We start from the raw sequence: 53,922 nt of genomic DNA, 5'->3' as shown, positions 1-53,922 counted from the left end.
GGTTTGGGCACGGTTGGCATCGGCGTGGTCAAGATCATCCGCCGCCATGCTGCGCTGCTGGAGGCACGGACCGGGCGCCCGGTGGTGATTTCCGCGGTGTCGGCCCGCGACGCCAGCAAGGACCGCGGGATCTCGCTGAGCGGCTATGCCTGGGAAACCGACCCGGTGGCGCTGGCGGTGCGTGACGACGTGGATGTGTTTGTCGAGCTGATGGGCGGCCACGAAGGCGCAGCCAAGGCGGCGACCGAGGCCGCACTGGCCGCAGGCAAGGATGTGGTGACCGCCAACAAGGCGCTGCTGGCGATCCACGGGCAGGCGCTGGCCGAACAGGCCGAAGCCGCGGGCCGGGTGATCCGTTTCGAGGCCGCAGTTGCCGGCGGTATCCCGGTGATCAAATCGCTGACCGAAAGCCTGGCCGGCAATGAGATCACCCGCGTCATGGGGGTGATGAACGGCACCTGCAACTACATCCTGACCCAGATGCAGGCCACCGAGCAGGGCTATAACGCGCTGTTCGAGGAATGCGGCCGCCTGGGCTACCTGGAGGCCGACCCGAACCTGGACGTGGGCGGCATCGACGCAGGCCACAAGCTGGCGCTGCTGGCCTCCATCGCCTTTGGCACCAAACCGGATTTTGACAGCGTGCAGCTGGAAGGCATCCAGCGCATCCAGCTGGCAGACATCCACGCCGCCGCCGACATGGGCTACCGGATCAAGCTTCTGGGGGTGGCGCAGCGCACCGCCCGCGGGCTGGAACAGCGCATGTCGCCCTGCCTGGTGCCAGCCGACTCGCCGCTGGGACAGCTGGAAGGCGGCACCAACATGGTGGTGATCGAAGGCGACTCGATCGAGCAGGTTGTGCTGCGCGGCCCCGGCGCCGGCGAAGGCCCGACCGCCAGCGCGGTGATGGGCGATGTTCTGGACCTGGCCCGCGGCCTGCGGATACCCACCTTCGGCCAGCCCGCCGAAACTCTGCAGCAGGCCCCGGCCGCCCAGACCGGCCTGCCCGCGCCGTTCTATCTGCGCATGGGGCTTCTGGACAAACCCGGCGCGCTGGCAAAAGTGGCGGCAATCCTTGGCGAAGCGGGCGTCTCGATCGACCGGATGCGCCAGTACGGCCATTCCGAACCGGTTGCGCCGGTGCTGATCGTCACCCACAAATGCACCCGTGCCACCCTGGATGCAGCGCTGGACGGCCTCTCCGCGACCGACGTGGTCGACGGCACCCCCGTCGCCCTGCGCATCGAAGAGGTCTGAACCGCCCCGCCCCGCAGAAAACGGCCGGTTTGCGCGCCGCGGCGGGGCATTCCTGCCGGGGCGAGCGCTATCTGCCCTTGCGACCCGGCCCCGCCCCGCGCTATTCGGCTTGAAACGCCCATTCACATCTGACCCGTTGAGACAGGATTTCCGGTATGACTTCGAACACCTCTGACGCGCCCTTTTATGACCGCATGCTGTCGCTGGGCCTGGCCCGCGTTGCCGAGCAGGCCGCCTTGGCCTCTGCCTCGCTGATCGGCCGCGGCGACGAAAAGGCCGCCGACCAGGCCGCCGTGAACGCCATGCGCGAGCAGCTGAACCTGCTGGACATCGCCGGCGTGGTGGTGATCGGCGAAGGCGAGCGCGATGAGGCGCCGATGCTGTATATCGGTGAGGAAGTCGGCACCGGCAACGGCCCCGGCGTCGACATTGCGCTGGACCCGCTGGAAGGCACCACCCTGACCGCCAAGGACATGCCCAACGCGCTGACCGTGATCGCGATGGGACCGCGCGGCTCGATGCTGCACGCGCCCGACACCTACATGGACAAGCTGGCCATCGGCCCGGGCTTTGCCGAAGGCGTGGTGTCGCTGGAGATGTCCCCGCGCGAGCGTGTCGAGGCACTGGCCAAGGCCAAGGGCTGCGCGCCGTCCGACATCACCGTCTGCATCCTGGAACGCCCCCGCCATGAGGCGATGATCGCCGAGGTGCGCGAAACCGGCGCCTCGATCCGCCTGATCACTGACGGCGACGTGGCCGGCGTGATGCATTGCGCCGAAAGCGGCACCACCGGCATCGACATGTACATGGGCCAGGGCGGCGCCCCCGAGGGCGTTCTGGCGGCAGCAGCGCTGAAATGCATGGGCGGGCAGATCTTCGGCCGCCTGCTGTTCCGCAACGACGACGAAAAGGCGCGTGCCGCTAAGGCAGGCATTACCGACCTGGACCGCATCTATTCCCGCGATGAAATGGTCACCCAGGACGTGATCTTCGCCGCCACCGGCGTCACCGGCGGCTCGCTGCTGCCGCGCATCAAGCGGCAGCCGGGCTGGGTTGAGACCACCACACTGCTGATGCGCTCCAAAACCGGGTCTGTCCGCCGCATGTCTTACCGCACGCCGGTGGCACCGCATCAGATGTAAGCCGGTCCTGCGCGGGCAGGAAGCGGCTTGCGCCGCTGCCTCCGGCGGGAGTATTTGAAGAAAGATGAAAGGGCCGGGTCCGTATTGGGTCCGGCCTTTGCATATGGGGGCAGATGATGAGCTTTTTGGGTGTTGAGCAGTCCTTGAGCGGGCGCCGCTGGGTCGGGCCCGGCGTGGAAGTGGACCGGGCGTCGGAGATGATGGCGCAGCAAACCGGCCTGCCCCGGTCAGTCTGTCAGGTGCTGGCCCGCAGGGGCGTTTCGGCGATGGAGGCAAAGGGGTTTCTGGAACCCAAGCTGAAGGAGCTGCTGCCAGACCCGCGCGAAATGAAGGACATGGAGGCCGCCGCCGCCCGGTTCCTGCAGGCGGTGCAGCGCAAACAGCGGATTGCGGTCTTTGCCGATTACGACGTCGACGGCGGCAGCTCTGCCGCGCTGCTGCTGGTGTGGCTGCGGCAAATGGGGCTTGAGGCGACGCTTTATATCCCGGACCGCATCGACGAGGGCTATGGCCCCAACGTGCCCGCCATGCAGGAGCTGGCCGCCGCCCATGACCTGATCATCTGCGTCGACTGCGGCACGCTGAGCCATGAGCCGATCGCCGCCGCCAAGGGCGCCGATGTGATCGTGCTGGACCACCACCTGGGCGGCGAGACGCTGCCGGACTGCGTGGCGGTTGTGAACCCCAACCGGCAGGACGAAAGCGGCGACCTGGGCTATTTCTGCGCCGCCGGCGTGGTGTTCCTGATGCTGGTCGAGGCCGGGCGGCAGATGCGCGAGGCGGGCGCCAAGGGACCGGATCTGATGGCGCTGCTGGATTTGGTGGCGCTGGCCACCGTCGCCGATGTGGCCCCGCTGATCGGCGCCAACCGGGCGCTGGTGCGCCAGGGGCTCAAGGTGATGGCAGCGCGCAAACGCCCAGGGCTGGTGGCGCTGTCCGATGTCAGCCGCATGGATTCCGCCCCCTCCACCTATCACCTGGGCTTTTTACTGGGGCCGCGGGTGAATGCCGGCGGGCGCATCGGCAAGGCCGACCTGGGCGCGCGATTGTTGTCAACGGACAATCCCCATGAGGCTGCCGCCCTGGCCGAACGGCTGGACCAATTGAACACCGAACGCCGCGACATTGAAAACGCCGTGCGCGCCGCCGCTTTGGACCAGGCGGAGGCGCGCGGGCTGGAGGCGCCGCTGGTCTGGGCCGCTGGCGAGGGCTGGCATCCGGGCGTGGTGGGGATCGTCGCGTCCCGCCTCAAGGAAGCCGCTGGCCGCCCTGCGGTTGTCATCGGCTTCGACGGGGAAGAGGGCAAGGGATCGGGCCGGTCCGTATCCGGCGTCGACCTTGGCGCCTCGATCCAGCGGCTGGCCGCCGAGGGGCTGCTGGTCAAGGGCGGCGGCCACAAGATGGCAGCGGGCCTCACGGTCATGCGCGACAAGCTGGAACCGGCGATGGAGCGGCTGAGCGAACTTCTGGCCAAGCAAGGCGCTGGCCAGGGCGGCCCTGCCGATCTGAAACTGGACGGCGCCCTGATGCCCGGTGCCGCCACGGTGGAGCTGATCGGCCAGATCGAACAGGCCGGCCCCTTTGGCGCCGGCGCCCCTGCCCCGCGCTATGCGCTGCCGGACCTGCAGGTGCGTTTTGCCAAGAAGGTCGGCGAAAGCCACCTGAAACTGTCGCTCAGCGACGGGATGGGCGGCGGTGTGGATGCGATCTGCTTTGGCGCCTTCGACACCGCCTTGGGGCCGCGGCTGCTGGAGCACGGCGGTGCCCGTTTCCATTTTGCCGGACGGCTGGAAATCAATACCTGGGGCGGCCGCCAAAGCCCCCAACTGCGCCTGGAGGATGCTGCCGAAGCGTGAGATTTCAAGGGCTTGAGACCTGTGGATAAGAAAATTCGCGAATGCGTATTTTTTCTCTTGCGGGTTCCGGCGCTTATAACTAAATACCCGCTCACGCACTGAGTGGCCCGTTCGTCTATCGGTTAGGACGCCAGGTTTTCAACCTGGAAAGAGGGGTTCGATTCCCCTACGGGCTGCCACTTCCCCCGCCAGAAAAAGACTGCTGAAACGCGCTGAAGGCGCGGTTATTTGCGTTTTATTTCAGGTAATTAGCCCTGATGAGCAGCGCGCAAAAAAATCCGTTTTTCCGCAAAAACCCTCTTGCGCCCGGCCGGCGCAATCAGTAAACACCGCCTCACAGACAGAGTGGCCCGTTCGTCTATCGGTTAGGACGCCAGGTTTTCAACCTGGAAAGAGGGGTTCGATTCCCCTACGGGCTGCCACTTCTCCCCAAAAATGAACCAAGTAGCACACTTGCACAGGCTTGATCCGTGCAGAGGCTCTTGATCCGCGCAGCGGTGTCCGTGCGATGCGCTGTTTGGCCTAGTTAAGTGCAGCGCTCTGAACCGCAGCGTCATTTTCGCCCCGGTTCAGTACGGCCTGCCGTGGTCCAGACGGTCAGGACGCTGCGCCGCCCGCCGCCGCCCGCGGCTCATCCGCGCCGCTGCTGCACGAGCCTGCCTCGTCCTTCTCCATCCCGTCCCGGTAGAAGCAGTGCTGCGCCCGCCCGGCGCGTTTGGCCGCATAAAGCGCCAGATCCGCCTGGTTCAGCAGCTGCTGCGGGTCCGGAACCTTCTGCCAGGTCGACAGGGTGGTGCCCGCACTGGCAGAGATCCTGCAGGTCTGGGCGCCAAAGGGGATGGGTTCCTCCAGCTGCTGAATCAGCCGCTTGGCAATCGCCGCCAGCCGCGCGGTGTCCAGCACGCCTTCGAGGATCATCACAAACTCATCTCCGCCCACCCGGGCCACCGTGTCCGACTGGCGGGTGCATTCCACCATGATCCGCGCCGCCTGCTGCAGCACCGCATCGCCGGCGGCATGGCCCAGCGTGTCGTTCACCTGCTTGAAGAAATCCAGGTCCAGATGCATCAACGCAAATTCGCGGCCGCTGGCGATCAGCCGCCGCAGCACATGATCCATTGCCCGGCGGTTCTTGAGCCCGGTGAGGGTGTCGGTAAACGCCTGTTCCTCGGCGGCAATTTTCGCCCCTTGCAGGCGCAGGTTCAGCTGGCGCGACGCCTCCATCGCGGCGGATTTCGCCTCCACCAGATAGAGCATTTCGATGGTCAGGTCGGTGGGCGAGAAATCGGCGCTGGTCAGGTCGTAATCGCGCACCGCTTCCAGAACCGAGATCCCGAAGGACAGGTTGATGAATGCGCCCTGCCCGTCCGGCAGCGGCGTGCAAACCCCTTTCAGCCCGGTCTGCGGCGCATCGCGGAACTGCAAATGCAGCTTGCTGCCCGAGGTGCGCAGCAGATCATCCACTGAGCGCACAGAGCGCGGCCGCGACAGATCAAACACCCGGAAGAACCGGCGCCCCTCCCAGGTCAGCTGCGGGCGCAGCTTTTTCAGGGTCGGCCCGGCTGAGACAATCCGCCCCTTGGGATCGGCAATAACGTACATCGGGCAGACCACGCCGGCCATCTGCGTCAGTTGCTGGAGTGTCATCATAACGAGTGCGCCCCCAAATCAAATTCGCGCCCGGCGGCGAACTTGGTTTCCACCACGGTGATGGAAATCACCTCGGCGCCGCCCTGGGTGCCGCTGTGGTCCAGAAACACGAGGTCGCCGTAATCATCGGCCATCGCCCGCAGAACGCCCATCAGGACATAGGCATAGCCGGGCAGCCCCGGCTGGCACACCAGTTCGAACTGCTGCGGCGCCTGCTCCACCAGTTCCAGCCCGGGAAGATGCAGGTCCGATACCGCCAGCCGCGCCCGGTCCGGCAGGTCATCCAGCGAATGCAGGAACTCCACATAATTCACGCCGCCAAAGCGCAGCAGCCGTCTCAGCGCCTCCACCTGCGGGTTGGACACCAGGAAGGTGCCCATGTCCTCCAGCATTTCCGGCAGAGGGCGTGCCAGGACCTTTTCCATTGCCGCCAGCATCCGGCCCGATTGCTCATCCGTGTAAAACAGCATCGCTTCGAACTCGGTGAACCCGAGCCCGGCCTCTTCCATAACCTCTTCCCAGCGGTCCGCCCCGTAGGTACTGGTCACAAAAGCCTGAATCGCTCTGTTGATCAGACCGTGCATGCAATGGCCCCTCTTTGCCTATGCCGCAGTCTTGACGCCTGCTGGTTAAGAAAGGCCCAACAAAGCAAATTTAGGTGGTCTATCGCGTGCATTTTCCCCGGTTTTTTTGACTTCTGCACCCAGCCTGCCTTCTGCGCAGCAGACACCGGCGTCGTGCGGTTTGCGAGAGTATTGCGGCGGCAGGCCTGTGGCCGACCAAACCCGGCACAGCGCCCTCTCAGCCTGCTCGCAGACTCTGTTGCCTCTGTACTGGCCCGGCTGGCGCCCGGAGGCAAGAGCGCAGCCGGGAAAGCCCGCCAGACCGGCGGGATCTGTCCTGCTGCCCGCTGCCGAACCATCAAGCGGAGGGCTCGCGTTCTGCCGTTCGCCGCACAGATACCGGTTTCAGAAGTCGGTGGGCGCGCCGCCCTCGGACTTGCGGCGGGCAACAAAGTCCGCCAGTTCGTCGCGGATCGCGGGATCGATCGGCGGCTCCTCGAACTCGGCAATGATTTCCTTGAACAGCTTATGGGCGCGCTGCGCGGTCCAGGTGGCACCAGCCGCCTCCCAGGCCTCATAGTTGCGCCAATCGCTCAGGAATGGCTGATAGAAGGCTGTCGCATAGCGGTCCTGGGTGTGCTGAATGCCAAAGAAATGGCCGTCGTTGCCCACCTCCCGGATCGCATCCAGCGCGATCTCTTCCGGGCCGGTGGCCGTGATCTGCGGCTGCATGTAGCGCTCGATCTGCTGCAGGATTTCGCAATCCATGATGAACTTTTCCGGGCTGGCAATCAGTCCGCCCTCCAGCCAGCCGGCCGCGTGGTAGACCATGTTGGTGCCCGACTGCACCGCCGCCCACAGCGAATTCGAGGTCTCCCAGACCGCCTGCCCGTCCGGCACGTTGGCCGCGCAGACGCCCGATGAGCGCATCGGCAGCCCGTAAAACCGCGCCATCTGCCCGGTCATCTGGGTCGAGCGCATGTATTCCGGCGTGCCGAAGGCCGGCGCCCCCGATTTCATGTCAACGTTGGAGGTGAAGGTGCCGATCACGCAAGGCGTGCCGGGGCGCACGTATTGAAACAGCGCAATCGCACAGAGGCTCTCGGCAATCGACTGCGCCACGGCGCCCGCCATGGTCACCGGTGCCATCGCGCCGGCCAGGGTAAAGGGCGACACCACAATCGCCTGGCCGCGCCGCGCCAGCCGCAGGCAGCCGTCTATCATCGGGAAGTCGTGTTTCAGCGGCGAGGTGGAGTTGATGTTGGTGTACATATGCGGCTTGGCGTCGAATTCCTCATGGCTGAGGCCGCCCGCGATCCGCACCATCTCCATCACGTCCTCGACCCGTTCCTTGCCCAAGCTGTAGGCGTGCATCGCCTTGTCGGTCAGGGTCAGCTTGTCATAGAGCACGTCTAGGTGCCGGATCGAGGCATGGATGTCCACCGGCTCCACCGGGTAGCCGCCGGCAAAGTGAATGCAGTTGAAATACTGGGTCAGCTTCAGAAGGTTGCGGCACTGCTCGCGGTTGCCCGCCACCTTCTTGTTCAGCTCCATGTCCCAGTAATTCGGCGGCGAGGACACGTTGCCGAACAGGATGTGGTTGCCGCCCAGCGGAATGGCCCGGTCCGGGTTGCGCGGCGTGATCGAGAATTCGCGGGGCGCCTTGCCCACCATCTCCATCACGAAATCCCGATCCATTTTGACCAGCTCGCCCTCGACCTTGACGCCGGCCTGCTTGAAAATCTCCAGCGCTTCCGGGTTCAGGAACACCACGCCGATCTCTTCCAGGATGCGCATGGCACCCTCGTGGATCGCCTGGATGCCCTCCTCTGTCAAAGGCTCCGTCGGCCGGTCGATGTTGACCGGGATCTGCCAGGGCATTTGCTCCAGTGCCGCACTGCCGCGCCGGGCCGCTGCGCCTGCCCTGCCCCCGCCCCGCCGCTTGCGTGCGCCTGTCTCTGCCATGCCGGTCTCCCCTGAATCCGAGTTTCGCAAGTGCCGATAGCCATTCACTGTGCCAGTCCCGGCTGCCCGAACCTGTCAGTTCCCGACCACGGCTGTCGTTTTTTCACTGTAATCCGGCGGTACGGGATATTTCTGTACACTTATGCCCAGTCCGCCGCAAAAAAACCGGCGCACAGGAGCCGTGCGCCGGTAAAGCTGCCCTGACCATCTCAGGGCAGGAGAATCAGAAAAGGCTCAGCCGTCGATCCAGGCCGGGATATGGCCGATGTCGGGCAGCACGATATCGGCGTGCGGCGCCAGCTCTTCGCGCAGCGCCATGCCGGTCAGAACGCCGATCCGCCGCATCCCCGCTGCCGCGCCCGCTTCCAGATCGTGCAGGCTGTCTCCGACCATGGCGGTGCGCTCCGGCCGCACTCCAGTCACCCTGCAAAACGCCAGCAGCGGGTCCGGGTCCGGCTTGGCGCCATGACCGCTGTCGCAGCCCGCGACAAAGGCGAAGCGGTCCAGCACCCCGGCCCGCTCCAGCTGGCTCCTGGCGGAAAGCTCGGCATCGTTGGTCATCACCCCCAGCACCTTGCCGCGCGCCAGCAGCCCGTCGAGGAACTCCGCCAGCGGCACCGCGGGCGCCAGCTCCGCCTCCGCAGCGCTTCGGGCCAGGAACACCGTCAGTTCCTCGATCTCCATCTCCGCCACAAACGGCGCCAGCACCTCCGCCACCTCGTCGTTAGAGCAGGCAATCACCAGGCTGTCGGGGTTGAACGCCCGCCGTTCCAGATCATAGCTGATCACCTCGGCCATCGCTTCCAGAACCGCCCGGTCGCCCTTGGCAAGCGTCTCCAGCACTTGCGCCGCCCAGCCGTTCCAGGTGGCGGCAAAGTCGAACAGGGTTCCGTCCTTGTCGAACAGAAAAGCATCAACGGGCATGGCGGGTCCTCTCCTCCGCGGGATCTTGGCGGAACCCTAGGCACAGCCCCCGCCGATCTCAAGTCCAGTTCACCTGCGCCCCGCCCGGAAGCGACATCCGCGCCTGCAGCGGCATTTCATACGCCAGGCCGTGGGAATCGCAGAATTGCATCACCCAATTGTCGTCCATCGTTAAGAAATCGAGCACCGAGCCAAGGAATTCCGGCTCCGCCGCCCGCGCGCGCAGATCCGCCTCGCTGGCGCCAGTTGCGCCCAGAAACACCGGCAGCAGCTCATCATTTCCGGCCAGCCAGGCCAGGGCTTTCAGCGCCAGGGTCTCGGCGCCATCGGCGGAAATCCGCATGTTCTCCACACTCCTGCCGCATTGCGGCCAATTTAGTAAAAATCCGAAAGGGTTTCTTAACCAGTCTCAGCAAAACTTCCAGTCATAGGATTTGCAAGGGGCGAAAGGATACCGCGTGCAAGGCACTATCCTGGTCATCGACGGCGTCTCCACCAACCGCATCATGCTGAAGGTGCAGCTCGCGGCTGCCTACTACGATGTGGTCCAGGCCGGCGGCGTGGCCGAGGTGCTGCAGGCCGCCCGCCAGCACCGCCCCGACCTGGTGCTGACCGCGATGTCGCTGCCCGACGGCACCGCCGCCGATGTGAAACGCGAACTGGCCGCGGATGAGGCGCTGGCCGATCTGCCGGTGATCGCGGTTTCCGACTGGGAAGGCCACAAGGCCCGGCTGCAGGCGCTGGCCGCAGGCATCGACGATGTGCTGCAGCAGCCGGTGGACGACGTGATCCTGCAGGCCCGCATCCGCAGCCTGCTGCGCGCCCGCAGCGCCGATGAGGAGCTGAACCTGCAGCGCGACGCCTCGCACGGGTTCATTCTGCCGCTGAGCGACCGCTGCTGCGCCGAGGATCTGCGCAACGCCTCCGTTGCCTTGGTTGCGCAGGATCCGCGCACCGCAATGGCCTGGCGCGACCGCCTCTCCGCCTGCTTGCCCTACACCCTGCGCACCCATGCGATCAGCGATATCCAGGGGCTGATGCAGGCGCCGGTCGCCGATGCCATCATTATCGAACTGAACGAGGCTTCCGCCGGCCCCGGCCTGCGGCTGCTGGCCGATCTGCGCGCCCGCGCCGCCACCCGCCAGACGGTGGTGATCGCGGTGCCCAATCCGGCCGATCCGCAGATCGCCGCCGAAGCGCTGGACCGCGGCGCCCATGACGTGCTGCAGACCGGTTTCGATGTCGAGGAGCTGGAGCTGCGCCTCACCGCCCAGTTGCAGCACAAGGCCCGCAAGGACCGGCTGCGCGACAGCGTCCGCAACGGCTTGCGCGCCGCGGTGCTGGACCCGATGACCGGGCTTTACAACCGCCGCTATGCCAAGCCCTTCCTGGACCGGGTGGCGCATTCCGCCGCCGCCAATGGCGAGAAATTTGCCGTCATGCTGGCCGATCTCGACCATTTCAAGCGGATCAACGATGTCTACGGCCATCCGGCCGGCGATGCCGTGCTGATCGAGGCCGCCCGCCGCATGCAGCAGGTGCTGGGTCCGGCCGACCTGCTGGCCCGCGTCGGCGGCGAGGAGTTCATGGCCGTCCTGCCCGGCGCCAGCGAGGCGGAGGCCGGCATCGCCGCCGTCGCCCTGTGCAACGCGATCAACGGAACCCCGTTCCAGGTCCCCGGCGCCGCCGAACCGGTCAAGGTCACCATCAGCATCGGCGCCGTCATGGGTGGCGGCGGCAAGGAAGACAGCACCGCCGCGCTGGTCGAAAAGGCGGATCAGGCGCTCTACAACGCCAAGAACGCCGGCCGCAATCAGGTGACCCTGCCCCGCGAATGCACCGTCGCCGCCTGAGGCCGGCGCCTTTTGCAAATTCCGGCATTCACAACAAAGGCAGCCGCAACCGGCTGCCTTTCTGATGAGTAGCGATCTCCGATGCCTGCTGCACGCGGGTCAGTCCCGCCCGTGCCCTGCCCCGTGCCAGCGCTTGCCGCGCTGCTGCATCCGCTCTTCCATCCGGTCGGCAAAGGCGGCGCGCTCTTCCGGCGTCATCGCCTCCATCTTGCGCACCCAGGCGTCCTGCACCTTGGTGTGGAAGGCGTGGCGCGCCTCCGCCTGGCTGCGCAGCATGTCCCGCAGCGCTGCCGCGTCGAAACTGCTGTTGCGCAGCGCCGCGATCACCGCCTCACCCTCTGCATGGCGGCGCTCGAGGTAGCTGCCGTGATGCCCGCCTGCCTGCTGCCGCAGCGCCTTGCGGGTATCGCGGTCCAACTCGCGGAAAATCATCGCCCCGACCGACGGCGGCCGCTGCCAGTGCCGGTCTGAGCCGGAAAACCGCCAGGCCGCCCCGGCCGCGATGCCGATCACCGCCAGGTTCAGCGCCAGCGACGCCGCCAGCAAAAGCTTCAGCCACAGCTTCATTCCGGGTTTACCCTCCGCACTCATTGCAGGTCCTCGCTCAGCATCAGCGCCATGTCATAGCTGTCATCGGCAAACACGCTGCCGCTCTCCTCATAGCCCGCCAGCGCCACCGGGTCCGGCACAAAGGACGGCGGTGCCATCCCGATCCACAGGCCCGCCGCGCTGGCCGCCGCCAGCCCGCCCATCGCAGGCCAGCCGCCAATAGCATCGACCAGTTGCCGCCACTTCGGCTGCCGGGCCGTCTGCACAGGCCGCGCGGCGCTGAAGCCCGCTTGTGCGCGTGCCGCATCGGCCAGAATGGCAGCGTTCAGATGCGCCGGCATCCCGGGCCGCGCGCTGCGTGCCGCAGCAAACAGATCCTCCAGCTCCTCCAGTCGCTTGTCCGTGTCAGCCATCGCTATACCCCAACTCTTCGCGCCGCCCGGCCAAAGCCGCGGCCAGCGCCCGTTTTCCCCGGGCGGTCAGACTCTCGACCGCCTCGACGCTGATGTCCATGATCCCGGCGATTTCCGGGTTCGAAAGCTCTTCCAGGTGCCGCAGCACCACCGCTTGACGCTGCCGCTCCGGCAATTGCATCAGGGCGGCCTGCAGCGCATCCTGCCGCGCCCCCTCCTGCATCTGCTCCGCTGCCGAGCGGCCCGGGTCCGGCGGCTCCGGCACCGCGTCCAGATCCGCATGGCCGCCACGGGCGCGCCGCTTGCGGTCGATGCACAGGTTCATCGCCACCCGGTAGAGCCAGGTCGACACCTGCGCCTCCCCCGGCCGCCACTGCGGCGCCATCTTCCATAAGCGCAGCATCGCCTCCTGGGTCACATCCTCCGCGTCCGTGCGGTTGCCCATCACCCGCATCGCCACGCCAAAGACCCGCGGCCCCAGCCGCGCGGTCAGCTCCGCCGCCGCCCGCCCGTCGCCATTGGCATAGAGCACCATAAGCGCATCGTCGGAAGCCTCCTCCGCCGCTGCACTCATGGCATCCGGACCCCCGGCAGGGGTCCGGCGCCGTGATATTTCCGTCTTATGCAGCACGCGTCAGCGATCAGTTCTGCTCCGTATCATTCCCTTGACCGTAGCCTTGGCCGTGCATCCCGCCGCGATGCATCCGGGCATTCTCGAATTCCGCCTTGGAGATCCCGCCGCTGCCGTCGGCATCCATGCGGTCGAACATCTTGCCCGCCCGGCGCGGCTGCGGCATCTCTTCCTTAGTCAACGCGCCATCCTTGTCGGTGTCAAAGCGTTCCAGCATCTGCGCGGCCCGTTCATTGGCATGCTCCCGCGCCCGCGCCTGCATCTCCTCCAGCGTCAGCTTGCCGTCGCCATCGGTGTCAGCCTTGGCGAAATGCGCGTCCTTCATGGCCTCAATCTCGGCCTTGGTCACCTCGCCATTGCCGTCCGCGTCGATCTCCTCAAAGGACATCCGCGGCCCGTGGTGCCCAAATCCCTGCGCCAGGGCAGCGCCGCCTGCGGTCACGGCGGCGGCGGCAACGATCGCGGTCATGAACTTGACGTGTTTCATATCGTCTTTCCTTTGTCCTGCGGCAGCCTTTTGCTGCCTGATGCACAAGAGAAACGCGGCAGCCGCGCAAATCCGTCGCAACGGAGAGGATATTTTTTGCGCCCGGCACGTTGCGGCAAACCGGCGCAGAAATCGGGCTTTCCCCTTTCGCCCCCTCCTGAAGCGCGCAAAGATGCGGGCAGTACACAGGATATTTTCATGACCGAGTCCCCCGCCGTTACGGCCCATGACGCAGAGCACGACCGCCCCACCATGCCCGCCCTGGCCAAGGGCTGGCGCTGCAAATGCCCCAATTGCGGGCAAGGCAAGCTCTTGCATTCCTATCTGAAGGTGAACAGCAGCTGCAGCCACTGCGGCCTCGACCTGACCCACGCACGCGCCGATGACGGTCCGGCCTACCTCACGATCCTGATCGTCGGCCACATCATGGCGCCCTTGATGCATGTGGTCTATTTCTCCTGGCGGCCGGAGCCTTTGGTGATGTTCACCGTGTTCACGATTGGCTGCCTGGCGTCTTCGCTTTATCTTCTGCCGCGGATGAAGGGGATCGTCATCGCCTACCAATGGGCGCGGCGGATGCACGGGTTCGGCAAGGACACCGCGGCGGTAACAGGGCAGTAACAGCATGAGCGACACATTTCTTTCCGGCGAAACCACTACCGACAAGACTGCGGTCCGCAACGCGGCCACGGTCATTGCCATGCGCGGCCGGATGACCAGCGACCCGCAGGTGCTGATGGGCCAGCGCGGCGCCCAGGCCGCCTTCATGCCGAACAAATTCGTTTTCCCGGGCGGTGCGGTCGATGCCGAAGACGCGCAGATCCCGCTGGCATCGCCGATCTCCCCCGTCTGCCAGAAACGCCTGGCCGACAAGGCGACGGACGGTGTGCACCACGCCCTCAGCGTCGCCGCGGTGCGCGAGCTGTGGGAGGAAACCGGCCTGATCCTGGGCGAGCCCGGCAACTGGGCCGGAGACGTGCCCGAGGACTGGCAGAGCTTTGCCGCCACCGGCCATGTGCCCTCAGCCCGCGCCATGCAGTTCGTGTTTCGCGCCCTGACCCCGCCGGGCCGCCCGCGCCGCTTCGATGCGCGCTTCTTCCTGGTGGATGCCGATCAGATCACCGGCGATCTGGACGACTTCTCGCGCGCCGCGGATGAGCTGTCGCATCTGCAGTGGATCCCGCTCAGCCAGGTGCGCAGCTTTGACCTGCCCTTCATCACCGAAGTTGTGCTGGCCGAAGTCACCGCCCGCGTCCGCGACGCCGAGCCGCCGCAAAGCGTGCCCTACTTCCACAACAACGACGAGGCCAGCCTGTTCCTGCGCCTCAAAGGCTATCCGATGCCCGCGGACGGGTAACGTTTCCCGAGCCGGGATTATCGCATAATCCCGGCCGCCCGGCCGCAGGCGGCGCTGGTCAGATCGCCAGAACCAGCACCAGGATCGACACGATCAGCAGCCCCATGCCCGCCAGCTCGCGGCCCGTGACCTTCTCCTTGAAGAACAGCACCGAGGCCAGCAGCGACAGCAGCAGCTCCACCTGCCCCACCGCCTTCACGTAGGCGGCGTTTTGCAGCGTGAAGGCCCAGAACCAGCAGAACGATCCGCCCATGCTGGTCAGCCCCACCCAGACCGCCACCTTGCGCGCCGCCCAGACCCGGGCGATCTCGCCCCTGTCGCGCAGGCCCAGCCACGCGCCCATGAACAGCGTTTGCAAGGACACCACCGCAGCCAGCGTCACCGCCGCCCGGAACGCGGGCTCCAGATCGCCCAGCTGCAACGACGCGCCGCGGTAGCTGACCGCGGAAAAGGCAAACAGCACGCCGGATCCCAGCCCCAGCTGCGCCGCGCGGTTGGTCAGGTGCCGCCACCACGCGCCCGCCGCATCCGGCGCCCGCGACAGCACCAGCACCGCCGCCAGCCCGATCAGGATCGCGACCCAGCCGCCAAGGCTGACCGGATCGCCCAGCACCGCCAGCCCGACGATGGCGGTCTGGATGACTTCGGTCTTCTTGAAGGTGATCCCCACCGCAAAATTGCGCTGCTTGAACAGCGCCACCACACAAACCGTCGCAAGGATCTGCGCCGTGCCGCCAATCGCCGCATAAATCCAGAACGCAGGCGTCAGCGGCGGCAGCGTTTGGTCCGAGGCCGCCAGATACAGCGCCAGCCCCGCCAGGATGAAGGGAGCGGAATACAAAAACCGGGCGAAGGTGGCTCCGCCCGGCGACAGCGTCACGCTGCTCAGGACCTTTTGCAGCATGAAGCGCACGGTCTGAAAGCTGGCAGCGGCAATGGAAACGGGGATCCAGGCAAACATGCCTTTGCTTATGCGCTGTTACTCCCCCTGCTGCCAGAGCGGATGCGGCACCGGGTCCTTGGCGCGCAGCAGGTAGTTGCGGAAAATCTGCAGGTAGTTGCGGTAGAAATATCCGCCGTTTGCCTGCAGGAACTCCTCCCTGCGGGCGCGGTACAGCTGCGGCAGCGCGTACCAGGGCACGCCCGGATGCATGTGGTGCACGATATGCAGGTTGTTGTTCAGGAACAAAAGCGCCAGCGGCCCGGTATCCTCGATCACCACGGTGCGGCCCTGAGCAGTTTCATGCGCCCGGTGCTCCAGGAATGTGCGGATCTTCAAAAGCCCCAGCGCCATGTAGGCCCCCAGCACCGCCGCCCACAGCGGTGCTGGCGATTGCAGAACCACCCAGAGCACCGGGATCAGGCCGGCCGCGTGCAGCAGCCAGTCGCGCAGGACGCCGGGCGCCCCCTTGCGTGCCAGCCGCCAGTCAGCCGCCATAAAGCAGACCTGCCCCAGCAGCGGCCCCAGCAGCACCCGCCCCAGCAGCGTGTTGTTGATCCGCAATAGGGTCTTGCGCCAGGCCGGCAGACGCGCCCAAACGCCCGGATCCTGGAAATTGCTCTCCGGGTCGTCATATGGGTCGGTCAGCGCCTCATCCTCGTGATGCGCCAGATGGGTGTCGCGGAACCGGCCATAGGGCACCGCCAGGCTCAGAGGGAAGAACATCAGCGCCTCATTGAGCCAGCGGCGGCGGAACGGATGCCCGTGCAGCGCCTCGTGGGTCAGCGAGGAATGCAGCGCTGCCATCACGCCCAGCGCCAGAACGGTCAGCACCAGGCTGACGCCGGGCAGCAGCCACAGCGCCGCCAGCCAGCCGCCGTAGCAGGCCAGGATCAGCGCCAGGGTGCGCCACTCCGCCCCTTGCGGCAAATATCCGGTGCGGTGATCAGACATGGCGCCGCCCCCATTGGACCTGCGCCCAGACGCGCTCATACGCCAGGTAGACGGTGAACCCGATGCCGGTATTGATCAGCGCCATCGCCCCGCCCGCCTTGACAGAGCCTGTGGCCGCCAGTCCCACCAGCGTCATCGAGACCAGCCCGAGGACGTTCCAAATCACCGCCTTCACTATGGAGCGCTTGCGCGTTTCCATGTTGCCTCCTGTTACTTTTGGGTAAGTGCTTGTTTCCAAGGTACTCCCGCAGGAGGGTGTGCAGAATTCTGAATAGAGTTAACAAAATCCAACGAACGTGATATTTTCAAACACATGATAGAAAATATCGACAAACGTGTGCGAGCGGAACAATTCAGGCAGAGGCTGAACCGGGCGCTGAGCGAAAGCGGCCTCAGCCAAAGCGCCTTGGCCCGCGCGGTCGGCGTCGACCGCTCCACCATCTCGCAGCTGCTGACGGATGAGGGCGCGCGGCTCCCGAACGCGCATGTGGTCGGGGCGTGTGCCGGTGCGCTGGGGGTCTCTGCCGACTGGCTCCTCAGCCTCTCCGACCGGCCTGAAAGCGCGGCAGAGCTGCTGGCCTCCAGCCTCTCCCTCTCCGAGGCCCCCCGCGCTCTGGTGGATGAGCGGATCTTTGACTGGCACCAGGAGGCCGAGGGCTACAAGATCCGCCACGTGCCGGCTGCGCTGCCCGACATGCTGAAAACCCGCGCCTTGCTGGAATGGGAGTATTCGCCGCACCTGGGCCGCACGGCGGATCAGGCCATCGGCGCGTCAGAGGACCGGCTGACCTGGATGCGCCAGTCGCCCTCCGACTATGAAATCGCGCTGCCGCTTTATGAACTCGACAGCTTCGCGCACGGCGTGGGCTACTATGAAGGGCTGCCGCTGGAGGTGCGTCTGGAACAGCTCGCCCAGTTCGAACGGCTCTGCGAGCAGCTCTACCCGCGCCTGCGCATCTACCTGTTCGATGCCAAGCGGCTTTACTCCTCGCCGATCACCATCTTCGGCCCGCTTTTGTGCGTGTTTTACGCCGGCACCCATTACCTCGCCTTCCGCGACAAGGAACGGATCGCGACCTTCACCAGCCATTTCGACAATCTGGTGCGGGAGGCCGATATCACCGCGCGTCAGCTGCCGGGACGGCTCAGAGCGCTGAGGGCCGCTATCAGTTCCTGATGATTGGTCCGCCCGGCGGCACGCCGGGCAGCGCCTGCGCGTCACACCTTGGGATCCGGGTTCTCCGTATGGCCGTCCACGGCAATCACCTGCCCCGACACCAGCCGTGCCGCGTCCGAACCGAGGAACACCGCCATATTGGCAATATCGCTGGCCTCCACGAAACGCCCCATCGAAGTGCCCGCGGCGTAGCCCGCATAGACCTCGTCCCTTGTCATGCCCTTGGCCGCCGCCTCGCGCTCCAGCACGCCCTCCATCCGCGGTCCTTCCACCGCGCCGGGGCAGATCGCATTGGCGCGGATGCCAAAGGGGCCAAGCTCCATCGCCAGCGTTTTCATCAGCCCGATGACCGCCCATTTCGCCGAAGCATATGGCGCCCGGTTCGGATAGCCGTACTGCCCCGCGGTCGACGACGTGACGATGATGGACCCAGCCTGTGCCGCCTTCATCATCGGCGCCGCGTATTTGGCGGCCAGAAAGCAGCCCTCCAGATTGACGCTCACGCATCTGCGCCAGTCCTCCAGCGCGATGTCCTCGATCCTGGCGGTCGGCCCGGCGATGCCCGCATTGGCGCAGAGCACATCCAGCCCGCCCCAGACTTCAGCGATGTCGGCAAACAGCGCCTGCACGCCCGCCTCGTCGGTGGCATCCACCGCCGTAGCCCGCCAGCCCTCCGGCACATCCGCCAGGGCCACGGCACTCACATCCGTGACCCAGACCTGATGACCGGCGGCGGCAAAGCCCTCGGCCATGGCCCGGCCGATGCCGGAGCCGCCGGCGGTAATCAGAACCCGGCTCATGCCCCAGACCTCACCGCGGAGCGCCGATGGCGCGGCCCAGACCCTCCGGCGCGGGCAGCGCCGCATGAGCCTCGGCCAGCGTCACCAGATTGGCCTCGATATGCGGCGCAGGCGGGGCAGAGCGGCGGGTCGCAAGATCCACATGCAGCAGCATATGCTCGCCGGTCGCCAGCAGCCGCTCGCCCGAATACATCTCGTGCCACAGGTGCATCTTCTTGCCAGCGCCCATGATCACCCGGGTCCGCACCTGGATCAGGTCGCCCGCATGGACCTCGTCGATATGGCGGATATGGGTTTCGGCGGTGAAGTAGCTGCCGCCGTTGGCAATATACTCCGCATCGCAGCCGATGATCATCATCAGCCGGTCGGTGGACTGCGCGAAGGCATCCAGGTACCGGCTCTCTGTCATGTGGCCGTTGTAATCGGTCCAATCCAGCGGCACCACCCGGCTTTGGGTCAGCACCGGCCGGCTCAAGTCCTCGATTTCATCAATCGCGCGCACCAGCCCGGCCTCGCCCTCGCGGCCCCGGTCATGGGCGTTCTGCAGCGCGCCGGCGCCCCAGTCGTTACTGCCCAGCGCCCGCATCATGCCGACCAGGTTGTCGTCCCGGTGCCGCTCAAGCTCTCGGATCGAATACTGGCCGGATTGTTCATCCGACTGGCCCGCAATCAGGTCGACCAGTTCATCGGTGAACTCCGGCACATCCATCAGCTTGGTCCACGGCCAGCTGAGGCAAGGGCCGAACTGCGCCATGAAATGCTTCATGCCCGCTTCGCCGCCGGCCACCCGGTAGGTCTCGAACAGGCCCATTTGCGCCCAGCGGATGCCAAAGCCGTAGCGGATCGCGTTGTCGATCTCCTCGGTGGTGGCGATGCCGTCCTTCACCAGCCACAGCGCCTCGCGCCAGACGGCTTCAAGGAAACGGTCCGCCACATGGGCGTCGATCTCTTTCTTCAGATGCAGGGGATACATGCCAATGGCAGTAATGATCTCCTTGGCCCGGTCGATGACACCCGCCGGATTGGCTGCTGTCGTGACCAGCTCCACCAAGGGCAGCAGGTAGACCGGGTTGAAGGGATGCGCGACCACGATCTGGCCGGGGTTTTCGCGCCCGTCCTGCAGCTGCGACGGCTTGAAGCCCGAGGTGGAAGAGCCGATCACCGCATCCGGCGCGCAATGCGCCTGCAGCTCGGCATACACCTTCTGCTTCAGGTCCAGCCGCTCCGGCACGCTTTCCTGCACCCATTCGGCGCCGTCAACGGCTTCGGCAATGGTGGCATGGAAGGTCAGGCTGCCCTCCGCTGGCAGCGCCACGTTGCCCAGCCCCGGCAGCGAGCGGCGGGCATTGGCCAGCACCTCGCCGATCTTGCGCTCCGCTTCCGGGTCCGGGTCGAACACCCGCACGTTCCAGCCATTCAGAAGGAACCGCGCGGCCCAGCCGCCGCCAATAACCCCGCCGCCGATAATTGCCGCAGATTGCTCCACCATTGTCGTCCATCCTCCGAAGGACCCGGCCGCCGGGCCCGTTTGTTATTCCTTGGTCTGAGGCACCATCTCCAATGCCTCAGGATCATAGCCATTGCTGCGCAGCACGGATTTGGCCGCGTCCAGCTCTTCCGCGCCGAGTTCCGGGCTGCGCGCCAGAATCCAGCCCTGTTCGCCGCCCGGGGTTCCGACCACCGCAACCGAGTAATCCTCAGTCACGTCCAGCACCCAGTAATCGCCCCAGGTCAGAGGCAGCCAGCTCAGCCAGGAGACGAAGTTCACCTCCAGCTTGCCCGGCGCCCGGACGCGGGCCACCCCCTCCGCCGACTCGACCGGGCCCTCCAGACCCTCGCGGCGGCAGCGGTTGACGACACTGATCCGGCCATCCTCCCGCGCGCTGTAGGTTGCCGTCACCCCTTCACAGCCCTCTTCAAAGCTGTTGGGAAAACGGGCGATCTCGTACCAGGTCCCCAGATAGCGGGTGAGATCCAGATCTTCCTGCACTGTCATCGGCACGTTCGTGTCGCGGTAGCCCTCGGCCCGGACAGAGGCCGCCGCGGCGGCGATGACAAGGGCTGAGGCTGCAACTGCCGGGATGAATTTGCGGAAGGTCATGGACGGAATCTCCTGAATCGGAACGTTGGTTTTCATCACACCCCAACGTCCCGTGTCCTGAGCGGTTCCCTCAGCCGCCCGCCGGCGCGCGTTTTGTCAGACCCAGCTTCTCGCGCACCTCCTGCGGCCCGATCACCCGCGCGCCCATGTTCGACACGATGGTGTTTGCCCGCTCGACCAGCTGCCAGTTTTCCGCCAGCACGCCCTTGCCAAGCCACAGGTTGTCCTCCAGCCCGACCCGCACGTTGCCGCCCGCCAGAACCGACTGCGCCGCATAAGCCATCTGGTTGCGGCCCAGCGCAAAGGCCGAGAAGGTCCAGTCGTCCGGCACATTGTTGACCATCGCCATGAAGGTGTTCAGATCATCCGGCGCCCCCCACGGCACGCCCATGCACAGCTGCACCAGCGCCTTCGGCTCCAGCACGCCTTCCTTCACCAGCTCCTTGGCGAACCACAGATGGCCGGTGTCGAACGCTTCGATCTCAGGCTTCACACCCAAGCCGGTCATCATCTGGCCCATCGCCCGCAGCATGCCCGGCGTGTTGGTCATGACATAATCGGCCTCGGCAAAGTTCATGGTGCCGCAGTCCAGGGTGCAGATCTCCGGCAGGCATTCCGCCACATGCGCCATCCGCTCGGTGGCGCCCACCATATCAGTGCCCGCCTCTTTCAGCGGCAGCGGGTTTTCGGTGTCGCCGAACACCATGTCGCCGCCCATGCCGGCGGTCAGGTTCAGCACCACATCCACCTCCGCATCGCGGATCCGGTCCGTGACCTCTCGGTAAAGATCCAGGCGCCGGGACGGCGCGCCAGTCTCCGGATCGCGCACATGGCAGTGGACGACGGCCGCCCCGGCCTTGGCTGCCGCAATGGCCGACTCAGCGATTTCCTTGGGCGACCGCGGCACATGCGGACTGCGGTCCTGGGTGCTGCCCGAGCCGGTCACGGCGCAGGTGATAAAGACCTCGCGGTTCATTTCCAGCGGCATTTTTGTTCTCCCGTCGATGTACAGGGTTTTGCCTCGGGTTATCCCCAGGCTGCTCCCCAGATTCTGATTTGCGCTGGGCCCGACTCTGCCGCAGCCTTTTGCGGCACAGTTTACACCAGGCGAATCGAAGTTGATGAAATCCGCAAAAAACATCCTGCAGCCCGAAAACCGGCCGCTGAAAACCGCGCTTCTGGTGCTGGACGAATGCAACACGCTGTCCTTCGCGGCGGCGGTCGATCCGATGCGCGCCGCCAACCGCCTCGCGGGCCGCGCGGCCTTCGACTGGGATTACGTCAGCGCCACGGCAGAACCGCCGATGCTGACCAGCGGCCTCACCGTGCCCAGCATTCCCCTGGCCCGGCTTGAGGGCTGCGAGCTGCTGATCGTGGTGGCCGGCTTTCAGCTCGCCCGCCACGCCACCCCCAGCCTGCTGGCCGGCCTGCGCCGCATCGCCGCCACCGGCGCCACCATCGCAGGCATCGACGGCGGGCCGTGGCTGCTCGCCGAAGCCGGCCTGCTGAACGGCCACCCGGCCACCACCCACTGGGAAGACCTGGAAAACTTCGCCGCCCGCTTCCCGGAGGTGGACACCCGCAACGACCGCTTCACAGTCTCTGACGCCCGCATGACCTCCGGCGGCGCCACGCCCGCGATCGAGATGATGCTGCACATCATCGGCGCCCGCCACGGGGCCGGATTTGCCGCCCGGGTGGCCGGGCTGTTCCTCTACGACGGCCCCGCCGCCGCGCCCCGCCCGCAAAGCCGGCTGGGCGGCCGCAAGCACAACGCGCTAACCGCCAAGGCCAATGCGCTGATGGAGTCCGCACTGGATGAGCCGCTGCCGCTCAGCGCCATTGCCGAGACGCTCGGCACCAGCCCGCGCAGCCTGCAGCAGCAATTCCGCCTGCGCCTCAACACCACCCCGCAGGACCACTACCTGCAGCTGCGCCTGGCCGAGGCGCGCCGCCTGGTCACCGATACCAACATGCCGCTGATGGAGGTGGCGATGGCCACCGGCTTCACCTCGCAATCAAGCTTCGCCCGCGCCTTCCGCACCGCGCACGGCACGTCCGCCCGCGACCTGCGCCAGGAACAGGCGCGCCCGACAGCGCATTGACCCCGGCAGGATCCCCTTCTCCTGGCCGGAAATATCCCGGGGTGAATTGCGCCTCAAGCGCAAGAGGGGGCAGCGCCCCCTCCCCCGTCCGCTTCAATCCCGCCTCAATAAGGCATCGGATGCGCCCGGTGCGCGGCGTTGATCTCGTCAAGCACTTCCTGGCTCAGCTCCACCTCCACCGATTTCAGCAGATGCTCCAGCTGCGGCAGGCGGGTGGCGCCAAAAATGGCCGAGGTCATGAAGGGCCGGGTCCGGCACCAGGCCAGCGCCATATGCACCGGGTCCAGCCCGTGCCGCCTGGCAATCTCCAGATAGGCCGCCACCGCCTCATAGACCCGCGGCGAGTGGCGCCCGCCCAGCTCCGGGTTGATCGACTTGCGCGAGCCCTCCGGCACCGCCCCGTCCTGATACTTGCCGGTCAGCAGCCCGGTGCCCAGCGGCGAAAACGCCATCAGGCCCACGTCCTCATTGACGCTCAGCTCCGCCAGGTCAGTGTCATACATCCGGCACAGCAGCGAGTATTCGTTCTGGATCGTTGCCGCCCGCGGCCAGCCGCGTTCCCCGGCGATGCGCAGCCATTGGGCGGTGCCCCAGGCGCTTTCGTTGGACAGGCCAAAGGCGCGGATGGTGCCGCGCTCCACCTCGCGCTGCAGCGCCTCCAGGCAGTCCTCCATATTGGCCAGCACATCCTCCCGGTTCTGGCCGGAGGGGTCATAGGTCCAGTTCTGCCGGAACATGTAGCTGCCCCGGTTCGGCCAGTGGAACTGGTAGAGGTCGATGTAATCCGTCTGCAGCCGCTTCAGCGAGCCTTCCACGGCGGCCGCGATGGTCTTTGACGAGATCGGCGCCCCGTCCCGCGCATGTTTCATCCCCTCGCCCGAATGCTTGGTCGCCAGGATGTAATCGCCGCGCCGCCCCGTCTTAGCGTTCCAGGTGCCAATGATGCGCTCGCTGTTGCCGATGGTCTCGGCGCTGACCGGGTTCACCGGATACATCTCGGCGGTGTCGACGAAGTTCACGCCTGCCGCCAGCGCCATGGCAATCTGCGCATGGGCCTCCGCCTCCGGCGTCTGGGTGCCAAAGGTCATCGTGCCCAGGCACAGCTCAGAGACCTCGATGCCAGTGCGGCCCAACGGGTTCATTTTCATATCGCGCGCTCCCCAGTTCCGGATGTGCCTGCGACCCTAAGGCCCCGCCCGGGAAGTGCAAGCCGCTTGCACCCGCGCGGCAAAGCGGCCAGCCTGCGCGCAAGCCGAGCAAAGGAGTTCCCATGCCGCAAACCATCACCAAGGGCGTCAAGGCGCTGCTGGCCGAGGCGAACAGCCTGGTCGAAACCATGCCCGTCGAAGAGGCCAAGCAGAAGGTTCTGGACGAGAATTACGTCTTCGTCGACCTGCGCGACATCCGCGAGCTGCAGCGCACCGGCATGATCCCAGGCGCGTTTTCCTGCCCGCGCGGGATGCTGGAATTCTGGATCGACCCGGACAGCCCCTACCACAAGCCGGTATTCAACCAGGACAAGACCTATGTCTTCTACTGCGCGAGCGCCTGGCGCTCGGCGCTGAGTGCCAGGGCGGCGACGGAGATGGGGCTGAAACCCGTGGTGCATCTTGAGGGCGGCTTCACCGAATGGGCCAAACAGGGCGGCCCGGTCGTCCCGCGCGAGGGCTGAGCTGCGCGAGGATTCGCAGATTTCCACCGCCAGCTCCTTTCACCCGGCGGCACGGCGCTCCGCCATTCACCGCAGCCGTGCTGCACGGCTGCCCCGGTGGCGCAACAGGACTGGCGCGTGCGGTGCAGCTGCTGGACAAGGCGGCGGCCTATGCACCGTTGCCGGGTCTTCCGCGTCCGCCCCGCTCTTTTTACCGCAAGTGTGACCGCAAGGTTTTCGAAAGCGTCTGGGCCGGGGCTGCAGCGCCTGCGCGCCCGTACCCGCAGGAGGCCCTGGCTGCGCCAGCGGCGCCGCGCGCGGGAAAGTGAGCCGCCCCGCCGGAAAACCGCGATAAGCTCGGACGGCAGCCCGCAAAACGGATTGGAAAGCCCCATGCAAACAGCCCGGACACCGCCTGCCCGGATACAGCGCCGCCGCCTGCTGGCCGTCCTCAGCGCCGCGCTGCTGGCGCCGCAGGCGCTGAGGGCGGCGCCGCTGCCCTACCGCCTGGTGCCCGGCGCCACGGAGGTCCGCTTTACCTTCCTGCTGAACGGCCAGCCGCAGCAAGGCCGGCTTCCGGTGCGCGCGGCCCGCATCCGCATCGACCCGCAGAACCTGGCCCGCAGCGAGGCCGATATCACCCTCGACGCGCGGCGCGCCCGGACCGGGCTGGTCTTTGCCACCGAAGCGCTGAAAAGTCCGGGCATTCTGGACGCTGCCCGGCATCCGGATATCCGCTTCCGCTCCACCCGGGTCCGCCTCGGGCCGGACGGGCGGCTGTCCGGCGGCGCGCAGATCACCGGCGATCTCACCCTGCGCGGCACCACCCGGCCGGTCACCCTGCAGGCCGCGCTCTACCGCCGCCCGGGCAGCGCGCCGGACGACCTGCGGGAGCTTGACGTGCATCTCACAGGCGCACTCAGCCGCGCCGCCTTCGGCGCCACCGGCTATGCGGGCCTGGTCGCCGACCGAGTGAGCCTGGCGATCCGGGCCCGCATCCGGCAAGCGGGCTGACCCCGCCCGCGGCGTGCCGAAAAGCACCGCCGCGCAGAAATACGACACCGGTTTGGCGGAAACCGGCTGGCAATGACACCCCAGCCTGTCATGGTCGCAGCGTTATGCGCCTGATCGTCTCCTTTGCCGCCCTGTTCCTGTCCGTCATCCTGCTGCAGCTCTCGACCGGAGGCGTCGGCCCGCTCGATGCCATTTCAGGCCTGACGCTGAACTTCACCAGGGAGCAGATCGGCCTTCTGGGCTCCGGCCATTTCCTCGGCTTCTTCATCGGCTGCTGGTGGGCGCCGCGGCTGATGGGCAATGTCGGCCATTCCCGCGCCTTTGCGGTCTGCACCGCACTTGGCGCCATGGGGCTGCTGGGCCACACGCTGACCGAAAACCCCTATGCCTGGGCGGCGATGCGGATGGCCTCCGGCCTGTGCGTGGCAGGCTGCTACACGGTGATCGAGGCCTGGCTCAACGCCAAGGTCACGAATGAGACCCGCGGCCGCGCCATGGGCACCTACCGGCTCGCCGACCTCAGCGCCTCGCTGGCGGCGCAGCTGATCATCGCAGTGCTGCCGCCCGCGTCCTATATCTCGTACAACCTGCTGGCGGTGCTGTGCTGCGCGGCGCTGCTGCCGCTGACCCTGACCCGGGCGAGCCAGCCGGAAATCCCCGACGCGCCGCGGCTGCGCCCCAAACTGGCCTGGCGCTGCTCGCCGCTGGCCGTGGCGGGGGTGATCGTGGCCGCGCTCAGCTCGGCTTCGTTCCGGATGGTTGGCCCGGTCTATGGCCAGGAGGTCGGGCTGGAGATCGGTCAGATCGCCTTCTTCCTTGCCTCGTTTGTGCTGGGCGGCGCGCTGGCGCAGTACCCGATGGGCTGGCTGGCCGACAAATACGACCGCCGCTGGGTGCTGATCTGGCTGTCGGGCGCCGCCATTCTCAGCTGCGGCGTCACCATGGCGGCCAGCGGCACCGGCACCCTGGGGGTGATGCTGACAGCAGGCGTCTTCGGCTTCACAACCTTCCCGATCTTCTCCGTCTCGGCCGCCCACGCCAACGACTTTGCCACTTCGGCCGAGCGGGTCGAGCTGTCGGCGGCGCTGATGTTCTGGTACGCGCTTGGCGCCATCGCCTCGCCCTATGTCTCCTCGGCGCTGATTGATGCCTACGGGCCGGCGGCGCTGTTTGCCTATGTTGCCGCCGGCCATCTGCTGCTGATCGTGTTCGGCCTCAGCCGGATGCGCGCCCGCCCGGTGCCGGAGGAGCGCACCAGCTATGTCTATGCGCCGCGCACATCTTTCACCATCGGCCGCCTGCTGAAACGGACCCGAGAGCGGCGGAAATAAAGGTAAGCATTGCTGTCCGAATGTTTCGCGCGCGAAACATTCGGACAGCACATATGACCCTTTAAGGCTTTGTTTACATTCACGGATTGCACCCCTTCATCGCTGCACCAGGGGACGCGGGCATAATGCCCGCCCTGCGCAGGGACGGCGCGTCCGCCCGCCGGTGCGCCTGCCGCATCCGGCGCGGCGCACAGCAGGGGTTTCCGCCGCGCGTGCCATGCGTTAGACGGGCCTCTGACGCAATACCTGGATGGATGGCATGGCACGCATTCTGATCACTTCGGCGATCCCTTACATCAACGGGATCAAGCATCTGGGCAACCTGGTGGGCTCGCAGCTGCCTGCCGACCTGTATGCCCGGTTCCAGCGCGGACGCGGCAATGAGGTGATGTTCCTCTGCGCCACAGACGAGCACGGCACCCCGGCGGAACTGGCCGCCGCCAAGGCGGACAAGCCGGTCGCGGAATACTGCGCCGAGATGCACGCCATCCAGGCGGAGATCGCCAAGGGGTTCGCCCTGTCGTTCGACCACTTCGGCCGCTCCTCCAGCCCGCAGAACCACGCGTTGACCCAGCATTTCGCAGGCAAGCTGGCCGAGGCCGGGCTGATCCGCGAAGTGACCGAAAAGCAGGTTTACTCCAACGCCGACGGCCGCTTCCTGCCGGACCGCTATATCGAGGGCACCTGCCCCAACTGCGGCTATGAGCGCGCCCGCGGCGACCAGTGCGAGGAATGCACCAAGCAGCTTGACCCCACCGACCTGATCAACCCGCGCTCTGCCGTGTCCGGCTCCACCGACCTGGAGGTGCGCGAGACCAAGCACCTGTATCTGTGCCAGTCGCAGCTCAAGGATCAGCTGGACGCCTGGATCGACTCCAAGAAGGACTGGCCGGTCCTGACCACTTCGATTGCAAAGAAGTGGCTGCATGACGGCGACGGCCTGCAGGACCGCGGCATCACCCGCGACCTGGACTGGGGCGTGCCGGTCAAGAAAGGCGATGAAGACTGGCCCGGCATGGAGGGCAAAGTCTTTTACGTCTGGTTCGACGCGCCGATCGAATACATCGCCTGCGCCAAGGAATGGGCCGACGCCAACGGCAGGCCGGATTCCGACTGGCAGCGCTGGTGGCGCACCGACAAGGGCGCGGAGGATGTCAAATACGTCCAGTTCATGGGCAAGGACAACGTCCCCTTCCACACCCTGTCCTTCCCGGCCACCATCCTCGGCTCGGGCGAGCCGTGGAAGCTGGTCGACCACCTGAAATCCTTCAACTACCTGAACTATGACGGCGGCCAGTTCTCCACCTCGCAGGGGCGCGGCGTGTTCATGGATCAGGCGCTGGAGATCCTGCCGGCCGATTACTGGCGCTGGTGGCTGTTGTCGCACGCGCCGGAAAGCTCAGACTCCGAATTCACCTGGGAGAACTTCCAGCAGTCGGTGAACAAGGACCTGGCGGACGTGCTGGGCAACTTCGTCAGCCGCATCACCAAGTTCTGCCGCTCCAAGTTCGGCGAGGAGGTGCCCGCAGGCGGCGAATACGGGCCGCAGGAGCAGGCGCTGATCGACGAGCTGACCACCCGCATCCGCGCCTATGAGGGCCATATGGAGGCGATGGAGGTCCGCAAATCCTCGCAGGAGCTGCGGGCGATCTGGGTGGCCGGCAATGAATACCTGCAGTCCGCGGCGCCCTGGTCGGTGTTCAAGGAAGACCCCGAACGCGCCGCTGCGCAGGTGCGCCTGGGGCTGAACCTGATCCGCCTTTACGCGGTGCTGTCGGCGCCCTTCATCCCGCACGCCACGGACACGCTGATGGCGGCGCTGAACTCGGACGACCGCAGCTGGCCCGAGGATGCGGCGGCAGCGCTCTCCGCCCTGCCCGCAGGCCATGGCTTCACCGTGCCGGAGGTGCTGTTCGCCAAGATCACCGACGACCAGCGGGAAGACTGGCAGTCGCGCTTCTCCGGCACCCGCAGCTGAGGCTGCCGCACCGCGTTAAACGCAAAGGCCGCTCCCGGGGAGCGGCCTTTTTTCTGTGTCAAAGAGCGGCCCGTGCCCCTTCTGAAGGCAGCCAAAGCTTCCATCCGGGTGCAGTTGCCGCATGGGCCGCGCGCAGCGCCTCCGGCCCCTCCTGGTAGAGCGCATAGGTCGAGGGATGCACCGGCATCACCGCCTTGGGCGCCAGCCGGGCGGCAAAATCCGCCGCCTGCGCGCAACTCATCGAAATCTGACCCAGCGCACCGCCGCCGCCCACCGCGCCGAGATGCGGAATGAACAGATCCAGCGGCGCCCGCCCGGCGAGCGCGGCGCGCGGCGATTTGGAACTGCGACCGCCGCCGCCGGGGGGGGCCGGAGAGCCTTGCCCTTTACCTGGTGTACCAGGACCGCCGCCACCTGCCGCAGCGTGTCCGCGTGTTCATGGACTTCCTGACCGGCGAGCTGCCGGCCTGAGCGGGCTTGCAACCGCAAGCCGCAACCCCGTTCAGGCCCTGCAGAAATTAATTCTTACTAAAAAACTCGGATTGACATACCTGAGCATTTAATTCAGGAATACAGGCATTCCAGCCAGCCTGACTCGGATCGGGCGAGCCCGAGTGACGTATCATCAACCGAGATCGCCCCCATGCCGAACGGAGACAGCCGCCCCGGCGGCCCTCAAGTCAAAGAGCTGGAACCGGAGGACATGCGCCAATTGTGGCCGCAGGTCTTTGCGCCGTCCGGCGCTCTGTCCGGCTTTTGTCTGGAATGGCTTCTGGACAGGGCGGAATTCAGCAATGGGCGAAAGTCATGAATCAGATTGCCTCCAAGCCGGTGCCGACCACCGCAACCACCGAAGTCTTCCCCACCTACCACGCCGAGGACCTGACCCGCGGCGGGGTGCAGGCGCGGATCCTGCTGAACGGCCAGATCTACTCGCTGCGCATCACCCGCGCAGGCAAGCTGATCCTGACCAAGTGAGCGGACGGCGATGCGCCCTGACCACTCCACTCCGCGCGGGGGCGTCACTGTCGGCACCCTGTCCGAACTGCCGCCGCTGGAAGCGGGCGCGGTGATCTATCTGCGCCACTGGTTTTCCGGCTCCGACACCCGCGAGCAGATGCGCCGCGACTTCGAAGTGAGCTTTGGCCCGGACATGGCCGAAGCGGCGTTTGAGGCCTTTGGATACCTCTGCAATTTCTGCGCCGCCCATGGCCGCCGCCCGCTGGTGCGCCACGGCATGACCTGCAAATGCCTGGGCGCGGATGAAAACTGCTTTGCCAACCTGCTGGCCTCCGCCGCCGAGGGCCAGCAGGACGACGCGCATATCCTTGCCTCGCTGATTGTCACCCCGCGCAAGGCGCAGGAACTGACCCGGCTCGCCTCTGACTGCGGCTTGCTGATGCAGCAAATCATGGGCGTTCAGCCGCCGCCGCAAGCGGCATGGCCTGCCGCCGCCACCCTTCATTGAATTCACAAAACCCAAGGACGCACATTATGAAATCCCTGTTTCTTGCAGGCACAGCCCTGGCCGGCCTGACCTTTGGCGCCTCCGCCGCGCTGGCTGCCGAGAAGTCCGCGGTGCTGACCAATTACGCCAACATCGCCGAGGCCAAATACCAAGACAGCCTGACCACCGCGCAAGCCCTGAAGGCCGCCGTGGACGCGTTGGTCGCGCAGCCGTCTGCCGAAAACCTGCAAGCCGCCCGCGCCGCCTGGATCGCGGCCCGTGTTCCCTATCAGCAGTCCGAAGTGTTCCGCTTTGGCAATGCCATCGTCGACGACTGGGAAGGCAAGGTGAACGCCTGGCCGCTGGACGAGGGGCTGATCGACTATGTCGATGCCGCCTATGGCGGGCCGACCGAGGAAAACACGCTGGCGGCGCTGAACGTGATCGCCAACCCCAGCTTTGAGCTGTCGGGCAAGGCGGTCGACGCCGCCCGGATCACTCCGGAACTGCTGGAAAGCACCCTGCATGAGGCTGACGGGATCGAGGCCAACGTCGCCACCGGCTACCACGCCATTGAATTCCTGCTCTGGGGGCAGGACCTGAACGGCACCGGGCACGGCGCGGGCGAGCGCCCCTGGACCGACTACGCCCAAGGCGACGCCTGCACAAACGGCAACTGCGGCCGCCGCGGCGATTACCTGCAGGCGGCGACGGATCTGCTGATCTCCGATCTGGAGTGGATGGCCGCGCAATGGGGCGCTGAAGGTGACGCCCGCACCGCCCTGCTGGCCGATGAGGACGCAGGCATCACCGCGATGCTGACCGGCATGGGCTCTTTGTCCTATGGCGAGCAGGCGGGGGAGCGGATGCGCCTGGGCCTGATGCTGAACGACCCGGAGGAGGAGCACGACTGCTTCTCCGACAACACCCACAACAGCCATTACTACGACGGGCTGGGGGTGCAGAACGTCTATCTGGGCGAATACGTGCGGGTGAATGGCGAACTGGTCTCCGGCCCCTCCCTGTCGGATCTGGTCGCCGAAAAGGACGCGGAGCTGGACACCGAGATGCGCGGCAAGCTGGCGGACACGATGCTGGCGCTTGGCCGCATCAAGACCGCGGCGGAGGCGGGCCTGTCCTATGATCAGATGCTGGCCCAAGGCAACGCAGCGGGCGAAGCGCTTGTGATGGGCGGCGTGGACGGGCTGATCGGCCAGACCCGCTCGATCGAACGGGTTGTCACCGCCCTGGATCTGGATGGCGTCGCCATCGAAGGGTCCGACAGTCTCGATAACCCCACGGCAGTGTTCCAGTAAGAGAACCAAACCTCCGGGCAGTGGCGGGCCGCAGTTTCTGCGGCCCGTTTTACTTGCCCCGAGGCAAATCCCAAGCGTTTTACTCTGGTTAACACTTGAAGCCCAAGCAAATTTGTCGGATATATTGCCCAACGGAATCACTTGGCCATTTGCGCCACCGGGCAAGGACGCAAGCAGCATGATCGTTTGCCACTGCACGAACATATCGGACCACGACATCCGCGCCGCCATCGACTGGATGCGAAGCGCCGATCCCGAAACGATAATCACCCCCGGCAAGATCTATCATGCCCTGGGAAAATCCGCCGACTGCGGCGGCTGCATGCCGCTTTTCCTCGACACGATGCGTTCCAGCAGTAAGCTGGAAGTACCTGCGCAGCTTACGAATTTACGCGCAGCATCAATTCGGGAGAAAAGTTATGAAGGGCGACGCCAAGGTCATCGACTATCTCAATAAAGCGCTGCGCCATGAGCTGACCGCGGTCAGCCAGTACTGGCTGCACTACCGGATGCAGGAAGACTGGGGCCTGGGCAGCATGGCCAAGAAAAGCCGCGAGGAATCCATCGAGGAGATGGAGCACGCGGATAAATTGATTGAAAGGATTTTGTTCCTCGGCGGCCACCCGAACCTGCAGAAGCTTGACCCGCTCAGGATCGGCCAGACCCCGAAAGAAACGCTCGAATGCGACCTTGCCGCCGAAGTGGATGCCCGCGCGCTCTACAAGGAAGCCCGCGACGCCTGCAACAAGGCGGGCGACTACGTCACCCAGAAGCTGTTTGAAGACCTGATGGCGGACGAAGAGGGCCATATCGACTTCCTCGAAACGCAGCTTGAGCTGCACGACCGGATCGGTGCCGAAAACTATGCCCAGCTCAACGCCACCAAGATGGCAGAGGTTGAAGACTAACATTGCGCTGGCTGCCGCGTTTGCGGCGGCCACGCCCCTTGCGGCGCTGGATCTGGCCAGCCGGTATCAGGCAGAGCCGCATCTCTCCCCCCTTCCCCGCACTGACGCCGAGCGCGCCCGGATCGCGGCCGTGACGTCTCCGGCCACGGATTTCACAGCGCCAGAACCGTTTGAGGATCTGCCCGCCGGCGCCGCTACCGTCCGCGCCCGCACAGATGACGAGGCGTTTTCCCAGCACTCCGCCAGCCTCTCCTTCGCGCAGGAGCTGGAATTCAAGCTCGGCAACGGGCTGTTCAAGAAGATCTGGGTGTTCTCGCCCGCCTCCACCAAGGCCTCCGACGGCCTCGGGCCGCTGTATAACGCCCGCTCCTGCCAGCGCTGCCACCTGAAGGACGGCCGCGGCCACGTGCCGGAACAGCCGGATTACGCCTCCGCCACGATGTTCCTTCGTGTCTCTGTCCCCGGCCCGGTGCCGCCGGAACTGCAAGAGATCAGCGATTACATCGGCACCGCGCCGGACCCGGTCTACGGCACCCAGCTGCAGGACTTCTCCGCCCCCGGCATCGCCCCGGAATACCGGCTGCAGGTGGCGTATGAGGAGTTTGAGGTCGCCCTGAACGGCGATGAGACCGCCACCCTGCGCCGCCCCAGCTACACCGCCGCAAATCTTGGTTACGGCCCGCTGGCCGAGGGTGCCATGCTCTCCCCCCGCGTGGCGCCGCCGATGATCGGACTGGGGCTGCTTGAGGCGATCCCCGCCGCCGATATCCTTGCCCGCGCGGATGAGGAGGACGCCGACGGCGACGGTATTTCCGGGCGCCCCAATCTGGTCTGGTCGCGGGAGTTCAACCGCATCCTGCCGGGCCGCTTCGGGCTGAAGGCCGGGATGGCCACGGTGCATGAACAATCCGCCAGCGCTTTTTCCGGGGATATCGGCATCTCCACGCCCCTGTTCCCGGCCCATGCGGGCGAATGCACAGCCCAGCAAAGCGCCTGCCAGACCGCCCCGCACGGCGGCGGTGATTCCCGTGAAACCGAAATCGACCAGCCGAACATGGATCTGGTCACGTTCTACAGCCGCAACCTCGGCGTGCCCGCCCGCCGCGGCACCGGCGACCCCAAGGTCCTGCGCGGCAAGCAGGTGTTCTATGACAGCGGCTGCCCCGCCTGCCATGTGCCGAAATACGTGACCCACCGGCTGCAGGACCGGCCGGAACAAAGCTTCCAGCTGATCTGGCCCTATTCCGACCTGTTGCTGCACGACATGGGAGAGGGCCTTGCCGACAACCGCCCCGAAGCGCGCGCCACGGGCCGCGAATGGCGCACCGCACCGCTGTGGGGGATCGGTCTGACGCAGCAGGTCTCCCCCCGCGCCACCTTCCTGCACGACGGCCGCGCCCGCACGCTGCTGGAGGCGGTCCTGTGGCACGGCGGCGAGGCGGAAGCCGCCAAATCCCGCGTCGTGGCGCTGCAGCCGCGGGATCGCGCCGCCCTGATCGCCTTTTTGGAGAGCCTTTGATGCGCGCCCTTGCCCTGACCCTCGCCCTGACCGCGGCCCCCGTGGCCGCCTCGGAGCTGTCCAGCAGCATTACCGACAAGCTGATCCTGCCTGCATTTGAGGAACTGGCAGAGGACAGCCGGACCCTTGCCAGGGCAGCGCAAGCCGATTGCGACCCGCAGTCAGCGCCCCTGCGCGCGGCCTACGGCGAAGCTTTCGACGCCTGGATCGCCGCCAGCCATTACCGCTTTGGCCCCACCGAAACGGACAGCCGCGCCTTTGCGCTGGCGTTCTGGCCCGACAGCCGCAGCAAGACTCCCAAGGCGCTGGCGAGCCTGATCCGCAGCGAAGATGCCGGCATCAAGGACCCCGAGAAGTTTGCCAGTTACTCCATCGCATCCCGTGGTTTCTATGCGCTGGAGTTCCTGCTTTATGACCCGCAGCTTTCCGCCGCTGGCGACGCGGATTACCGCTGCGCCCTGACCCGCGCGATCAGCACGGACATCGCGGCGACAAGCCAGGCGATCAGCGCCGATTGGCAGCAAAGTTATGCCGCCGAACTGCGCGCCCCCGGCAGCCGCTACCAGACCGAGGACGAGATCACCCAGGAACTGTTCAAGGCCCTGACCACCGGCTTGCAAGTGCTGGACGGCATGCGTCTGGGCCGTCCGCTCGGCACCTATCAAAAGCCCCGCCCCAACCGCGCCGAGGCCCGCCGCTCCGGCCGCAGCCTGCGCCATGTTCTGATCTCGCTGAACGCGCTGGAGCCGCTGGCAGCGGCGCTCGCGGGAGGCAATGAGGACTTGCGGGACAAACTCACGACGGGCTTTGCCAAGGCGCGCACGAAGGCAGAGGCCCTCGACGATCCAGTGTTCGCAGGCGTCTCTGATCCCGCCGGCCGCTTCCGCATTGAATCCCTGCGGCAGGAGATCAAGGACCTGCACACGCTGATGCGCGAAGACCTCGGCCCCGCCCTGGGCGTCGCGGCCGGTTTCAACGCGCTTGACGGCGACTGACGGAAAGGCACCAGACATGACAACCCGCCGCGGATTTCTGGCCGGCCTTTTGGCAACCGGTCTCGCCCCCAACGCCGGCTGGGCCAGCGCAGGAAACCCCGCGTTCCTGACCGCGGGCAAGGACGCTGGCGGGACCTTCCTTCTTGCGGGCCTCACCCGTGAGGGAGAAATCCTGTTCCGCCACGCGCTGCCGGGCCGCGGCCATGCTGCTGCCGCGCACCCCATCCGGCCTGAAGCTGTCGCCTTTGCCCGCCGCCCGGGCCGCTTTGCCGATGTGATCGACTGCCGCAGCGGTGCCGCCATCGCCCGGCTGGAGCCGCCCGCAGGGCATCATTTCTACGGCCACGGCACCTTCTCCCCGGACGGCAGCCGCCTGTTCACTACAGAAAACGACTATGAAAACGCCCGCGGCGTGATCGGCGTCTGGGATGCCGCAGGCAGCTACCGCCGCATCACCGCCTATTCCTCCGGCGGCATCGGCCCGCACGACATGGCCCTGCGCCGCGACGCGCCGGGGCTGGTGGTGGCCAATGGCGGGATCGAGACCCACCCCGACAGCGGCCGCGCCAAGCTGAACCTGGCCGACATGCGCCCGAACCTCAGCTATCTGAGCCTGGAGGGTGAACTGCAGGCGCAGATGGAACTGCCGCAGGAGCTGCGCCTGAACTCGATCCGCCATTTGGCTGTGCGCGCCGACGGCACTGTTGGTTTCGCGATGCAGTGGCAGGGCGATCCGGGCGAGCAGCTGCCCGCCGCAGGGCTGCACCGGCCGGGCACCGCGCCGCGCCTGATGGCGGAGGATGACGCGCGGGTGCTGAACCTGAACGGCTATGGCGGCTCTGTCGCCTTTTCCGCCGATGGCAGCCGGATTGGCGTCACCTCCCCGCGCGGCGGGGTGCTGCAAGTGATGGACACCGCCAGCGGCGCGCTGCTGCGCGAGTTCAGGATGCACGACGTCTGCGGCCTGGCAGCGTCTGCGGGCGGCTTTACCGCCAGCACCGGCACCGGCCAGTTCTTTGCAGTGTCAGACGCCGGGCAGCACCCGCTGCACCGCGCGGACCTGGCGTGGGACAATCACCTGATCCCGCTGATCTGACTCTCCGCCGGGCCGAACCCCAAACGGCGCACCCTTTCGTTTCCACAGAAAACGAAACCATCTCGAAAACGAATAGTGACTCCTTTCGCGCGGTACGCTACAGAATCGCGCGAAAGGAAAGCAAATGGATGCCAGCGGCCGTCAGAACGAAATCATCTCCCTCCTGAACCGGCAGGACCGGGTCGAGGTCGAGGATCTCTCCCGCCGCTTTGGCGTCTCCCTGCAGACCGTGCGTGCCGATCTGCGCGACCTGTCGGCGCGCGGCGCCCTGTCCCGTGTCCACGGAGGCGCCGTCCGGGTCAGCTCCGCCGCCAGTCAGGGCTACGAGGACCGGCGCAAACTGAACGCCGGCAACAAGCTGGCGATGGCCGCCCTGGCGGCAGAACTGATCCCGGACAATTGCTCGCTCGCGCTCAACATCGGCACCTCCACCGAACAGGTTGCCCGGGCGCTGTCCGGCCACAGCGGCCTGACGGTGATTTCCAACAATATAAATATTATCAACATGATGATCGGCGGCCAAGCAAAGGAGCTGATCCTGGCGGGCGGCACCGTGCGGCAAAGCGACGGTGCCATCGTGGGCGAGGATGCGGTGGATTTCTTCTGCCGCTACAAGGTGGATTTCGCCGTCATCGGCGCCTCGGCACTGGATGCCGACGGCGCGGTGATGGACCACGACGCGCGCGAGGTTTCGGTTGCCCGCGCGATCCTGAAGAACGCCCGGCAAAAGGTTCTGGTCTGCGACGGCAGCAAGTTCGACCGCTCCGCCCCGGTGCGGATCTGCGATGTCGCGGATCTCGACGTGGTGATCACCGACCGCCCCGTGCCGGAAGAATTCGCCGAAGCCGCGCAGGCGGCCGGCACCCGCATCCTGACCGCAGGACAAAACGAAAGCAGCGAAAATGACTGACACGCCTGTAACGGATCTTTTCATCATCGGCGGCGGCATCAACGGCTGCGGCATCGCCCGCGACGCCGCAGGCCGCGGGTTGTCGGTGACGCTGGCAGAGATGAATGATCTGGCCTCCGCCACCTCCTCCGCCTCGACCAAGCTGTTCCACGGCGGATTGCGCTATCTCGAATATTTCGAGTTCCGCCTGGTGCGCGAAGCGCTGATCGAGCGCGAGGTGCTCTTGAAAGCGATGCCGCATATCTCCTGGCCGATGCGCTTTGTGCTGCCGTTCCACAAGGACATGCGGTTCGACAGCGAAACGCCCACATCCAAGCTGCTGACAACCTTCATGCCGTGGATGAAGGGCCGCCGTCCGGCCTGGCTGATCCGGCTGGGGCTGTTCCTGTACGACAGCCTTGGCAAACGCGGCATCCTGCCCGGTACCGCCAAGCTGGATCTGGCAAGCGACCCGGCGGGCCGCCCGCTGAAGGCCAAGTTCAAGACCGCCTTTGAATATTCCGACTGCTGGATCGAGGACGCCCGCCTGGTGATGCTGAACGCCCGCGACGCGCTGGCCCGCGGTGCCAAGATCCTGACCCGCACCGAAGTGCTGTCCGCGGACCGCCAGTCAGACCATTGGGTGATCCGCACCAAGGACCACGCCACCGGCGCGGAGCAGGAGCACCGCGCCCGGATGCTGGTGAATGCAGGCGGGCCGTGGGTTGCCGATGTGCTGCACCAGAAGCTGGGCCAGAACAGCCGCGAGAACGTCCGCCTGGTGCGCGGCAGCCATATCGTGGTGCCGAAACTGTTCGACCACGGCCGCTGCTATTTCTTCCAAGGCACCGACGGGCGGATCATCTTTGCCATTCCGTACGAGCAGGATTTCACCCTGATCGGCACAACGGATGCCGACCACCCGGACCCGGACACCGCACCGGTCTGCACCGGCGCCGAGCAGGATTATCTCGCAGCTTTCGCGTCGGAATACTTCGAGCAGCCGGTGAAACGCGAGGACATCGTCTGGACCTACTCCGGCGTGCGCCCGCTCTATGACGACGGTGCCAGCTCTGCCACCGCGGCGACCCGCGAATACGTGCTGACGCTGGACCAGGCGCAGGCGCCGCTGCTCAACGTCTTTGGCGGCAAGATCACCACCTACCGCAAGCTGGCCGAGGCGGCGCTGGCGAAGATCGGAGAAGTGTTCCCGCAGCTGCCCGCCAACTGGACCGCAGGTGTGGCCCTGCCCGGCGGCGATTTCCCGGTGGAGGACGTGGCAAAGCTGACCTCCAAGCTGGCCGCGGACTATCCGTTCCTCACCCCCTATTGGACGGGCCGGATGATCCGCGCCTATGGCACCGAGGCCTGGGAGGTGCTGGGAGACGCCAAGACCGCCGGTGATCTGGGCCAGGATTTCGGCGCCACCATTACCGCCCGCGAGCTCGACTGGGCGATTGCCCGCGAATGGGTGCGCGCAGGCGACGATTACCTGTGGCGGCGCACCAAACTGGGCCTGCGGCTGGATGAGACCCAGCGCGCGGCGGTGGATGCCTACATTCAAGGAAAAGCCGCACAGTTGGCGGCGTGATACAAACGGCCGCGCCCAGGCCTGGGCGGGGCCGGCGCGGCCCGGCCTGCCGGCCGGGCGATGGTTCTGCTTAAAACTCGACGCCCTTCTGCGCCTTCACGCCGGCGCGGAAGGGATGTTTGATCTGGCCCATCTCGGTTACCAGATCGGCAATCTCGATCAGCTCTTCCTTGGCGTTGCGCCCCGTCAGCACCACATGGGTCATCGGCGGCTTGTGCTCCACCAGGAACTCCAGCACCTCGTCGAGGTCCAGATACTCGTAGCGCAGCGCGATGTTGATCTCGTCCAGCAGCACCATGGTGTTCTTCTCGTCCAGGATCATCTCCTTGGCCTTTTCCCAGCCCTTCTGCGCCGCGGCAATGTCACGCGCCTTGTCCTGGGTCTCCCAGGTGAAGCCCTCGCCCATGGCATAGAACTGGCAGAGATCGCTGAAGTTCTCCTCGATCAGCGTCCGCTCCCCGGTCTGCCAGGCGCCCTTGATGAACTGCACCACGGCGCAAGGCATCTTGTGGGCGATGCAGCGCATGATCATGCCGAACCCCGAGGAAGACTTGCCCTTGCCCGGCCCGGTGTGGACGATGATCAGGCCCTTCTCGCCCTCCTTGGTCTTCATCATCCGGTCGCGCGCGGCCTTTTTCTTGGCCATCTTGGAGGCGTGGCGGGCGGCTTCTTCCTCTGAGATGCCGGTTTCAGACTTTTCGCTCATGGGGGCTCTCCAGCTGTTTGACCCCATGTCTTGACAAAGAAGGGCGCGATAGCGCAAGGGGGTTTCGCTGGTTCCTGCGAAAGCAGGCGAAGAGGGAATGTGAAGGCCGCCAAATTTCTTTGGAGACCCGAAGCACAGCCGCCCCCGCGACCGTGACCGGATGAGGCCGCCATGCCACTGGGAGAGATCCCGGGAAGGCAGGATGGCCGGCAAGGCATGCGCCTTGGCATCCGCAAGCCGGGAGACCTGCCAGCAAGAGAGAGAACAACGGGCGGGCGGGGTGTTCCGCGACCGGTTGAGGGGCTGGCACGCTGCCGCCCCCCTTTCGGCCATCCCGCACGCCTGCCGCGACAGGAGACGCGCCGATGGCTGACGATATGGCAGGCAAGACTGCCAGCACCCCGGGACCGGTCACGCTGACCGTTTGCCTCACCTGCCGCCGCGAGGGCGCCGACCCGGAGGGTGCCCGCCCCGGCGCCATCCTGCACGCCGCACTGGCAGAGGCCGGAATGCCCGAAGGTGTCGCCTTGCGCGGCGTCGAGTGCCTGTCCTCCTGCAAGCGCGGCTGCGCCGTGGCACTGGTCGGCGGCGCAGAGCGCTGGACCTATGTCTACGGCGACCTCGACCCGGACCAGCATGTCCCTGAAATCCTGGAAGGCGCCGCCGCATACGCCGCCACCGCCGATGGCGTGGTGCCGTGGCGCGAACGCCCGCAGACCTTCCGCAAGCAATCCGTTGCCCGCATCCCGCCGGCCAAGTTCTTCTCCGAGGAGTAAACATGAGCGACCTCAACAAGATCCCCGTCACCGTCATCACCGGCTTCCTCGGTGCGGGCAAGACCACCCTGATCCGCCACCTGATGCAGAACCCGCAGGGCAAGCGCCTGGCCGTGGTGGTCAATGAGTTCGGCACCGCCGGTGTCGATGGCGACATCCTGAAGTCCTGCGCGGATGAGAACTGCCCGGCGGAGAACATCATGGAGCTGGCCAACGGCTGCATCTGCTGCACCGTGGCCGATGACTTCATCCCCACCATCGAACAGCTGATGAACCTGCCGGAGAAGCCGGATCACATCGTGATCGAAACCTCCGGCCTGGCGCTGCCCAAGCCGCTCTTGAAGGCCTTTGACTGGCCCGCGATCCGCTCCCGCATCACTGTGGACGGCGTGATTGCGCTGGCCGATGCCGAGGCGGTCGCCAAGGGCCAGTTCGCCCCCGACCTGGACGCGGTGCAGGCCCAGCGCGAGGCGGACGGCAGCATCGACCATGAAACCCCGCTGTCCGAGGTGTTCGAGGACCAGATTTCCTGCGCCGACATCGTGCTGCTGTCCAAGGCCGACCTGGCCGGCGACGCAGGCGTCGAGAAGGCCCGCGCGGTGATCGAGGCCGAAGCGCCGCGCAAGCTGCCGATCCTGCCGATGAGCGAAGGCGTGATCGACCCGCGCATCATCCTGGGCCTGAACGCCGCTGCCGAGGACGATCTGGAGGCCCGCCCCAGCCACCACGACGGCCACCACGATCACGAGCATGACGATTTTGAAAGCATCGTTGTCGAAATGGGCGAAGTCTCCGACCCCGAAGCGCTGCAGAATGCCATCGTGAAACTCGCCCGCGAACGCAACATCCTGCGCGTCAAAGGCTATGTCGCGGTGGAGGGGAAACCGATGCGGATGCTGGTTCAGGCCGTGGGCGAGCGCCTGCGTGCGCAATACGATCAGCCCTGGGGCGCGCAGCCGCGCAAGACGGCCCTGGTGGTCATCGCCGAGCATGACGACATCGACGAACAGGCCATCCGCGCCGAGCTGGGGGCGTAAGCTGAAATGAAAACCACGAAGCGCAAAGCGGGATGCTCCGCCCGGCCGGCAGGCCGGGCAGCGCCCGTCCCGCCCCCGTCAAACCGAAGGTTTGCCTTCGGCAAAACGGGGCGGGCGCTTCTCGCCCTCCCCGCCGGGACGGGCGCCGCCCTTCGTGGCGATCCCAACAGGAAGTAAGCCATGCACGTCGTCTTCCGCGAAAGCCACGGCCTTGACGAGACCGACACCCCGCAGGACCTCGGGCAGACGCCTGCGGACCTTGTGGTGCTGTCTTTCTCCGACAGCGATCTCGGCGCTTTCGCGGCGGGCTGGCACCGCGCGGACGGCAAGCTGCCCTCCCTGCGCCTCGCCAACCTGGTGGCGCTCAAGCACCCGCTGTCGGTCGATGTCTACGCGGAACAAACGCTGGAAGGCGCCAAGGGCGTCCTCGTTCGCCTGATCGGCGGCGAAAGCTACTGGTCTTACGGCCTCGCCACGCTGCAGGACCTCGCCCGCCGCAAGGGCATTGCGCTGGCGATCCTGCCCGCAGACGGGCGCGAGGATGCGCGGCTCGATGAGCTCTCCACCCTGCCCGTCTCCACCCTGCGCCGCCTGCAATCGCTGTGCGATGCCGGCGGCGCGGTGGCAGCCCAGGCAGCACTTGCCCAGCTGTCGCTCGCCGCTGGTCTTTACGCAGGCCCGGTCCTCGGCCTCAAATCCATGCCCGAATACGGGTTCTACGACCCGGACAAGGGGGTGCTGGCGGACCTGCCGCCGCAGGACAAGCCGCTGGTGCTGGTGAGCTTTTACCGCTCCTACCTCACCGCCGCCGACACCGCCCCGGTGGATGCGCTGATCGAAGAATTGCGCGCCCGCGGCTACGCCGCCTTCGGCACCTTTGCCGCCAGCCTCAAGGCGCCTGCCGCCGCCGATTGGCTGCGCGAGAAGCTGCCCGCCTTGCACCCGGCAGCGATCATCAACGCCACCGCCTTTTCCGCACAAGGCACCGACGGCAGCGCCTCGCCGCTCAGCACCACCGGCTGCCCGGTGTTCCAGGTCGCCCTGTCCACCGCGCGCAAGAAAGACTGGGCTGAGGCCGGCCGCGGCTTGTCGCCTGCCGATCTCGCCATGCACGTGGTGCTGCCCGAAGTCGACGGCCGCATCTTCGCGGGCGTGGTCAGCTTCAAATCGCCGGGCAAGAAAGACCCGGACCTGCAATATTCCCGCTTTGCCCACCGCGCCGATGCGGACCGCATCAAGGCCGCCGTGGACCGTGTGGAGGGCTGGCTGCGCCTCGCCAATCTGCCGAACGCAGACAAACGCCTTGCCCTGATCCTCTCCACCTATCCGGGACGCGACCATAACCTCGCCCACGCCGTCGGCCTCGACGCGCTGGCCTCCTGCGATGAAATCCTGCGTGCGCTCTGGGATCAGGGCTATACGGTGGAACCGCAGGAAAACACCGGCCTGCGGCTGATGGACGAGACGCTGAGGGTCCCGCTGGAGGACTACAAGGCCGCCCTCGCCGCCCTGCCGCAAGAGCTGCAGGATACCTTGGCCGAGGCCTGGGGCCGCCCGGAAGAAGACCCCGGCTGCCGCGACGGCGCCTTTTATTTCAAGGCTTTGCGCGCAGGTAGAGCGCTCATCGCCTTGCAGCCCGAACGCGGCGAAGTGAAAACCCGCGTTGATGACTACCACGACCTCGACCGCACCCCGCGCCACGCCTATGTGGCCTTTTACCTGTGGCTGCGGGAGCAAACCGACGCCCTCGTCCACATCGGCGCTCACGGCACGCTGGAGTGGCTGCCGGGCAAGGCAGTGGCGCTGTCGGGCGCCTGCTGGCCCGAGGTGCTGACCGGCCCGCTGCCCGTCGCCTACCCCTTCATCGTCAACGACCCCGGCGAGGCCGCCCAGGCCAAGCGCCGTATCGGTGCGGTCACCATCGGCCACCTGCCGCCGCCTTTGGCGCAGACCACTCTGCCCGAAGGCATGGCGCGGCTCGAAAGCCTGCTGGATGAATATTCCACCGCCGACGGGCTCGACCCCGCCCGCCGCGACCGGCTGATCGGCGACATCCGGGCGGAGGCGCAGGGCACCGGCGTGGAGGCCGATCTGGGCCTTACCCCCGACACCTCCCCCGCCGAGGCGATCACCCGCATCGACGCCTTTGTCTGCGACATCAAGGAAAGCCAGTACGGCGAGGGGCTGCATATCTTCGGCACCGGCCAATGCGGGGCGGAGGAACGCGCGGGGCTGATCGCCGCGCTGGACGGCAGGATCGTCCCGCCCGGCCCCTCCGGCTCGCCCTTCCGCGGCCGCGCCGATGTGATCCCGACGGGCCGCAACCTCTTTACCACCGACCCGCGGGCGGTGCCGTCGCGGGCGGCGCATGCGCAAGGGGTCAAACTGGCGGAAGAGCTGCTGCGCCGCCACCTTCAGGATCACGGCGACTGGCCCAAGGGGCTGGTGATCGACCTCTGGGGCTCTGCTACCATGCGCACCGCGGGCGAGGAGTTTGCCATGGCGCTGCACCTCGCGGGGCTGGCGCCCAAGTGGGATGAAGGCTCCGAGCGCGTCTCCGGCTTCGAGGTGCTGCCGCTGTCGATGCTGAACCGCCCGCGCATCGACGTGACCCTGCGCGTCTCCGGCCTGTTCCGTGACGTCTTCCCGGGCCTTGCCCAGATGTTCGAAACCGCCGCCGCTGCCCTCGCGGCCCGCGAGGAGACCCAGGCGGACAACCCCTATCTGATTGAGACGCCGCGCGTTTTCGGCCCCAAGCCGGGCCAGTATGGCCTCTCAATGAACCCGCATCTGGACGACTACACCGACGCGGCCCGCCAGGCGGCGGGCGAGGCGTGGCTCAACGCCTCCTCCCACGCGATCGACGCCAAGGGTGAAATCAGCGACGCCCGCGAAGCGCTGGAAACCCGCCTGCAGGGCGCCGACAGTTTCGTGCACCTGCAGGACCTGCCGGAGACCGACCTGCTGGTCGCCTCGGACTACGCTGCGCATGAAGCAGGCTTTGCCGCCGCCATGGCCCGCATCGGCCAAAAGGCTCCGGCGCTCTACCACATGGACGCCACCCGGCCCGACAGGCCGCAGGCGCGCTCCTTGGGAGAGGAAATCGCCCGCGTCACCCGCGCCCGCGCCGCCAACCCTGACTGGGCCACCTCGATGATGAACCACGGCTTCCGCGGCGCGGCAGAGATTGCCGCCACCCTCGACCACATGGCCGCCTTTGCGCATCTGGCGCAGGTGGTGCAGCCGCATCTGTTCGATCTCTACTTCGAGGCCACCCTGGGCCGTGACGATCTTGTCGCATTCATGGAGCGCGAAAACCCGGAGGCGCTCGCCGCCATGCGCGACCGCTTCCGCGCCCTGTTCGACGCAGGCCTCTGGAGCACGCGGCGCAACTCGATCATGGCCGATCTGGAGGGCGCCGCATGAGTGCTGCCGCCGAACCCAAAGTCTATGGCTGGTGCCCCGGCGCCCTGCGCCCGATGATGTCCGGCGACGGGCTGGTTGTCCGCGTGCGCGCGCCGCTTGGCAAACTGTCCGTTAACCAGGCGCGCGGTGTGGCAAGACTTTCGGACGCGTTCGGCAACGGCCTCCTCGACATCTCCGCGCGCGCAAACCTGCAGATGCGCGGCATCCGCGAAGACGCGCATGAAGAATTGATCGAAGGATTGCGCGAGCTTGGCCTGATCGACCCCGACGCACAGGCTGAGGCCCGCCGCAATGTCCTGCTCGCGCCGTTCTGGGCCGCGGGCGACGACACCCACGCCATCGCCACCGGACTCAGCGCTGCGCTGACCGCGGCAACCGATCTCGCCCTGCCCGGCAAGTTCGGCTTTGCCGTCGACTGCGGCGCGGACCCTGTCCTGCAAGACACCGCCGCCGATATCCGCATCGAGCGCACGCGCGAAGGCCTGATCCTGCGCGCCGACGGAGCCGGGGCCGGCCTGCCCGTCACACGTGAATCCGCCGTCCCCGAAGCCCTCGCCCTCGCCCGCTGGTTTCTGGACCAGGGCGGCGCGCCGGAGGGGCGCGGCAGGATGCACCGTCTCATCGCGCGCCGCGGCCCGCCGGCGGCGCATGCCGCCCCCCCCGCCAGATCCGCTTTCTCCGCAAAACCGGGCGCTGTCCCCGCGGGGACACTGGCTGCTTTGGAATTCGGCCAGATGCCCGCCGCCACGCTGGCGCGGCTGGCAGACCACGGGCCAATCCGCCTCACTCCCTGGCGGATGCTGCTGGTGGAGGGCACCACGGAGCTTCCACCCCTGCCCGGCCTGATCCTGGACGCCACGGATCCGCGCCTGCACGTGGTCGCCTGCACCGGCGCGCCCGGCTGCCTGCAGGCGCTGTCCGCCACCCGGGACCTTGCACGGGCGCTGGCACCGCATGTCCCCGCGGGATCCCGCCTGCATGTCTCCGGCTGCGCCAAGGGCTGTGCCTGCCCGGGCACGGCGCCGCTTACCCTGACGGCCACCGGCGACAACGAATTCTCCCTGATCCGCAATGGCACCGCCGCGGATCAGCCGCTAAAGACCCGCCTGAGCGCCGCTGCTTTGCGCGCCGCTCCCGAACTTCTGAAAGAGGGCAGCTGACATGCTCCACACCTATGAAACCAACGGCGCCGCGATCTACGCCGAAAGCTTTGCCACCATCCGCCGCGAAGCCGACCTTGCCCGCTTCAACAAGGACGAGGAAAGCGTTGTCGTCCGCATGATCCACGCCGCCGGCATGGTGGGGCTGGAAGAGCATGTGCGGTTTTCCGAGGGCATGGCCGAAACCGCCCGCGCAGCCCTTGCAAACGGCGCACCGATCCTGTGCGATGCCTATATGGTGAGCGAGGGCATCACCCGCCCGCGCCTGCCTGCGGACAATGAGGTGATCTGCACCCTGCGCGACCCGAAGGTGCCGGAACTGGCCAAGGAAATGTCCAACACCCGCTCGGCGGCCGCGCTGGAGCTGTGGCGCCCGAAGCTTGCGGGCGCCGTGGTTGCCATCGGCAACGCCCCCACCGCGCTGTTCCATCTGCTGAACATGCTGAAAGACCCGTCCTGCCCCCGCCCCGCCGCCATCATCGGCTGCCCGGTGGGCTTTGTCGGCGCCATGGAATCCAAGGACGCGCTGATGGAAGACCTGCCGGTTCCGTCCATGATCGTGAAGGGCCGCCTGGGCGGTTCCGCCATCACCGTCGCCGCGGTGAACGCGCTGGCGAGCTGGAAAGAGTAACCAATGGGCAAAGTCATCTGCGCAGGGCTTGGCCCCGGAGACCCCGACCTGATGAGCGTGCGCTCGCACCGGCTGATCACTGGCGCGCGCCACATTGCCTATTTCCGCAAGGCAGGCCGCCAGGGCCAGGCCCGCGCGATTGTCGAAGGCATGCTGGCCGAGGGCGTCACCGAACACGCGATGGAATATCCGGTCACCACCGAGATCCATTTCTCGGACCCCGAATACAACCGGGTGCTGGCGGCGTTTTATGACCAATGGGCCGACACCCTTGCCGGGATTGCGCAGGACGAGGATGTGGTGGTTCTGTGTGAGGGCGACCCGTTCCTCTATGGCTCCTACATGCATCTCTACACCCGCCTGCAGGGCCGCGCCGCGCAGGAGATCGTGCCCGGCATCACCGGGATGTCCGGCTGCTGGACCGCCTCCGGCCAGCCGATCACCTGGGGGGACGATGTGCTGACCGTGGCGATGGCCACCCTCAGCGAGGATGAACTGGCGGAGCGCGCTGCAAACACCGACGCGCTGGTCGTGATGAAGATCGGCCGCAACCTGCCCAAGCTGCGCCGCGCGCTGGAACGCGCGGGCCGCGCGGATGACGCCTGGCTGGTCGAACGCGGCACCATGCCGGGCCAGAGCGTGCAGAAACTGTCGGAGATCGGCGGCGAGGTGCCCTATTTCTCTATCGTACTGGTTCACGGACGGGGGCGCCGGCCATGAAACTACCGCAAAACGGCTGGGTGGTGATCGCGGGCCTCGGCCCCGGCAACGAGGCGCTGGTGACGCAGGAAGTGCGCGACGCCATTGATCAGGCCACTGATATCGTTGGCTATATTCCCTACGTGAACCGCGTTGAGCCGCGTGAAGGGCTGACCCTGCACGCCACCGACAACCGGGTCGAGGTGGACCGCGCAACCCATGCGCTGGAAATGGCTGCCGCGGGCAAGCGGGTTGTCGTGGTGTCCTCGGGCGATCCGGGGGTGTTCGCCATGGCCTCTGCCGTGTTCGAAGCGCTGGAAAACAACGCCGAAAGCAACCCTGAGTGGCTGGATCTGGACATCCGGGTCCTGCCCGGCATTACCGCCATGCTGGCCGCTGCTGCCGCCATCGGCGCGCCGCTGGGGCATGACTTTGCCGCCATCAACCTCAGCGACAACCTGAAGCCCTGGAGCCTGATTGAAAAGCGCCTGCAAATGGTCGGAGAGGCTGGTCTGGCGATGGCATTTTACAACCCGCGCTCCAAATCGCGGCCGCATCAGTTTGCCCGCGCGCTGGACATCCTGCGGGAGGCCTGCGGCGCGGAAACACTGATCACCTTTGCCCGCGACGTGACCAAGCCGGGACAGGAGCTGCTGACGGTGCCGCTGAAGGACGCGACGCCCGAGATGGCCGACATGCGCACCGTGGTCATCGTCGGCAACCGCGACACCCGCCGGGTAGGCAACTACGTCTACACCCCGCGCTACGCAGCCGAGGGTTAAGCGGCGGGATGGGACAGCCAGGCCATCACCTCTGCCACGCTGCCCATGACGGGGCGCTGAGGCACCTCGGGTCTGCCGATCATGATGACCGGCAGGGCGAGATTGCGCGCGGCGGTGAGTTTGGCCGCGGCTCCCGCGCCGCCCGCGTTCTTGGCGACCACGTGGGTGATGGCGTGGCGCTGCAGCAGCGCGGTGTCGCCCGCCGCGTCAAACGGCCCGCGGGCGATCTCGACCGTGGTGTGCGGCAACGGCAGATCCGCCTCCGGCGCGTCCACCAGCCGCAGCAGGTAGTGGTGCTGGGGCTTGGCCGCGAATTGGGTCAGGTTCTGCTTGCCAATGGCCAGAAACACCCGCGCCGGGGTATCAGGCAGCGCGTTGACGGCCTCTTCTATGCTGTCGGTGTGCAGCCATTGGTCGCCCTCCCCGGCCTGCCAGGCCGGGCGTTCGAAGGCGCACAGCGGCACCCCCGCCGCCTCGCAGGCGTGGACCGCGTTGGAGCTCATCTGTGCAGCAAACGGATGGGTGGCGTCGACCACATGGGTGATGTTTTCGGCTTCCAGATAAGCCGCAAATCCTTCTATGCCGCCAAAGCCGCCGACGCGGGTGGGCAGCGGCTGGCTGACCGGATGCGCGGTGCGGCCCGCGTAGGAAAACACTGCATCCATGCCCGCCCCGGCCAAGGTCTTGGCCAGCGCGGAGGCCTCGGTGGTGCCGCCCAGCAGAAGGATGCGTGTCATGTCTGATCCATGGCTTACGATAATTGGTCTGGGCGAAAATGGACTGGAAGGCCTCAGCGATGCAAGCCGGAAGGCGCTGGCAGGGGCTGAGGCGGTATTCGGCGGCCCGCGGCATCTGGAACTGGCGGGCGCAGGCAGCAAGGGCCAGCCCTGGCCGGTGCCGTTTTCCATTGATCCGGTGCTGGAGCTGCGCGGCCGCAAGGTCGCCGTTCTGGCCTCCGGCGATCCGTTCTGGCATGGCGCCGGGGGGTCGCTGGCGCGGCATCTGGAGGAGGGCGAGTGGATTTCTCACCCCGTTCCCTCAACCTTTGCGCTGGCGGCGAACCTTCTGGCCTGGAAGCTGGAGGAGGTGCTGTGCCTCGGCTTGCACGCGGCACCTTATGCGCGGCTGCGTGCGCTGCTGGGCGCTGGTGCACGCGTGATCTGCACCCTGCGTGACGGCGCAGCGCCTGCGGAACTGGCGGAGTGGCTGGCGGCAGAAGGTTTCGGCGCCTCGCAGCTGACCGTCATGGAATGCCTGGGCGGGCCGCGCCAGCGGGTGCGGTCTGCGGCGGCACAAGATTTTGACCTGCAAGACATTCAGGCGCCTGTTGCCGTGGCGGTTGAGGCTGCGGGCAGCAAGGGCCTGCCGCAGGCCTCCGGGCTGGCAGATGATCTCTTTGCCAGCGACGGCCAGATCACCAAACGCCCCATTCGGGCGCTGACCCTGTCGGCGCTGGCACCGCGCGCGGGAGAACTGCTGTGGGATATCGGCGGCGGCTCCGGATCGGTCTCGGTCGAGTGGTGCCTGGCGGCCCGTGGCGCACGCGCCATCACCTTCGAGCCGCGAGAGAGCCGGCTGGAAAATATCCGCGCCAATGCCGCAGCGTTCGGGATTGAGCACCGGATGAGCGCGGTGCCGGGCAAGGCGCCCGCCGTGCTGAACGGCCAGCCGCTGCCCGATTGCGTATTTATCGGCGGCGGCGGCTCGCAAGCGCTGCTGGATCACCTGTGGGAGGTGCTGCCGGAAGGCACCCGGCTGGTCGCAAACGGCGTCACGCTGGAAACCGAAACCCTGCTGATGCAGGCTCATGCTGCGCGCGGCGGGCATTTGTTGAAAGCGGAGATCGCCGAGGCCGGCCCGCTGGGCACCATGCGCGACTGGCGGCGGGCGCGCCCGGTGATCCAATGGAGCGTCACGCGATGAAGGTGGCAGGCATCGGGTTCCGCAGCACGGCCACGGTGGCGGATTTGCAGGCGGCGCTAACGCTGACCGGCGCGCAGGTGGATGCGCTCGCGTCCGTCGCCGGAAAGGCTGAAGCCCCTGCCATGCAGGAATTTGCGCGCACGGCCGGCCTGCCGGTGATTGCGCTGCAGGAGCAGGATATTGCCGGAGAGCAGACCCTCACCTGCTCGCCCCGGATCAAGGCGCGGTTCGGCACCGGGTCGCTGGCGGAAGCCGCGGCGCTGGCCGGGGCGCGCCATGGGGTGCCGGGCGCGCGCGCGCGCCTGCTCGCCCCCAGAGTTGTCACCGCGGATGGGCTTGCCACCGCGGCCATAGCAGAAAGACTTGAGCCATGACCGTTCACTTCATTGGCGCCGGACCGGGCGCTGCCGACCTTCTGACCCTGCGCGGGCGCGACATCATCGCCGCCTGCCCGGTGTGCCTCTATGCCGGTTCGCTGGTGCCGGAGGAAATCCTGAGCCACTGCCCGGCGGACGCGAAAATCGTGAACACCGCGGCGATGGACCTGGATGCCATCGTGGCGGAGATCAAGGCGGCGCATGAGGCGGGCCAGGACGTGGCGCGGCTGCACTCCGGCGATCTGTCGGTGTGGTCCGCGATGGGCGAGCAGATCCGCCGCCTGAAGGCAGAGGGCATCCCGGTCAGCGTCACCCCGGGCGTGCCGTCCTTTGCCGCTGCGGCTGCGGCGCTCGGCACAGAGCTGACCCTGCCGGGCCTTGGCCAGTCGGTTGTGCTGACGCGCACGCCGGGGCGCGCGTCCTCGATGCCCGAAGGCGAGTCGCTGGAGAATTTTGCACGGACCGGCACCACGCTGGCGATCCACCTGTCGATCGGCAATCTGGACCATGTGGTGGACAGCCTGACGCCGCATTACGGCGGTGAGTGCCCGGTCGCCGTGGTCTACCGCGCCAGCTGGCCGGATCAGCAGATCATCCGTGCCACTCTCGAAACCCTGAAAGACTCGCTGGACGAAAAGATTTCCCGCACCGCGCTGATACTGGTAGGGCCGGTGCTGAAGGGCGAGGGCTTTGACGAAAGCTGCCTCTATTCCGCCGATTACGACCGCCGCTACCGGCCGCAGAGTGCTGACAGCCCTTGGTCGAGCTGGAGCCATGGGGACGATTAAGGCCATGACCAACCTGAACCCTCCCGGACTGATGATCTCCGCGCCCTCCTCGGGCACCGGCAAGACCACCGTGATGCTGGGCCTCCTGCGGGCGCTGGCCGAGGACGGTCTGACCGTGCAGCCCTACAAGAGCGGACCGGATTATATCGACCCGGCCTTCCACCTCGCAGCAGCCAAACGCCCCAGTTTCAACCTCGACACCTGGGCGATGGACGGCGCGCTGCTGGATGCGGTCACGGCACAGGCGGCGGGCGCGGAGATCTGCGTGGGCGAAGGCTCGATGGGCCTTTATGACGGCGTGGCGACGCGCGGGCAGTCGGGCTTTGGCTCCTCGGCGGAGACCGCCAAACGAATGGGCTGGCCGGTGGTGCTGGTGGTCGACGTGGGCGGCCAGGCGCAGTCGGCCGCGGCAACCGCGCTGGGGTTCAAGAATTACGATCCCGAACTGCCCTTTGCCGGTGTCATCCTGAACCGCGTCGCCAGCCCGCGCCATGAGCGGCTGACCCGGCTGGGGATGGAGAAGGCCGGCATCAAGGTACTGGGCTCCCTGCCCCGCCGCGGCGATCTGGCCCTGCCGGAACGCCACCTGGGCTTGATCCAGGCGGTTGAGCATCCCGATCTGGAAGCCGCAATTGCAGGTTATGCCGCCTTCCTGCGCGAACATGTGGATCTGGACGCGATCAAGGCGGCGGCGCTGGCGGGTCAAGCGCCCGCGCCGGCCAGCCTGCCGGAACCGCCCGCCCAGCGGATTGCGCTGGCGCGCGATGCGGCGTTTTCTTTCACCTACCCGCATCTTCTGGAAGGATGGCGCGCGGCAGGGGCAGAGATCCTGCCGTTCTCGCCCCTGGCGGATCAGGCCCCGGCGGCGGATGCCGATCTGGTCTGGCTGCCCGGCGGCTATCCGGAACTGCACGGGCCGGCGCTGGCGGCAGCGGAGACCTTCCGCGCCGGTGTCCGGAAGCACGCCGAAACCAAGCCGGTGCATGGCGAATGCGGCGGCTACATGGCCCTGGGCGAGGCGCTGATCGACAAGGAGGGCAACCGCCACCGGATGCTGGGCCTCCTGGGCCTCGTGACCTCCTATGAGAAGCGCAAGTTCCACCTCGGCTACCGCCGCGCCATTCTGCAGGCTGGGATGCCGGGCTTTGGCGCAGGCACCGCCCTGCGCGGCCATGAATTCCATTACTCCACCATTCTGGAAGAACCCGACGCGCCGCTGGCGCAGGTCATGGACGCCGACGGCGGCCCGGTGCCGGAAACCGGCTCGATCAAGGGCAATGTCACCGGCACCTTCTTCCACCTGATCACGGGAGAGCGCGCATGAGCGGTTTTGTGAGCTTTGTCTCCTCCGGTCCCGGCGACCCGGAACTCCTGACCGTAAAGGCGGTGAAGCGGCTGCAGGCAGCGGATGCGATCCTGTTCGATGACCTGTCCTCCGGGCCGATCCTGAGCCACGCCCGCGCAGATGCCGATCTGGTGGGCGTGGGCAAACGCGCCGGACGGCCCTCCCCCAAGCAGGACCATGTGAGCCAGCTGCTGGTCGATTACGCGCAAAGCGGCCTTAACGTGGTGCGGCTGAAATCCGGCGATTCCGGTGTCTTCGGGCGGCTGGAGGAAGAGATGACTGCGCTGCGCGAGGCGGGCATCGGGTTCGAGATCGTGCCCGGCGTCACCGCAGCCTCGGCCGCGGCGGCGGCAGCGAACATTCCGCTGACCCGGCGGCTGACGGCGCGGCGGCTGCAGTTCATCACCGGCCATGACGTGACCGGCGGGCTGCCGGAGGACCTCAACATGGCGGCGCTGGCCGACCCGCACGCCACCACCGTGGTCTACATGGGCAAAAGCACCTTTGCCGCGCTGGCGGAGAAGCTGATGGAGGCCGGGCTGCCCGCGGAGACCCACGCGCTGGTCGCGCTGGCCGTTTCCACCCCGGAACAGAAACTGTCCTGCCACACCGTGGGCGAACTGCCCGCGGTGCTGCGCGCGATGGAGACCAAGGCGCCGGTGCTCATCCTCTACGGGCCGCTGGCCGATCAGGAGCTGCCCGGCGCATGAGCCTGCCCACCCTCACCCTGTGCCGCACCTGCCGCGGCGCGGACCCTGCCCTGTTCGGGCAGGCCGCGGCGGCGCTGGAGGCTGCCGGGGCGAAGGTCCGGCTGCAGCAGGCGGACTGCATGTCCGGCTGCCAGCGGCCGCAGACGCTGGCGGTGCGGCAAGCCGGCAAGACCGCCTATCTGTTCGGAGAGATCACCGCAGCGGACCTGCCGGACATCGTGACCTTCCTGCGGATGTATCAAGACAGCGACGACGGCAATTTCGCCGACGCCCGGCCGCTGGGCAACCTGCGCTTCAAGGCGATTGCCCGCATCCCGGCCGGGATGGCGTGATCCGCCTGCCGCGGACGGGGCACATCTCCGGCGCGGAATTTCAGCCGGAAGATCTGAATTTTCCGGCTTCCCTGGCCGCGGCCGGCAGCGCCGCATTTCCTGCACCCCATGGCGCTGACGGGCGCAAACCTGGCGGATTCTTCCTTGACCAGACTCAGCCCAGCGGGGCATTACCAACGGATACGGTGTCTGATGGTGCCCAAGCATCGGGACTGAAACGGGAATGAGGACGGTGGACCAAATCGCGGCACCGAAGCCTCAACCGCCCCCGCGACTGTGAGCGGCGAGCGGCCTTCCAATATCCACTGGCAAAGGCCGGGAAGGAGGATGGCAGCAGCGACCCGCGAGTCAGGAGACCGGCCGTATGGGAACGCAACTTATACCGTCGGGTGTGACGGTGAGGAGGACAACAAATGACGACCAAGACGCTTAAGGCTTCTGCCGCTGGCTCCAGTGTAATTCCGGCACTGTTTGCCGTGGTTCTGGGGCTGGGGATCATCACGCTGACCGGCCATGTTCAGGCATCCGCCCTGCACGACGCCGCGCATGACGTGCGCCACGCAACCGGCTTCCCCTGCCACTAAGGCCATGTTCAGTCGCATTCTGACCAGCGGCCTGTTCGCTGGTGCTGCAGCAGGGCTGATTACCGCCCTGCTGCAGCTGTATTTCGTGCAGCCCGTGCTGCTCCATGCCGAACTCTACGAGGGCGGCGAGCTGGTGCATTTCGGCGCTGCCCCCGTAACCGCGCATCCCGACCTGCCCGGCCTGTTC

Annotated in this window: 57 protein-coding genes, 2 tRNA genes and 2 riboswitches (2 of these 61 cut by a window edge); of the genes, 39 read left to right on the top strand and 20 right to left on the bottom strand. The window is 66.7% G+C overall.

Going from position 1 to position 53,922, the window contains the following annotated elements:
- The 5 genes from DAEP_RS0101710 to DAEP_RS0101690 all read left to right on the top strand — a co-directional run.
- Positions 1–1,257, top strand: the 3' portion of a protein-coding gene (locus DAEP_RS0101710; RefSeq protein ID WP_027243460.1) for a homoserine dehydrogenase. 30 nt of this gene lie to the left of the window's left edge; only the last 1,257 of its 1,287 coding nucleotides appear in the window; its start codon lies off the left edge, out of view; its stop codon occupies positions 1,255–1,257.
- Between the two features lie 155 nt (positions 1,258–1,412).
- A complete protein-coding gene (gene glpX, locus DAEP_RS0101705; RefSeq protein WP_008556069.1) occupies positions 1,413–2,399 on the top strand; it encodes a class II fructose-bisphosphatase in 987 nt (328 codons plus the stop codon).
- A gap of 116 nt (positions 2,400–2,515) precedes the next feature.
- The gene (gene recJ / locus DAEP_RS0101700; protein ID WP_027243459.1) at positions 2,516–4,255 is read left to right on the top strand and encodes a single-stranded-DNA-specific exonuclease RecJ; all 1,740 of its coding nucleotides are present in this window, start codon (positions 2,516–2,518) and stop codon (positions 4,253–4,255) included.
- A 104-nt stretch (positions 4,256–4,359) separates the two neighbouring features.
- Positions 4,360–4,434, top strand: a tRNA-Glu gene (locus tag DAEP_RS0101695).
- A 168-nt stretch (positions 4,435–4,602) separates the two neighbouring features.
- A tRNA-Glu gene (locus DAEP_RS0101690) sits at positions 4,603–4,677 on the top strand.
- A 175-nt stretch (positions 4,678–4,852) separates the two neighbouring features.
- Here DAEP_RS0101690 and DAEP_RS22375 read toward each other — a convergent pair.
- From DAEP_RS22375 to DAEP_RS0101665, 5 genes are all read right to left on the bottom strand, one after another.
- Positions 4,853–5,905 carry a GGDEF domain-containing protein gene (locus DAEP_RS22375; protein WP_008554749.1) on the bottom strand — a complete coding sequence of 351 codons (1,053 nt, stop codon included), beginning with the start codon at positions 5,903–5,905 and terminating at the stop codon, positions 4,853–4,855.
- Entirely contained in the window at positions 5,902–6,489 is a 588-nt protein-coding gene (locus DAEP_RS0101680) for a heme NO-binding domain-containing protein (protein WP_027243458.1), read from the bottom strand. Before DAEP_RS0101680 ends, DAEP_RS22375 begins: the two co-directional genes overlap by 4 nt.
- 384 nt (positions 6,490–6,873) lie before the next feature.
- A complete protein-coding gene (locus DAEP_RS0101675) occupies positions 6,874–8,433 on the bottom strand; it encodes a trimethylamine methyltransferase family protein (RefSeq protein WP_027243457.1) in 1,560 nt (519 codons plus the stop codon).
- A gap of 234 nt (positions 8,434–8,667) precedes the next feature.
- Positions 8,668–9,357: an HAD family hydrolase gene (locus DAEP_RS0101670; RefSeq protein WP_027243456.1), complete on the bottom strand. Its 690-nt coding sequence runs from the start codon at positions 9,355–9,357 to the stop codon at positions 8,668–8,670.
- Between the two features lie 58 nt (positions 9,358–9,415).
- On the bottom strand, positions 9,416–9,700 hold the full coding sequence (locus DAEP_RS0101665) for a DUF3572 domain-containing protein (protein WP_008553638.1): 285 nt from the start codon (positions 9,698–9,700) through the stop codon (positions 9,416–9,418).
- A 115-nt stretch (positions 9,701–9,815) separates the two neighbouring features.
- On the opposite strand from DAEP_RS0101665, the gene DAEP_RS0101660 reads away from it, so the two are divergent.
- Positions 9,816–11,210 (top strand): diguanylate cyclase domain-containing protein, encoded by a 1,395-nt coding sequence (locus tag DAEP_RS0101660; protein WP_027243455.1) that lies wholly within the window; start codon positions 9,816–9,818, stop codon positions 11,208–11,210.
- A 99-nt stretch (positions 11,211–11,309) separates the two neighbouring features.
- Here DAEP_RS0101660 and DAEP_RS0101655 read toward each other — a convergent pair whose 3' ends face one another.
- The 4 genes from DAEP_RS0101655 to DAEP_RS0101640 form a co-directional block, all read right to left on the bottom strand.
- Positions 11,310–11,777 carry a periplasmic heavy metal sensor gene (locus DAEP_RS0101655; RefSeq protein WP_245595045.1) on the bottom strand — a complete coding sequence of 156 codons (468 nt, stop codon included), beginning with the start codon at positions 11,775–11,777 and terminating at the stop codon, positions 11,310–11,312.
- 20 nt (positions 11,778–11,797) lie between these two features.
- The gene (locus DAEP_RS0101650) at positions 11,798–12,172 is read right to left on the bottom strand and encodes a hypothetical protein (protein ID WP_027243453.1); all 375 of its coding nucleotides are present in this window, start codon (positions 12,170–12,172) and stop codon (positions 11,798–11,800) included.
- Positions 12,165–12,746: an RNA polymerase sigma factor gene (locus tag DAEP_RS0101645; protein ID WP_027243452.1), complete on the bottom strand. Its 582-nt coding sequence runs from the start codon at positions 12,744–12,746 to the stop codon at positions 12,165–12,167. Before DAEP_RS0101645 ends, DAEP_RS0101650 begins: the two co-directional genes overlap by 8 nt.
- Positions 12,747–12,813: 67 nt before the next feature.
- Positions 12,814–13,290 (bottom strand): EF-hand domain-containing protein, encoded by a 477-nt coding sequence (locus tag DAEP_RS0101640; protein WP_027243451.1) that lies wholly within the window; start codon positions 13,288–13,290, stop codon positions 12,814–12,816.
- A 198-nt stretch (positions 13,291–13,488) separates the two neighbouring features.
- Between DAEP_RS0101640 and DAEP_RS0101635 the strand changes: the two genes are divergently transcribed.
- Both DAEP_RS0101635 and DAEP_RS0101630 read left to right on the top strand, forming a co-directional pair.
- A complete protein-coding gene (locus tag DAEP_RS0101635) occupies positions 13,489–13,911 on the top strand; it encodes a DUF983 domain-containing protein (RefSeq protein ID WP_027243450.1) in 423 nt (140 codons plus the stop codon).
- 4 nt (positions 13,912–13,915) lie between these two features.
- Positions 13,916–14,647, top strand: a complete 732-nt coding sequence (locus DAEP_RS0101630) for an NUDIX hydrolase (protein ID WP_027243449.1) — start codon at positions 13,916–13,918, stop codon at positions 14,645–14,647.
- A 58-nt stretch (positions 14,648–14,705) separates the two neighbouring features.
- Here DAEP_RS0101630 and DAEP_RS0101625 read toward each other — a convergent pair whose 3' ends face one another.
- Genes DAEP_RS0101625 through DAEP_RS0101615 form a run of 3 tightly spaced genes read right to left on the bottom strand, consistent with a single transcriptional unit; the run spans position 14,706 to position 16,740 of the window.
- Positions 14,706–15,608: a DMT family transporter gene (locus DAEP_RS0101625; RefSeq protein WP_027243448.1), complete on the bottom strand. Its 903-nt coding sequence runs from the start codon at positions 15,606–15,608 to the stop codon at positions 14,706–14,708.
- Between the two features lie 18 nt (positions 15,609–15,626).
- Positions 15,627–16,541, bottom strand: a complete 915-nt coding sequence (locus DAEP_RS0101620) for a fatty acid desaturase (protein WP_027243447.1) — start codon at positions 16,539–16,541, stop codon at positions 15,627–15,629.
- The gene (locus DAEP_RS0101615; protein WP_008557538.1) at positions 16,534–16,740 is read right to left on the bottom strand and encodes a DUF2061 domain-containing protein; all 207 of its coding nucleotides are present in this window, start codon (positions 16,738–16,740) and stop codon (positions 16,534–16,536) included. Before DAEP_RS0101615 ends, DAEP_RS0101620 begins: the two co-directional genes overlap by 8 nt.
- Positions 16,741–16,854: 114 nt before the next feature.
- Between DAEP_RS0101615 and DAEP_RS0101610 the strand changes: the two genes are divergently transcribed.
- Positions 16,855–17,718: a helix-turn-helix domain-containing protein gene (locus DAEP_RS0101610; protein WP_008555448.1), complete on the top strand. Its 864-nt coding sequence runs from the start codon at positions 16,855–16,857 to the stop codon at positions 17,716–17,718.
- A 41-nt stretch (positions 17,719–17,759) separates the two neighbouring features.
- Here the strand turns inward: DAEP_RS0101610 and DAEP_RS0101605 are convergent, their stop codons facing one another.
- The 4 genes from DAEP_RS0101605 to bcoG all read right to left on the bottom strand — a co-directional run bounded on the left by DAEP_RS0101605 (position 17,760) and on the right by bcoG (position 21,607).
- A complete protein-coding gene (locus DAEP_RS0101605; RefSeq protein WP_027243446.1) occupies positions 17,760–18,518 on the bottom strand; it encodes an SDR family oxidoreductase in 759 nt (252 codons plus the stop codon).
- Between the two features lie 10 nt (positions 18,519–18,528).
- On the bottom strand, positions 18,529–20,004 hold the full coding sequence (locus tag DAEP_RS0101600) for a carnitine 3-dehydrogenase (protein WP_027243445.1): 1,476 nt from the start codon (positions 20,002–20,004) through the stop codon (positions 18,529–18,531).
- A gap of 45 nt (positions 20,005–20,049) precedes the next feature.
- Positions 20,050–20,619, bottom strand: a complete 570-nt coding sequence (locus DAEP_RS0101595) for a lipocalin family protein (protein WP_036760929.1) — start codon at positions 20,617–20,619, stop codon at positions 20,050–20,052.
- A 70-nt stretch (positions 20,620–20,689) separates the two neighbouring features.
- On the bottom strand, positions 20,690–21,607 hold the full coding sequence (gene bcoG / locus DAEP_RS0101590) for a 3-dehydrocarnitine:acetyl-CoA trimethylamine transferase BcoG (RefSeq protein WP_008555625.1): 918 nt from the start codon (positions 21,605–21,607) through the stop codon (positions 20,690–20,692).
- A gap of 133 nt (positions 21,608–21,740) precedes the next feature.
- Between bcoG and DAEP_RS0101585 the strand changes: the two genes are divergently transcribed.
- On the top strand, positions 21,741–22,724 hold the full coding sequence (locus DAEP_RS0101585) for a GlxA family transcriptional regulator (RefSeq protein WP_008554395.1): 984 nt from the start codon (positions 21,741–21,743) through the stop codon (positions 22,722–22,724).
- A gap of 104 nt (positions 22,725–22,828) precedes the next feature.
- Here the strand turns inward: DAEP_RS0101585 and DAEP_RS0101580 are convergent, their stop codons facing one another.
- Positions 22,829–23,872 (bottom strand): aldo/keto reductase, encoded by a 1,044-nt coding sequence (locus DAEP_RS0101580; protein WP_027243443.1) that lies wholly within the window; start codon positions 23,870–23,872, stop codon positions 22,829–22,831.
- A 122-nt stretch (positions 23,873–23,994) separates the two neighbouring features.
- Between DAEP_RS0101580 and DAEP_RS0101575 the strand changes: the two genes are divergently transcribed.
- From DAEP_RS0101575 to metG, 4 genes are all read left to right on the top strand, one after another.
- Positions 23,995–24,396: a rhodanese-like domain-containing protein gene (locus DAEP_RS0101575; protein WP_008554169.1), complete on the top strand. Its 402-nt coding sequence runs from the start codon at positions 23,995–23,997 to the stop codon at positions 24,394–24,396.
- Positions 24,397–24,768: 372 nt separating this feature from the next.
- Positions 24,769–25,389 carry a YceI family protein gene (locus DAEP_RS0101565; protein ID WP_027243441.1) on the top strand — a complete coding sequence of 207 codons (621 nt, stop codon included), beginning with the start codon at positions 24,769–24,771 and terminating at the stop codon, positions 25,387–25,389.
- 104 nt (positions 25,390–25,493) lie between these two features.
- Positions 25,494–26,720, top strand: coding sequence for an MFS transporter (locus DAEP_RS0101560; protein WP_008556154.1), 1,227 nt, complete (start codon positions 25,494–25,496; stop codon positions 26,718–26,720).
- A 259-nt stretch (positions 26,721–26,979) separates the two neighbouring features.
- On the top strand, positions 26,980–28,698 hold the full coding sequence (gene metG, locus DAEP_RS0101555) for a methionine--tRNA ligase (RefSeq protein ID WP_027243440.1): 1,719 nt from the start codon (positions 26,980–26,982) through the stop codon (positions 28,696–28,698).
- A gap of 58 nt (positions 28,699–28,756) precedes the next feature.
- Here the strand turns inward: metG and DAEP_RS0101550 are convergent, their stop codons facing one another.
- Entirely contained in the window at positions 28,757–28,939 is a 183-nt protein-coding gene (locus tag DAEP_RS0101550; protein WP_154665018.1) for a hypothetical protein, read from the bottom strand.
- Between the two features lie 566 nt (positions 28,940–29,505).
- Between DAEP_RS0101550 and hemP the strand changes: the two genes are divergently transcribed.
- The 10 genes from hemP to glpD all read left to right on the top strand — a co-directional run bounded on the left by hemP (position 29,506) and on the right by glpD (position 38,459).
- Positions 29,506–29,676 carry a hemin uptake protein HemP gene (hemP, locus tag DAEP_RS23500; protein ID WP_008554566.1) on the top strand — a complete coding sequence of 57 codons (171 nt, stop codon included), beginning with the start codon at positions 29,506–29,508 and terminating at the stop codon, positions 29,674–29,676.
- Positions 29,677–29,686: 10 nt separating this feature from the next.
- The gene (locus tag DAEP_RS0101540) at positions 29,687–30,166 is read left to right on the top strand and encodes a hypothetical protein (RefSeq protein WP_027243438.1); all 480 of its coding nucleotides are present in this window, start codon (positions 29,687–29,689) and stop codon (positions 30,164–30,166) included.
- A 26-nt stretch (positions 30,167–30,192) separates the two neighbouring features.
- Positions 30,193–31,461 carry an imelysin family protein gene (locus DAEP_RS0101535; RefSeq protein WP_027243437.1) on the top strand — a complete coding sequence of 423 codons (1,269 nt, stop codon included), beginning with the start codon at positions 30,193–30,195 and terminating at the stop codon, positions 31,459–31,461.
- Positions 31,462–31,639: 178 nt separating this feature from the next.
- Entirely contained in the window at positions 31,640–31,918 is a 279-nt protein-coding gene (locus tag DAEP_RS23495) for a (2Fe-2S)-binding protein (protein WP_083792684.1), read from the top strand.
- A complete protein-coding gene (gene bfr / locus DAEP_RS0101530) occupies positions 31,881–32,369 on the top strand; it encodes a bacterioferritin (protein WP_008556589.1) in 489 nt (162 codons plus the stop codon). Before DAEP_RS23495 ends, bfr begins: the two co-directional genes overlap by 38 nt.
- Entirely contained in the window at positions 32,359–33,888 is a 1,530-nt protein-coding gene (locus DAEP_RS0101525) for a di-heme oxidoreductase family protein (RefSeq protein WP_027243436.1), read from the top strand. The genes bfr and DAEP_RS0101525 overlap by 11 nt, the downstream gene beginning before the upstream one ends.
- On the top strand, positions 33,888–34,883 hold the full coding sequence (locus tag DAEP_RS0101520; protein WP_027243435.1) for an imelysin family protein: 996 nt from the start codon (positions 33,888–33,890) through the stop codon (positions 34,881–34,883). Before DAEP_RS0101525 ends, DAEP_RS0101520 begins: the two co-directional genes overlap by 1 nt.
- Before the next feature lie 16 nt (positions 34,884–34,899).
- Positions 34,900–35,979: a DUF1513 domain-containing protein gene (locus tag DAEP_RS0101515; RefSeq protein WP_027243434.1), complete on the top strand. Its 1,080-nt coding sequence runs from the start codon at positions 34,900–34,902 to the stop codon at positions 35,977–35,979.
- A 124-nt stretch (positions 35,980–36,103) separates the two neighbouring features.
- Positions 36,104–36,889: a DeoR/GlpR family DNA-binding transcription regulator gene (locus tag DAEP_RS0101510; protein WP_027243433.1), complete on the top strand. Its 786-nt coding sequence runs from the start codon at positions 36,104–36,106 to the stop codon at positions 36,887–36,889.
- Positions 36,882–38,459: a glycerol-3-phosphate dehydrogenase gene (gene glpD / locus DAEP_RS0101505; RefSeq protein WP_027243432.1), complete on the top strand. Its 1,578-nt coding sequence runs from the start codon at positions 36,882–36,884 to the stop codon at positions 38,457–38,459. The genes DAEP_RS0101510 and glpD overlap by 8 nt, the downstream gene beginning before the upstream one ends.
- Before the next feature lie 70 nt (positions 38,460–38,529).
- Here glpD and cobO read toward each other — a convergent pair whose 3' ends face one another.
- Positions 38,530–39,165 (bottom strand): cob(I)yrinic acid a,c-diamide adenosyltransferase, encoded by a 636-nt coding sequence (gene cobO / locus DAEP_RS0101500; protein WP_027243431.1) that lies wholly within the window; start codon positions 39,163–39,165, stop codon positions 38,530–38,532.
- Between the two features lie 51 nt (positions 39,166–39,216).
- Positions 39,217–39,433: riboswitch (cobalamin riboswitch) on the top strand.
- Positions 39,434–39,530: 97 nt separating this feature from the next.
- On the opposite strand from cobO, the gene DAEP_RS0101495 reads away from it, so the two are divergent.
- From DAEP_RS0101495 to cobJ, 7 genes are all read left to right on the top strand, one after another.
- Positions 39,531–39,941, top strand: coding sequence for a DUF1636 family protein (locus tag DAEP_RS0101495; RefSeq protein WP_027243430.1), 411 nt, complete (start codon positions 39,531–39,533; stop codon positions 39,939–39,941).
- Between the two features lie 2 nt (positions 39,942–39,943).
- Positions 39,944–40,978 (top strand): cobalamin biosynthesis protein CobW, encoded by a 1,035-nt coding sequence (gene cobW / locus DAEP_RS0101490; RefSeq protein ID WP_008555890.1) that lies wholly within the window; start codon positions 39,944–39,946, stop codon positions 40,976–40,978.
- A gap of 180 nt (positions 40,979–41,158) precedes the next feature.
- Positions 41,159–44,404 carry a cobaltochelatase subunit CobN gene (cobN, locus tag DAEP_RS0101485; RefSeq protein ID WP_027243429.1) on the top strand — a complete coding sequence of 1,082 codons (3,246 nt, stop codon included), beginning with the start codon at positions 41,159–41,161 and terminating at the stop codon, positions 44,402–44,404.
- Positions 44,401–45,564 (top strand): precorrin-3B synthase, encoded by a 1,164-nt coding sequence (gene cobG / locus DAEP_RS0101480; protein ID WP_027243428.1) that lies wholly within the window; start codon positions 44,401–44,403, stop codon positions 45,562–45,564. The genes cobN and cobG overlap by 4 nt, the downstream gene beginning before the upstream one ends.
- 1 nt (position 45,565) lies before the next feature.
- The gene (locus DAEP_RS0101475; RefSeq protein ID WP_008553914.1) at positions 45,566–46,195 is read left to right on the top strand and encodes a precorrin-8X methylmutase; all 630 of its coding nucleotides are present in this window, start codon (positions 45,566–45,568) and stop codon (positions 46,193–46,195) included.
- A gap of 3 nt (positions 46,196–46,198) precedes the next feature.
- A complete protein-coding gene (cobI, locus tag DAEP_RS0101470) occupies positions 46,199–46,915 on the top strand; it encodes a precorrin-2 C(20)-methyltransferase (RefSeq protein ID WP_027243427.1) in 717 nt (238 codons plus the stop codon).
- Positions 46,912–47,676, top strand: a complete 765-nt coding sequence (gene cobJ, locus DAEP_RS0101465) for a precorrin-3B C(17)-methyltransferase (RefSeq protein ID WP_027243426.1) — start codon at positions 46,912–46,914, stop codon at positions 47,674–47,676. The genes cobI and cobJ overlap by 4 nt, the downstream gene beginning before the upstream one ends.
- Here the strand turns inward: cobJ and DAEP_RS0101460 are convergent.
- Positions 47,673–48,413, bottom strand: a complete 741-nt coding sequence (locus DAEP_RS0101460) for a cobalt-precorrin-6A reductase (protein ID WP_027243425.1) — start codon at positions 48,411–48,413, stop codon at positions 47,673–47,675. The two genes, cobJ and DAEP_RS0101460, sit on opposite strands and share 4 nt — an antisense overlap.
- Here DAEP_RS0101460 and DAEP_RS0101455 point away from each other — a divergent pair.
- The 8 genes from DAEP_RS0101455 to DAEP_RS0101420 form a co-directional block, all read left to right on the top strand.
- Positions 48,412–49,599 carry a bifunctional cobalt-precorrin-7 (C(5))-methyltransferase/cobalt-precorrin-6B (C(15))-methyltransferase gene (locus DAEP_RS0101455; protein ID WP_027243424.1) on the top strand — a complete coding sequence of 396 codons (1,188 nt, stop codon included), beginning with the start codon at positions 48,412–48,414 and terminating at the stop codon, positions 49,597–49,599. The two genes, DAEP_RS0101460 and DAEP_RS0101455, sit on opposite strands and share 2 nt — an antisense overlap.
- Positions 49,596–49,973, top strand: coding sequence for a cobalamin biosynthesis protein (locus DAEP_RS0101450; protein ID WP_027243423.1), 378 nt, complete (start codon positions 49,596–49,598; stop codon positions 49,971–49,973). The genes DAEP_RS0101455 and DAEP_RS0101450 overlap by 4 nt, the downstream gene beginning before the upstream one ends.
- Complete coding sequence (cobM, locus tag DAEP_RS0101445) at positions 49,970–50,764, top strand: precorrin-4 C(11)-methyltransferase (protein WP_027243422.1); 795 nt, start codon at positions 49,970–49,972, stop codon at positions 50,762–50,764. The genes DAEP_RS0101450 and cobM overlap by 4 nt, the downstream gene beginning before the upstream one ends.
- 4 nt (positions 50,765–50,768) lie before the next feature.
- Positions 50,769–52,088: a cobyrinic acid a,c-diamide synthase CobB gene (locus DAEP_RS0101440; RefSeq protein ID WP_027243421.1), complete on the top strand. Its 1,320-nt coding sequence runs from the start codon at positions 50,769–50,771 to the stop codon at positions 52,086–52,088.
- Positions 52,085–52,819, top strand: a complete 735-nt coding sequence (gene cobA / locus DAEP_RS0101435) for a uroporphyrinogen-III C-methyltransferase (RefSeq protein ID WP_027243420.1) — start codon at positions 52,085–52,087, stop codon at positions 52,817–52,819. The genes DAEP_RS0101440 and cobA overlap by 4 nt, the downstream gene beginning before the upstream one ends.
- Positions 52,816–53,151, top strand: coding sequence for a DUF1636 family protein (locus tag DAEP_RS0101430; protein WP_027243419.1), 336 nt, complete (start codon positions 52,816–52,818; stop codon positions 53,149–53,151). The genes cobA and DAEP_RS0101430 overlap by 4 nt, the downstream gene beginning before the upstream one ends.
- Before the next feature lie 166 nt (positions 53,152–53,317).
- A riboswitch (cobalamin riboswitch) is annotated at positions 53,318–53,530 on the top strand.
- Positions 53,531–53,564: 34 nt separating this feature from the next.
- Entirely contained in the window at positions 53,565–53,735 is a 171-nt protein-coding gene (locus DAEP_RS23490) for a CbtB domain-containing protein (protein ID WP_084204388.1), read from the top strand.
- Between the two features lie 4 nt (positions 53,736–53,739).
- On the top strand, positions 53,740–53,922 hold the 5' end (the start) of the coding sequence (locus tag DAEP_RS0101420; protein WP_027243418.1) for a CbtA family protein. The gene runs 516 nt beyond the window's last position; only the first 183 of its 699 coding nucleotides appear in the window; its start codon is at positions 53,740–53,742; its stop codon lies beyond the right edge, outside the window.

Origin of the sequence: Leisingera daeponensis DSM 23529 (assembly GCF_000473145.1) — a bacterium.
GTDB classification, from domain to species: Bacteria; Pseudomonadota; Alphaproteobacteria; order Rhodobacterales; family Rhodobacteraceae; genus Leisingera; species Leisingera daeponensis.
This window is presented reverse-complemented; position numbering and strand designations above follow the sequence as displayed.

Bases quoted from the DNA above. Each gene is read 5' to 3' on its own strand.
- glpX (WP_008556069.1), top strand. From the start codon at position 1,413: ATGACTTCGAACACCTCTGACGCGCCCTTTTATGACCGCATGCTGTCG.
- recJ (WP_027243459.1), top strand. From the start codon at position 2,516: ATGAGCTTTTTGGGTGTTGAGCAGTCCTTGAGCGGGCGCCGCTGGGTC.
- DAEP_RS22375 (WP_008554749.1), bottom strand. From the start codon at position 5,905: ATGATGACACTCCAGCAACTGACGCAGATGGCCGGCGTGGTCTGCCCG.
- DAEP_RS0101680 (WP_027243458.1), bottom strand. From the start codon at position 6,489: ATGCACGGTCTGATCAACAGAGCGATTCAGGCTTTTGTGACCAGTACC.
- DAEP_RS0101675 (WP_027243457.1), bottom strand. From the start codon at position 8,433: ATGGCAGAGACAGGCGCACGCAAGCGGCGGGGCGGGGGCAGGGCAGGC.
- DAEP_RS0101670 (WP_027243456.1), bottom strand. From the start codon at position 9,357: ATGCCCGTTGATGCTTTTCTGTTCGACAAGGACGGAACCCTGTTCGAC.
- DAEP_RS0101665 (WP_008553638.1), bottom strand. From the start codon at position 9,700: ATGCGGATTTCCGCCGATGGCGCCGAGACCCTGGCGCTGAAAGCCCTG.
- DAEP_RS0101655 (WP_245595045.1), bottom strand. From the start codon at position 11,777: ATGAAGCTGTGGCTGAAGCTTTTGCTGGCGGCGTCGCTGGCGCTGAAC.
- DAEP_RS0101650 (WP_027243453.1), bottom strand. From the start codon at position 12,172: ATGGCTGACACGGACAAGCGACTGGAGGAGCTGGAGGATCTGTTTGCT.
- DAEP_RS0101645 (WP_027243452.1), bottom strand. From the start codon at position 12,746: ATGAGTGCAGCGGCGGAGGAGGCTTCCGACGATGCGCTTATGGTGCTC.
- DAEP_RS0101640 (WP_027243451.1), bottom strand. From the start codon at position 13,290: ATGAAACACGTCAAGTTCATGACCGCGATCGTTGCCGCCGCCGCCGTG.
- DAEP_RS0101635 (WP_027243450.1), top strand. From the start codon at position 13,489: ATGACCGAGTCCCCCGCCGTTACGGCCCATGACGCAGAGCACGACCGC.
- DAEP_RS0101630 (WP_027243449.1), top strand. From the start codon at position 13,916: ATGAGCGACACATTTCTTTCCGGCGAAACCACTACCGACAAGACTGCG.
- DAEP_RS0101625 (WP_027243448.1), bottom strand. From the start codon at position 15,608: ATGTTTGCCTGGATCCCCGTTTCCATTGCCGCTGCCAGCTTTCAGACC.
- DAEP_RS0101620 (WP_027243447.1), bottom strand. From the start codon at position 16,541: ATGTCTGATCACCGCACCGGATATTTGCCGCAAGGGGCGGAGTGGCGC.
- DAEP_RS0101615 (WP_008557538.1), bottom strand. From the start codon at position 16,740: ATGGAAACGCGCAAGCGCTCCATAGTGAAGGCGGTGATTTGGAACGTC.
- DAEP_RS0101610 (WP_008555448.1), top strand. From the start codon at position 16,855: ATGATAGAAAATATCGACAAACGTGTGCGAGCGGAACAATTCAGGCAG.
- DAEP_RS0101605 (WP_027243446.1), bottom strand. From the start codon at position 18,518: ATGAGCCGGGTTCTGATTACCGCCGGCGGCTCCGGCATCGGCCGGGCC.
- DAEP_RS0101595 (WP_036760929.1), bottom strand. From the start codon at position 20,619: ATGACCTTCCGCAAATTCATCCCGGCAGTTGCAGCCTCAGCCCTTGTC.
- bcoG (WP_008555625.1), bottom strand. From the start codon at position 21,607: ATGCCGCTGGAAATGAACCGCGAGGTCTTTATCACCTGCGCCGTGACC.
- DAEP_RS0101585 (WP_008554395.1), top strand. From the start codon at position 21,741: ATGAAATCCGCAAAAAACATCCTGCAGCCCGAAAACCGGCCGCTGAAA.
- DAEP_RS0101580 (WP_027243443.1), bottom strand. From the start codon at position 23,872: ATGAAAATGAACCCGTTGGGCCGCACTGGCATCGAGGTCTCTGAGCTG.
- DAEP_RS0101575 (WP_008554169.1), top strand. From the start codon at position 23,995: ATGCCGCAAACCATCACCAAGGGCGTCAAGGCGCTGCTGGCCGAGGCG.
- DAEP_RS0101565 (WP_027243441.1), top strand. From the start codon at position 24,769: ATGCAAACAGCCCGGACACCGCCTGCCCGGATACAGCGCCGCCGCCTG.
- DAEP_RS0101560 (WP_008556154.1), top strand. From the start codon at position 25,494: ATGCGCCTGATCGTCTCCTTTGCCGCCCTGTTCCTGTCCGTCATCCTG.
- metG (WP_027243440.1), top strand. From the start codon at position 26,980: ATGGCACGCATTCTGATCACTTCGGCGATCCCTTACATCAACGGGATC.
- DAEP_RS0101550 (WP_154665018.1), bottom strand. From the start codon at position 28,939: ATGAGTTGCGCGCAGGCGGCGGATTTTGCCGCCCGGCTGGCGCCCAAG.
- hemP (WP_008554566.1), top strand. From the start codon at position 29,506: ATGAATCAGATTGCCTCCAAGCCGGTGCCGACCACCGCAACCACCGAA.
- DAEP_RS0101540 (WP_027243438.1), top strand. From the start codon at position 29,687: ATGCGCCCTGACCACTCCACTCCGCGCGGGGGCGTCACTGTCGGCACC.
- DAEP_RS0101535 (WP_027243437.1), top strand. From the start codon at position 30,193: ATGAAATCCCTGTTTCTTGCAGGCACAGCCCTGGCCGGCCTGACCTTT.
- DAEP_RS23495 (WP_083792684.1), top strand. From the start codon at position 31,640: ATGATCGTTTGCCACTGCACGAACATATCGGACCACGACATCCGCGCC.
- bfr (WP_008556589.1), top strand. From the start codon at position 31,881: ATGAAGGGCGACGCCAAGGTCATCGACTATCTCAATAAAGCGCTGCGC.
- DAEP_RS0101520 (WP_027243435.1), top strand. From the start codon at position 33,888: ATGCGCGCCCTTGCCCTGACCCTCGCCCTGACCGCGGCCCCCGTGGCC.
- DAEP_RS0101515 (WP_027243434.1), top strand. From the start codon at position 34,900: ATGACAACCCGCCGCGGATTTCTGGCCGGCCTTTTGGCAACCGGTCTC.
- DAEP_RS0101510 (WP_027243433.1), top strand. From the start codon at position 36,104: ATGGATGCCAGCGGCCGTCAGAACGAAATCATCTCCCTCCTGAACCGG.
- glpD (WP_027243432.1), top strand. From the start codon at position 36,882: ATGACTGACACGCCTGTAACGGATCTTTTCATCATCGGCGGCGGCATC.
- cobO (WP_027243431.1), bottom strand. From the start codon at position 39,165: ATGAGCGAAAAGTCTGAAACCGGCATCTCAGAGGAAGAAGCCGCCCGC.
- DAEP_RS0101495 (WP_027243430.1), top strand. From the start codon at position 39,531: ATGGCTGACGATATGGCAGGCAAGACTGCCAGCACCCCGGGACCGGTC.
- cobW (WP_008555890.1), top strand. From the start codon at position 39,944: ATGAGCGACCTCAACAAGATCCCCGTCACCGTCATCACCGGCTTCCTC.
- cobN (WP_027243429.1), top strand. From the start codon at position 41,159: ATGCACGTCGTCTTCCGCGAAAGCCACGGCCTTGACGAGACCGACACC.
- cobG (WP_027243428.1), top strand. From the start codon at position 44,401: ATGAGTGCTGCCGCCGAACCCAAAGTCTATGGCTGGTGCCCCGGCGCC.
- DAEP_RS0101475 (WP_008553914.1), top strand. From the start codon at position 45,566: ATGCTCCACACCTATGAAACCAACGGCGCCGCGATCTACGCCGAAAGC.
- cobI (WP_027243427.1), top strand. From the start codon at position 46,199: ATGGGCAAAGTCATCTGCGCAGGGCTTGGCCCCGGAGACCCCGACCTG.
- cobJ (WP_027243426.1), top strand. From the start codon at position 46,912: ATGAAACTACCGCAAAACGGCTGGGTGGTGATCGCGGGCCTCGGCCCC.
- DAEP_RS0101455 (WP_027243424.1), top strand. From the start codon at position 48,412: ATGTCTGATCCATGGCTTACGATAATTGGTCTGGGCGAAAATGGACTG.
- DAEP_RS0101460 (WP_027243425.1), bottom strand. From the start codon at position 48,413: ATGACACGCATCCTTCTGCTGGGCGGCACCACCGAGGCCTCCGCGCTG.
- DAEP_RS0101450 (WP_027243423.1), top strand. From the start codon at position 49,596: ATGAAGGTGGCAGGCATCGGGTTCCGCAGCACGGCCACGGTGGCGGAT.
- cobM (WP_027243422.1), top strand. From the start codon at position 49,970: ATGACCGTTCACTTCATTGGCGCCGGACCGGGCGCTGCCGACCTTCTG.
- DAEP_RS0101440 (WP_027243421.1), top strand. From the start codon at position 50,769: ATGACCAACCTGAACCCTCCCGGACTGATGATCTCCGCGCCCTCCTCG.
- cobA (WP_027243420.1), top strand. From the start codon at position 52,085: ATGAGCGGTTTTGTGAGCTTTGTCTCCTCCGGTCCCGGCGACCCGGAA.
- DAEP_RS0101430 (WP_027243419.1), top strand. From the start codon at position 52,816: ATGAGCCTGCCCACCCTCACCCTGTGCCGCACCTGCCGCGGCGCGGAC.
- DAEP_RS23490 (WP_084204388.1), top strand. From the start codon at position 53,565: ATGACGACCAAGACGCTTAAGGCTTCTGCCGCTGGCTCCAGTGTAATT.